General features: G+C 72.3%; 59 protein-coding genes and 1 tRNA gene (1 of these 60 cut by a window edge). 44 read left to right on the forward strand and 16 right to left on the reverse strand.

What is annotated here, in order from left to right:
- The coding region (locus ABD993_RS05100; protein ID WP_345413208.1) for a nuclear transport factor 2 family protein at positions 1-222 on the reverse strand (222 nt) is incomplete at its 3' end.
- A gap of 78 nt (positions 223-300) precedes the next feature.
- Between ABD993_RS05100 and ABD993_RS05105 the strand changes: the two genes are divergently transcribed.
- The gene (locus ABD993_RS05105) at positions 301-1119 is read left to right on the forward strand and encodes a MerR family transcriptional regulator (RefSeq protein ID WP_345413210.1); all 819 of its coding nucleotides are present in this window, start codon (positions 301-303) and stop codon (positions 1117-1119) included.
- A gap of 48 nt (positions 1120-1167) precedes the next feature.
- On the opposite strand, the gene ABD993_RS05110 is transcribed toward ABD993_RS05105, so the two are convergent.
- From ABD993_RS05110 to ABD993_RS05125, 4 genes are all read right to left on the reverse strand, one after another.
- Entirely contained in the window at positions 1168-1359 is a 192-nt protein-coding gene (locus ABD993_RS05110) for a dienelactone hydrolase family protein (protein WP_345413212.1), read from the reverse strand.
- Between the two features lie 281 nt (positions 1360-1640).
- Positions 1641-2483: an MBL fold metallo-hydrolase gene (locus tag ABD993_RS05115; RefSeq protein WP_345413214.1), complete on the reverse strand. Its 843-nt coding sequence runs from the start codon at positions 2481-2483 to the stop codon at positions 1641-1643.
- Positions 2484-2520: 37 nt separating this feature from the next.
- The gene (locus ABD993_RS05120) at positions 2521-3309 is read right to left on the reverse strand and encodes an enoyl-CoA hydratase/isomerase family protein (protein ID WP_345413216.1); all 789 of its coding nucleotides are present in this window, start codon (positions 3307-3309) and stop codon (positions 2521-2523) included.
- A 28-nt stretch (positions 3310-3337) separates the two neighbouring features.
- Positions 3338-4351 carry an LLM class flavin-dependent oxidoreductase gene (locus tag ABD993_RS05125; RefSeq protein WP_345413217.1) on the reverse strand — a complete coding sequence of 338 codons (1014 nt, stop codon included), beginning with the start codon at positions 4349-4351 and terminating at the stop codon, positions 3338-3340.
- Between the two features lie 154 nt (positions 4352-4505).
- Here ABD993_RS05125 and ABD993_RS05130 point away from each other — a divergent pair, with 154 nt between their 5' ends.
- Entirely contained in the window at positions 4506-6233 is a 1728-nt protein-coding gene (locus ABD993_RS05130) for a CocE/NonD family hydrolase (RefSeq protein WP_345413218.1), read from the forward strand.
- Here ABD993_RS05130 and ABD993_RS05135 read toward each other — a convergent pair.
- The gene (locus tag ABD993_RS05135; protein WP_345413220.1) at positions 6217-6855 is read right to left on the reverse strand and encodes a CGNR zinc finger domain-containing protein; all 639 of its coding nucleotides are present in this window, start codon (positions 6853-6855) and stop codon (positions 6217-6219) included. The two genes, ABD993_RS05130 and ABD993_RS05135, sit on opposite strands and share 17 nt — an antisense overlap.
- 76 nt (positions 6856-6931) lie before the next feature.
- Here ABD993_RS05135 and ABD993_RS05140 point away from each other — a divergent pair, with 76 nt between their 5' ends.
- The 7 genes from ABD993_RS05140 to ABD993_RS05170 all read left to right on the forward strand — a co-directional run bounded on the left by ABD993_RS05140 (position 6932) and on the right by ABD993_RS05170 (position 12989).
- Positions 6932-7708 (forward strand): flavin reductase family protein, encoded by a 777-nt coding sequence (locus ABD993_RS05140; RefSeq protein ID WP_345413222.1) that lies wholly within the window; start codon positions 6932-6934, stop codon positions 7706-7708.
- 73 nt (positions 7709-7781) lie between these two features.
- Entirely contained in the window at positions 7782-8957 is a 1176-nt protein-coding gene (locus tag ABD993_RS05145) for an alpha/beta fold hydrolase (RefSeq protein ID WP_345413224.1), read from the forward strand.
- A 151-nt stretch (positions 8958-9108) separates the two neighbouring features.
- Entirely contained in the window at positions 9109-10008 is a 900-nt protein-coding gene (locus ABD993_RS05150) for an alpha/beta hydrolase (protein ID WP_345413226.1), read from the forward strand.
- A gap of 52 nt (positions 10009-10060) precedes the next feature.
- Positions 10061-10552, forward strand: coding sequence for a tautomerase family protein (locus ABD993_RS05155; protein WP_345413228.1), 492 nt, complete (start codon positions 10061-10063; stop codon positions 10550-10552).
- An 89-nt stretch (positions 10553-10641) separates the two neighbouring features.
- Positions 10642-11466: a mycofactocin-coupled SDR family oxidoreductase gene (locus tag ABD993_RS05160; protein ID WP_345413229.1), complete on the forward strand. Its 825-nt coding sequence runs from the start codon at positions 10642-10644 to the stop codon at positions 11464-11466.
- A 23-nt stretch (positions 11467-11489) separates the two neighbouring features.
- Positions 11490-12557: a helix-turn-helix domain-containing protein gene (locus tag ABD993_RS05165; protein WP_345413231.1), complete on the forward strand. Its 1068-nt coding sequence runs from the start codon at positions 11490-11492 to the stop codon at positions 12555-12557.
- Positions 12558-12659: 102 nt separating this feature from the next.
- Positions 12660-12989, forward strand: coding sequence for a relaxase domain-containing protein (locus ABD993_RS05170; protein ID WP_345413232.1), 330 nt, complete (start codon positions 12660-12662; stop codon positions 12987-12989).
- Here ABD993_RS05170 and ABD993_RS05175 read toward each other — a convergent pair.
- The 4 genes from ABD993_RS05175 to ABD993_RS05190 form a co-directional block, all read right to left on the reverse strand.
- Complete coding sequence (locus tag ABD993_RS05175) at positions 12929-13603, reverse strand: tyrosine-type recombinase/integrase (protein ID WP_345413233.1); 675 nt, start codon at positions 13601-13603, stop codon at positions 12929-12931. The two genes, ABD993_RS05170 and ABD993_RS05175, sit on opposite strands and share 61 nt — an antisense overlap.
- Before the next feature lie 43 nt (positions 13604-13646).
- Positions 13647-13721, reverse strand: a tRNA-Arg gene (locus ABD993_RS05180).
- A gap of 58 nt (positions 13722-13779) precedes the next feature.
- Complete coding sequence (locus ABD993_RS05185; protein ID WP_345413235.1) at positions 13780-14523, reverse strand: DUF305 domain-containing protein; 744 nt, start codon at positions 14521-14523, stop codon at positions 13780-13782.
- Positions 14520-15326, reverse strand: coding sequence for a thioredoxin-like domain-containing protein (locus ABD993_RS05190; RefSeq protein WP_345413237.1), 807 nt, complete (start codon positions 15324-15326; stop codon positions 14520-14522). The genes ABD993_RS05185 and ABD993_RS05190 overlap by 4 nt, the downstream gene beginning before the upstream one ends.
- A gap of 108 nt (positions 15327-15434) precedes the next feature.
- Here ABD993_RS05190 and argS point away from each other — a divergent pair, with 108 nt between their 5' ends.
- From argS to ABD993_RS05240, 10 genes are all read left to right on the forward strand, one after another.
- Positions 15435-17078: an arginine--tRNA ligase gene (gene argS, locus ABD993_RS05195; protein ID WP_345413239.1), complete on the forward strand. Its 1644-nt coding sequence runs from the start codon at positions 15435-15437 to the stop codon at positions 17076-17078.
- Positions 17075-18511, forward strand: a complete 1437-nt coding sequence (gene lysA / locus ABD993_RS05200; RefSeq protein ID WP_345413242.1) for a diaminopimelate decarboxylase — start codon at positions 17075-17077, stop codon at positions 18509-18511. Before argS ends, lysA begins: the two co-directional genes overlap by 4 nt.
- A 52-nt stretch (positions 18512-18563) precedes the next feature.
- Complete coding sequence (locus ABD993_RS05205; protein ID WP_345413243.1) at positions 18564-19934, forward strand: homoserine dehydrogenase; 1371 nt, start codon at positions 18564-18566, stop codon at positions 19932-19934.
- A gap of 100 nt (positions 19935-20034) precedes the next feature.
- Positions 20035-21051, forward strand: coding sequence for a threonine synthase (thrC, locus tag ABD993_RS05210; protein ID WP_425568900.1), 1017 nt, complete (start codon positions 20035-20037; stop codon positions 21049-21051).
- On the forward strand, positions 21051-21956 hold the full coding sequence (gene thrB / locus ABD993_RS05215; protein ID WP_345413248.1) for a homoserine kinase: 906 nt from the start codon (positions 21051-21053) through the stop codon (positions 21954-21956). Before thrC ends, thrB begins: the two co-directional genes overlap by 1 nt.
- 317 nt (positions 21957-22273) lie before the next feature.
- Complete coding sequence (gene rho, locus ABD993_RS05220; protein WP_425568895.1) at positions 22274-24430, forward strand: transcription termination factor Rho; 2157 nt, start codon at positions 22274-22276, stop codon at positions 24428-24430.
- A 126-nt stretch (positions 24431-24556) separates the two neighbouring features.
- Positions 24557-24775 carry a 50S ribosomal protein L31 gene (gene rpmE, locus ABD993_RS05225; RefSeq protein WP_345413250.1) on the forward strand — a complete coding sequence of 73 codons (219 nt, stop codon included), beginning with the start codon at positions 24557-24559 and terminating at the stop codon, positions 24773-24775.
- A 164-nt stretch (positions 24776-24939) separates the two neighbouring features.
- Positions 24940-26028, forward strand: a complete 1089-nt coding sequence (gene prfA, locus ABD993_RS05230) for a peptide chain release factor 1 (RefSeq protein WP_345413251.1) — start codon at positions 24940-24942, stop codon at positions 26026-26028.
- 100 nt (positions 26029-26128) lie between these two features.
- On the forward strand, positions 26129-26992 hold the full coding sequence (prmC, locus tag ABD993_RS05235; RefSeq protein ID WP_345413253.1) for a peptide chain release factor N(5)-glutamine methyltransferase: 864 nt from the start codon (positions 26129-26131) through the stop codon (positions 26990-26992).
- Positions 26993-27056: 64 nt separating this feature from the next.
- The gene (locus ABD993_RS05240) at positions 27057-27716 is read left to right on the forward strand and encodes an L-threonylcarbamoyladenylate synthase (protein ID WP_345413254.1); all 660 of its coding nucleotides are present in this window, start codon (positions 27057-27059) and stop codon (positions 27714-27716) included.
- Here ABD993_RS05240 and ABD993_RS05245 read toward each other — a convergent pair whose 3' ends face one another.
- Positions 27717-28406 carry a TetR/AcrR family transcriptional regulator gene (locus ABD993_RS05245; protein WP_345413255.1) on the reverse strand — a complete coding sequence of 230 codons (690 nt, stop codon included), beginning with the start codon at positions 28404-28406 and terminating at the stop codon, positions 27717-27719.
- A 111-nt stretch (positions 28407-28517) separates the two neighbouring features.
- On the opposite strand from ABD993_RS05245, the gene ABD993_RS05250 reads away from it, so the two are divergent.
- The 18 genes from ABD993_RS05250 to ABD993_RS05335 all read left to right on the forward strand — a co-directional run bounded on the left by ABD993_RS05250 (position 28518) and on the right by ABD993_RS05335 (position 45686).
- On the forward strand, positions 28518-29810 hold the full coding sequence (locus ABD993_RS05250) for a serine hydroxymethyltransferase (protein ID WP_345413257.1): 1293 nt from the start codon (positions 28518-28520) through the stop codon (positions 29808-29810).
- Positions 29811-31046 carry a glycosyltransferase family 4 protein gene (locus ABD993_RS05255; protein ID WP_345413258.1) on the forward strand — a complete coding sequence of 412 codons (1236 nt, stop codon included), beginning with the start codon at positions 29811-29813 and terminating at the stop codon, positions 31044-31046.
- 7 nt (positions 31047-31053) lie between these two features.
- Positions 31054-31506, forward strand: coding sequence for a Cg1360 family ATP-synthase-associated protein (locus tag ABD993_RS05260; protein ID WP_345413260.1), 453 nt, complete (start codon positions 31054-31056; stop codon positions 31504-31506).
- Positions 31507-31744: 238 nt separating this feature from the next.
- Entirely contained in the window at positions 31745-31990 is a 246-nt protein-coding gene (locus ABD993_RS05265; protein ID WP_345413262.1) for an AtpZ/AtpI family protein, read from the forward strand.
- A 53-nt stretch (positions 31991-32043) separates the two neighbouring features.
- Entirely contained in the window at positions 32044-32823 is a 780-nt protein-coding gene (atpB, locus tag ABD993_RS05270; RefSeq protein WP_345413264.1) for a F0F1 ATP synthase subunit A, read from the forward strand.
- Between the two features lie 70 nt (positions 32824-32893).
- Positions 32894-33109 carry an ATP synthase F0 subunit C gene (atpE, locus tag ABD993_RS05275; protein ID WP_345413265.1) on the forward strand — a complete coding sequence of 72 codons (216 nt, stop codon included), beginning with the start codon at positions 32894-32896 and terminating at the stop codon, positions 33107-33109.
- Positions 33110-33150: 41 nt separating this feature from the next.
- The gene (atpF, locus tag ABD993_RS05280; RefSeq protein ID WP_345413267.1) at positions 33151-33702 is read left to right on the forward strand and encodes a F0F1 ATP synthase subunit B; all 552 of its coding nucleotides are present in this window, start codon (positions 33151-33153) and stop codon (positions 33700-33702) included.
- Positions 33702-34532, forward strand: a complete 831-nt coding sequence (locus ABD993_RS05285; RefSeq protein WP_345413269.1) for a F0F1 ATP synthase subunit delta — start codon at positions 33702-33704, stop codon at positions 34530-34532. Before atpF ends, ABD993_RS05285 begins: the two co-directional genes overlap by 1 nt.
- 38 nt (positions 34533-34570) lie before the next feature.
- Positions 34571-36217 (forward strand): F0F1 ATP synthase subunit alpha, encoded by a 1647-nt coding sequence (gene atpA, locus ABD993_RS05290; RefSeq protein ID WP_345413270.1) that lies wholly within the window; start codon positions 34571-34573, stop codon positions 36215-36217.
- Positions 36218-36230: 13 nt separating this feature from the next.
- Positions 36231-37244, forward strand: a complete 1014-nt coding sequence (locus ABD993_RS05295) for a F0F1 ATP synthase subunit gamma (RefSeq protein ID WP_345413272.1) — start codon at positions 36231-36233, stop codon at positions 37242-37244.
- Positions 37244-38683, forward strand: coding sequence for a F0F1 ATP synthase subunit beta (atpD, locus tag ABD993_RS05300; protein WP_345413274.1), 1440 nt, complete (start codon positions 37244-37246; stop codon positions 38681-38683). The genes ABD993_RS05295 and atpD overlap by 1 nt, the downstream gene beginning before the upstream one ends.
- A gap of 6 nt (positions 38684-38689) precedes the next feature.
- On the forward strand, positions 38690-39079 hold the full coding sequence (locus tag ABD993_RS05305; RefSeq protein ID WP_345413277.1) for a F0F1 ATP synthase subunit epsilon: 390 nt from the start codon (positions 38690-38692) through the stop codon (positions 39077-39079).
- A gap of 31 nt (positions 39080-39110) precedes the next feature.
- Positions 39111-39551 (forward strand): DUF2550 domain-containing protein, encoded by a 441-nt coding sequence (locus ABD993_RS05310; RefSeq protein WP_345413278.1) that lies wholly within the window; start codon positions 39111-39113, stop codon positions 39549-39551.
- A gap of 10 nt (positions 39552-39561) precedes the next feature.
- Entirely contained in the window at positions 39562-40155 is a 594-nt protein-coding gene (locus ABD993_RS05315) for a cob(I)yrinic acid a,c-diamide adenosyltransferase (protein ID WP_345413279.1), read from the forward strand.
- A 25-nt stretch (positions 40156-40180) separates the two neighbouring features.
- Positions 40181-41452: a UDP-N-acetylglucosamine 1-carboxyvinyltransferase gene (gene murA / locus ABD993_RS05320; RefSeq protein ID WP_345413282.1), complete on the forward strand. Its 1272-nt coding sequence runs from the start codon at positions 40181-40183 to the stop codon at positions 41450-41452.
- A gap of 211 nt (positions 41453-41663) precedes the next feature.
- Positions 41664-42587, forward strand: coding sequence for a DUF1206 domain-containing protein (locus ABD993_RS05325; RefSeq protein ID WP_345413283.1), 924 nt, complete (start codon positions 41664-41666; stop codon positions 42585-42587).
- 134 nt (positions 42588-42721) lie between these two features.
- Complete coding sequence (locus tag ABD993_RS05330) at positions 42722-44737, forward strand: protein meaA (RefSeq protein WP_345413285.1); 2016 nt, start codon at positions 42722-42724, stop codon at positions 44735-44737.
- 58 nt (positions 44738-44795) lie between these two features.
- Positions 44796-45686 carry a YhjD/YihY/BrkB family envelope integrity protein gene (locus ABD993_RS05335; protein ID WP_345413288.1) on the forward strand — a complete coding sequence of 297 codons (891 nt, stop codon included), beginning with the start codon at positions 44796-44798 and terminating at the stop codon, positions 45684-45686.
- 31 nt (positions 45687-45717) lie between these two features.
- On the opposite strand, the gene ABD993_RS05340 is transcribed toward ABD993_RS05335, so the two are convergent.
- Positions 45718-46755, reverse strand: a complete 1038-nt coding sequence (locus ABD993_RS05340) for a hypothetical protein (protein ID WP_345413291.1) — start codon at positions 46753-46755, stop codon at positions 45718-45720.
- Positions 46756-46998: 243 nt separating this feature from the next.
- Between ABD993_RS05340 and ehuB (ABD993_RS05345) the strand changes: the two genes are divergently transcribed.
- The 4 genes from ehuB (ABD993_RS05345) to ABD993_RS05360 are packed head-to-tail and all read left to right on the forward strand — an operon-like array spanning position 46999 to position 50003.
- Positions 46999-47907, forward strand: a complete 909-nt coding sequence (gene ehuB / locus ABD993_RS05345; RefSeq protein ID WP_345413293.1) for an ectoine/hydroxyectoine ABC transporter substrate-binding protein EhuB — start codon at positions 46999-47001, stop codon at positions 47905-47907.
- A gap of 1 nt (position 47908) precedes the next feature.
- Positions 47909-48604: an ectoine/hydroxyectoine ABC transporter permease subunit EhuC gene (gene ehuC / locus ABD993_RS05350; RefSeq protein ID WP_345413295.1), complete on the forward strand. Its 696-nt coding sequence runs from the start codon at positions 47909-47911 to the stop codon at positions 48602-48604.
- Positions 48605-49261 carry an ectoine/hydroxyectoine ABC transporter permease subunit EhuD gene (ehuD, locus tag ABD993_RS05355; RefSeq protein WP_345413297.1) on the forward strand — a complete coding sequence of 219 codons (657 nt, stop codon included), beginning with the start codon at positions 48605-48607 and terminating at the stop codon, positions 49259-49261.
- Entirely contained in the window at positions 49248-50003 is a 756-nt protein-coding gene (locus tag ABD993_RS05360; RefSeq protein WP_345413299.1) for an amino acid ABC transporter ATP-binding protein, read from the forward strand. Before ehuD ends, ABD993_RS05360 begins: the two co-directional genes overlap by 14 nt.
- Here the strand turns inward: ABD993_RS05360 and ehuB (ABD993_RS05365) are convergent.
- Positions 49997-50854: an ectoine/hydroxyectoine ABC transporter substrate-binding protein EhuB gene (ehuB, locus tag ABD993_RS05365; RefSeq protein ID WP_345413301.1), complete on the reverse strand. Its 858-nt coding sequence runs from the start codon at positions 50852-50854 to the stop codon at positions 49997-49999. The two genes, ABD993_RS05360 and ehuB (ABD993_RS05365), sit on opposite strands and share 7 nt — an antisense overlap.
- An 11-nt stretch (positions 50855-50865) precedes the next feature.
- A complete protein-coding gene (locus tag ABD993_RS05370) occupies positions 50866-51636 on the reverse strand; it encodes an enoyl-CoA hydratase-related protein (RefSeq protein WP_345413303.1) in 771 nt (256 codons plus the stop codon).
- A gap of 24 nt (positions 51637-51660) precedes the next feature.
- Here ABD993_RS05370 and ABD993_RS05375 point away from each other — a divergent pair, with 24 nt between their 5' ends.
- Together ABD993_RS05375 and ABD993_RS05380 are read left to right on the forward strand one after the other, a co-directional pair.
- On the forward strand, positions 51661-52350 hold the full coding sequence (locus ABD993_RS05375) for a TetR/AcrR family transcriptional regulator (protein ID WP_345413305.1): 690 nt from the start codon (positions 51661-51663) through the stop codon (positions 52348-52350).
- A gap of 27 nt (positions 52351-52377) precedes the next feature.
- Positions 52378-53643 (forward strand): cytochrome P450 family protein, encoded by a 1266-nt coding sequence (locus ABD993_RS05380; protein ID WP_345413306.1) that lies wholly within the window; start codon positions 52378-52380, stop codon positions 53641-53643.
- 56 nt (positions 53644-53699) lie between these two features.
- Here the strand turns inward: ABD993_RS05380 and ABD993_RS05385 are convergent, their stop codons facing one another.
- A complete protein-coding gene (locus tag ABD993_RS05385) occupies positions 53700-54188 on the reverse strand; it encodes an NUDIX domain-containing protein (RefSeq protein WP_345413476.1) in 489 nt (162 codons plus the stop codon).
- A gap of 74 nt (positions 54189-54262) precedes the next feature.
- Between ABD993_RS05385 and ABD993_RS05390 the strand changes: the two genes are divergently transcribed.
- Positions 54263-55234 carry a helix-turn-helix transcriptional regulator gene (locus ABD993_RS05390; protein ID WP_345413308.1) on the forward strand — a complete coding sequence of 324 codons (972 nt, stop codon included), beginning with the start codon at positions 54263-54265 and terminating at the stop codon, positions 55232-55234.
- Positions 55235-55418: 184 nt separating this feature from the next.
- Here ABD993_RS05390 and ABD993_RS05395 read toward each other — a convergent pair whose 3' ends face one another.
- Positions 55419-55582: the 3' end of an amidohydrolase family protein gene (locus tag ABD993_RS05395; protein ID WP_345413310.1), read on the reverse strand. The gene runs 979 nt beyond the window's last position; the window shows 164 of its 1143 coding nt (coding positions 980-1143); the start codon falls outside the window, past its right edge; the stop codon is at positions 55419-55421.

Genomic DNA, 55582 nt, shown 5'->3' on the forward strand with positions numbered 1-55582 from the left:
CAACGCTGGAAAGACCGGACTACTAGACAAACGATTCGCAACGATCGCTAGAATCCGCCTCACCTCGGGCACGGAGGTCCGCCACGCGCGGATCGCGGCGATGCCGTCGTGGGTGCGTCCCTCGTCGGTGACGACGGCGTCGTCGGTGAACTGGGCGAGGAAGCCGTCGAGGTCGGTGGCGGCGAGGGTGAAGTAGCGCTCGATGCGCGGGTCGATGGTCATGGGGCGATGCTGGGGCCTCCCGCGTCGGGAGGGTCGAGTCCTGGACCCTCCCCCGGGGGGAGGGTGCAGGCTACGGGGGTGAGCGCGGTGTTGACCATCGGCGAGTTCGCCACCCTGACCCACCTGAGCGTGCGGACGCTGCGCCGCTACCACGACGCGGGCCTGCTGGAGCCGGAGCGGGTGGACCCGGACTCCGGCTACCGCTACTACACCCCGGAGCAGATCCCGACGGCCCAGGTCATCCGGCGCTTCCGCGACCTCGACATGCCGGTGGCCGAGATCGCCCGGCTGCTCGCGACGGGGGACGTCGAGGCGCGGTCCTCGCTGCTCACCGGCCACCTCGACCGGTTGGAGGAGCGGCTCGCGGCGACCGGCCGGGCCGTCGAGGCCCTGCGCAGGCTGCTCGATCCCGCCCCCCGCAGGCTCGAGGTCGTGCATCGCCGCGAACCCGCCCGCCGGGTCAGCGGCATCGAGGGCGAGGCCGCCCTGGCCGACGTCCTGCTCTGGTACGCCGCGGCGTCGGCCGAGATCGACGCGGCGATCCACGCCGCGGGCGCCCGGCCGGTCGGCACGCCCGGCGGGCTCTACGCGAACGCCCTGTTCACCGACGGCGCGGGCCACCTGACGGTCTTCGTGCCGACCGATCGCCCGGTCACGGCGGGCCGGGTGCGGCCCGTCGTCCTGCCCGCCCGCGAGCTGGCGCTCACGGTGCACCGCGGCCCGCACGACGACATCGACCTCACCTACGGAGCGCTGGGCGCGCACCTCGCCGAGCACGCCCTCGTCGTGGACGGGCCGGTACACGAGAACTACCTGGTGGGCCCCCGCGACACCGCCGACCCGACGGCCTGGCGCACGGAGATCGGCTGGCCGGTCTTCGCGACGGCGGAACCCTGAGCCGGAGAGCCGATCGATGGCCGGGCGGGGGTCGTGGGGCCGACCGGGTCACTCCGTCACGGGCAGGCACTCGGCGAGCAGGGCGCCGCCGTACACGACGAGGCGCCAGTCGACGCCCGCCGCCTGCATCTCGGCCGTGAAGGCCTCGCGTTGCGCGGGCGCCATGATCGGGTCCTCCGACCCGACCCCGGCCCACGCCGGGCATTGGCGACCGCCGTGGATGTCGAAGGCCAGCGCCACGTACCCCAGTTCGGCGAGGGTGTCGGCCCGGTGGCGCTCGACGCCGCTGAGCCCCGGTCTTTCCGGTCCGACCAGTACCGCCGGTCGGTGGCCTGCACCGGCTGGGAGCGCGAGGTGCCCGACCGGGTGTTCCGGAGGTCATCCGCCGATCTTTCAGGGACTCCGGACTCGCCCTGATGTCCGTGGGCACCTGCGCCCGTCCCTGGTTCGTTCCACGCCCCATTCCACGGACACTGATGAATGAATGGGGTAGAAGGAGGACAGGACGCCCGGATTGGGGCTCAGCCCTTGGCCGAGCGCGCCGATCCCCACACCGCGCCCCGGTTCACCCGGCCCGGGTGCCGCTCCAGCATCGCGCGGTAGAGCTCCTCCGCGGTCGAGGTGCGGTCCAGCAGCTGCTCGAAGTCGTGGATGTAGCGGCGGGTGCGGTCGAGGATCGCGGGATCGTCCGGCAGGCCTGCGCGCTTGTGGCCGGCGACCACGGTGCGCGGCTGCAGCGCCTCGATGGTGTCCAGGGCCTCGAGCCACTCCTGGCGGCCATCGGCGGGAGACTCGGCGAGGTAGAGGTGGACGTCGTTGTAGGCGGCGTCGCCCGCCACCACCAGGCCGATCGAGGGGACGTGCAGGCAGGTCGTGTCGTCGGTGTCCGTGTGTCCCAGGTCGACGACCACGAGCTCCTCGCCCTCGAGCTCGAACCGGTCGCCCTCGAGCTCGTCGGCGAGCGCGAGCCGGGACGGGATCTGCCCGGGGAACCGGGCGTTCCAGAAGGACTCGACGAAATCGGCCGATCCCTGCTTCCGCATCTGGGCCACCACGGCGGGCGTCGCCACCGCCCGAGCCGCGGGGAAGCGGTCCAGGACCGTGCCGAGGCCGAACCAGTGGTCGCCGTGCCCGTGCGTGACGTACACCGTCGTCAGGTTCCTCCCGGTCTCGGTGATCCACTCGACGAGGCTCGTCGCCTGGTCGTCGGTCATCAGCGGGTCGACGAGGACGGCGTCCCGCTCGCCCGAGACGAGGGTCGCGGAGATCGGTGACCAGACACGCTGGTCGAGGTCAGGCGGGAGGTCCGTGGTCGCGGTCGGGATGGAGGGGGCCACGAACACGTCGTAGCGGAGCTCGGTCATGGTCGTTCCTCGTCGTGACGCGGGGTGGGCAGCGGGCTCATCGGCCCTGGAAGGGGTGGGGCTGCCGGGGCAGGCCGGCCTGCAAGGCCTTCACCGCGGCGGGGATCGCCGTCGCGGTGTCCTCGGTGTCCCAGAGCGGGAGCGCGACGTCGAACATGATCTCGTCCGCAGCCGCCACACCGCCGACGGCCCAGGTGCGCAGCAGTGCCTTGTGCGCCGCGTGGGCCCGCGTCGGCCCGTGCGCGACCTGCTGCGCGAACGCCGCCGCCTCGGCGACCAGGTCCGCGTCCGGCACGACGCGGTTGACCACGCCGAATCGCTCCATCTCCGCGGCGGGGACCTGCTCGGAGGTCAACGCCCACTCGATGGCCTTGGCCCGGCCGGCGCGCTCCGCGACGCGGTAGACGCCGCCGAGCAGGGTGACGATCCCGATCGACTGCTCGGGGTGGCCGAACCGGGCGCCTTCGCCCGCGATGACGACGTCGGCGCGGACGGCCAGCTCCAGCCCGCCGCCGAAGCACAGGCCCTGCACGGCGGCGATCGTGGGGATCGGCAGTCGCTCGAACTGGTTGAACGCCTGCATGAAGCGCCCGAAGTTCGCCCGCATCTCGTCGCGGCCCCACTCGGGCCAGGGCTCGATGTCACCGCCGAAGCTGAAGTCCGGTCCCTCGGCGCGGAGCAGGACTGCGCGCGCCGGGCCCGCGCCGATCGCGTGGACCGCCTCCTCCAGCTCGGCGACCAGCTCGACGCCGATCCGGTTCTGTGGCGGGTTGTCCAGGACGAGCGTGGCGACGCCGTCCTCGATGCTCAGGTCCAGCGGGGACATGGACGTGCTCCTTTCCTCGAGGTGGGGCTCACGCCGGGACGGTCGCGCGCACGGCGTCGCGGAAGGCGGTGAGTTCGCGTCGGACGTCGGGGCCGGACGGCTGGAAGACGATCTCGGTCACCCCGCGTTCCGCCAGGCCGGCCACCGCCGCGCCGACGTGCGCGGGGCTGCCGGTGAGGGTCGTCCCCGTGAGGAGGGCGGCGCCGCCCGCGTCCCAGGCCGCCCGGTCCGCGTCGGTAAGCCGGACGAGATGTCCCTGGTGGACGGCGTGGTGCCGATCCGGGGCAGGCGTGCGCTCGACGACGTCGACCCAGGCCCGGCCGCCCGGCACGTCATTCAGCGCGACGGGCCCGCCCAGCGTGTACGGGAAGTGGTAGGTGATCGCCCAGGTGGGTCCGGCCGCCTCCTGCACCCGGGGCCCGGTCGGGTCCTCGTCCGGATCCAGGACGGTCCCGCCGACGAGCAACGCCACCCACCGGTGCTCCGCCGCCGCGGCGGGTGGTGCACCGACGGCGAAGATCCCGTCCGCGCCCACGGCCCGGGCGCACGCCGCTCCCTTGGGGCCCAGGGCGGCGACGAGGATCGGCGGGACGGGGGGAAGCCCGGCGGCGTCCGGCTCGGGTGGCAGCAGCCTCATGCGCGCCTCCTCCCACTCGACGGTCTCCCCGCGCAACAGTCCCTGGTAGGCCGTGATGTAGCGGCCCATGAACGCCCACGGGAGCGGCTTCGCGCCCATCGCGGCCCGGCCGCTGAAGCCGGTGCCGAACGCGACCGCCACCCGCCCCGGTGCCATCGCCTGCAGCGACAGGGTCTGCGTCGCGTTCACCATGGGATGGCGCAGGCTCGGGACCAGCACGCCGGGGCCGAGCCCGATGCGGGTGGTCCGCTGCGCCGCCAGGGCGAGTGCGAGCCACACGTCCGGACCCTGCTGGGGCACGTCGTAGAGCCAGGCGCGGCGGTAGCCGAGCTCCTCGGCGACCTGGATGTGCTCGGGCGAGTCGGCTGCGGTGGCGAACGCACAGGACAGCTGGATCTCGGTCATCGTTCCTCACGGCGGTGTGCAGAGTGATGGTCTGCGACAGAACCATAATGTGTATGTCTGTGTCCTCGCAAGGCTGTCGAGCGGTCTTCCGGACTGACTCATAATGTGTATGGTTCTGTCGAAACGACGCCGTTGCACCTCGGAGGTACCGGTCGTGAACCTGGAGACGCTGCGTGGCCCCCACGAGGTGACGCGCGAGCCGGACGTGGTGATGCGGACCCGGGACGGGAAGTCGCTGCTCACGGACGTCTACCGGCCCGTCGGGGTCGACCGGGCCCCGACCCTGCTGCGGCGTACCCCGTACGGGAAGCAGGCCAACGACCTGGCCGAGGACTTCAGCGAGGCGCACTACTACGCGTCGCACGGCTACCTCACGGTCGTCCAGAACACGCGTGGGCGGTTCGGGTCCGAGGGCGCCTGGTACCCGTTCGTCTACGAGGCGCGCGACGGCTACGACGCGATCGAATGGGCGGCCGGTCTGCCGGGCTCCAACGGCCGGGTCGGCACCTTCGGCCAGTCCTACGGCGCGCTCTCGCAGTACCTCGCCGCGACCCAGCGCCCGCCGCACCTGGTGACGTGCATCCCCGTGTCCGCCTACCTCGGCGCCTACGAGAACTACTGGTACAACCAGGGCGCGCTCGAGCTGTCCTGGACCCTGAGCTACTTCATGAACATGGCGCAGGACGTGCTCGCCGAGGCCGGCGACGTCGAGCGGCTGGCCGAGCTGGAGAAGCTCAAGGCGGACCCGGAGATGCGGTTCTCCCCGCTCACCGACGACGCGCTGCGGCACCTGCCGATCCGGGACTGGGTCGAGCGGTTCGGGCAGGGGGCGCCGTTCCTCGCCGACATCCTCCACCACGAGAAGGACGGCCCGTACTGGTGGACGGTGGACCTGCGCCGTCAGCTGCAGAACATCGACGTGCCGATGCTGCACGTCGGTTCCTGGTACGACATCGCGAACCGGGACACCCCGCAGTACTTCACCGGGCTGCAGGCGGCGGCGATGTCGGCGGGGGCGCGCGAGAGCCAGGCCCTGTTCATGGGCCCGTGGTCACACCTGCTCCCGTACAGCCGGCCCACCTCGGGCGGCACCGGGGACATCGACTTCGGCCCGGAGGCCGCCTACCCGGTGCTGCAGATGCAGAAGGCCTGGTTCGACCACTTCGTGCGCGACGGCCGCGAGGGCCTTCCGCAGGCTCCCGTGCGGCTGTTCGTGATGGGGGAGAACCGGTGGCGCGACGAGGCGGAGTGGCCGCTCGCCCGCACCCGGACGACCCGGATGTACCTGCACGACAACGGATCCCTCGCCGCGGAAACGCCCGGTGACGAGACCGCCGACGTCTATGTCTACGACCCCGACGACCCGGTCCCGACGGCGGGCGGCCGCTACGTCGGCGGCGGGGTGCGGGACCAGCGGGCGAACCAGGCGCGCGCCGACGTCCTCGTCTACACCGCCCCGCCCGTGGACGACGTCCTGGAGATCACCGGGCCGCTGTCCCTCCGGCTCTTCGTGGCCACCGACGCCCCGGACACGGACTTCGTCGCGGTCGTCTCCGACGTCCATCCGGACGGGTTCGTGCATAACCTGGCCGAGGGGCTCGTGCGGATGCGCTACCGGGACGGCTACGACGAGCCGTCCCTCCTGGAGCCCGGCTCCGTCCACGAGGTGGAGATCGAACTGGGGAACATCGGCCACGCCGTCCTCCCGGGGCACGCGCTCCGGCTGCACGTGACGTCGAGCGACTTCCCGCGCTGGGACCGCAATCCCAACACCGGCGAGCCGTCCGTCCGTGCGACGACGACGCGGAAGGCGACCCAGACCGTCCACCACGACCGGTCGCGGCCCTCGGCGCTGTCGCTCCCGGTCATCCCCCGGGCGTGAGGCCTCCCGCCGCGCGCCGCCGCGCCCGGGACGCGCGCAGGTTGGCGGCGTTGCCGCACACGTGCACGTCGTGCCAGACGCCGCTGTTGTTGCGGGACCGGTCGTAGAAGGCGCCGAGGCACCTGTCGTTGCCGCACACCTTGAGTCGACGCCAGGTGTCGAGGATCCGGGCCCGCTGGATCTCGCCGAGCACCGCGGCGACGACCCAGGACCCCCCGGCGCCGCTCGGGTCGACGGTGAGGGTGCCGTCGCGGTCCAGGGTCAGCCGCAGGTCGGCGGCGAAGGCGAGGGGATGCTCCGGCCCGAGCTCGTAGTCCGGCTGCTCGTCCGGGTGTCTGCGCAGCCGCAGTGCCTGGCGGAGATGGTCCCGGAGCGCACGCAGGCGCGGCAGCTCCTGCTCGGACAGCGTGATCGCGGGCGCGGGCCGGTCGGCGTGGGCGCTCCACAGCTCCACCGCGCGCTCCAGCCAGCCCTGGGCGCTCGCGACGTCGTCGAGCAGGTCGGGCCGGCGCGGCCTGCCCGCGGGCCGGGTGTTCAGCAGGTCCTGGACGAGGACGAGCCCGTTGGGGGCCAGGGCGGTGCCGTAGCGCTCCGTCGCCGAGAGGGTCGCCGAGAGGGACATAACTCGAGAGTAGTCGATTCTGTCGGGGCTGCGTCTTCGTGCTCACGCCCGAGACTTGTGGCGAAGTAGACATAGGATGTACGATTACGTCATCGACGGTCGCCGTGAGACGGCCGCGCCACTCGGGGTCGGAGCGGATCTGATGATCATCGACGGGGCGACGCTCGACCCCACCGCCGCGTACAAGCTCCTGATCGGCAGCATTCTGCCGCGCGCGATCGGCTGGGTGAGCACGCTCTCGACCGACGGCGTCGCGAACCTCGCCCCCATCTCGTTCTTCACCGGAGCCGGGCGCAAGCCGCCGATGGTGTCGCTCGCGATGCAGCCCCGCTCGACCGGCGAGCTGAAGGACACCTTCGTCAACATCCGGGACACCGGGGAGTTCGTGACGAACCTCGTGACCCTCGAGCACGCCCACCGGATGCACCGGACCGCCGCCGAGTTCCCCTCCGACGTCGACGAGTTCGAGGCGGTCGGGCTACGGAAGGCGCCCAGCGAGGTCGTCAGGGCCCCGCGGATCGAGGGCGCACCGATCTCCTTCGAGTGCCGGCTGGAACGGATCATCCCGGTCGGCGACCTCGACGACCACATCGTCCTCGGCATCGTCGAGCGGTTCCACGTCCGCGACGACCTCTACCTCGACGGCGGCCGGATCGACACGAGCGCACTCGCCCCGGTCGGCCGCCTCGCGGCCGAGTACACGCTGGTCGAGAGCGTCTTCACCACCCCCCTCGACGAGGACCTCCTCGACCTGCGGGCCGGCAGGCGCATGCAACGCCTCGACGCGAAACCCACGGACTTCTCGCCCATCGACACCTCGGACTGGTCGGCCTCCGGCTCGACCGCACCCTGATCCTCGCCCCCCCGGCTCGGCCCCCCGGATTCTCGATCCCACTGATTCTCGATCCCACTGCCCAGGAGCAACGATGGTCACTGCGGACCAGCCCCTCACCCTCCTCCTCGTGCACGGCTTCCTCGACGACGCGCGGGTGTGGGACGGCGTCACCGCCGCGCTCACCTCGCCCGGGCCGACCACCGTCGCGGTCGACCTGGCCGGCATGAGCGGCCGGCCCGACGAGCCCGGGCCGATCACCCTGGAGCGGTATGCGGCCGACGTCGTCTCCGCGCTGGACGCCACGGACGGGCCGGTCGTCGTGGTGGGCCAGAGCATGGGGGCGCAGATCGCCGAGCTGGTGGGTGTCGCCCGGCCGGAGCGGGTGGCGGGCCTCGTGCTGCTCACGCCCATCCCGCTCGGGGGGAGCGGGCTCCCGGCCGAGGCGATCGAGCCCTTCCGCGCCCTGGGCGGGAACGCGGAGCAGCAGCGCGGCGTGCGGCTGCAGCTCAGCGCGTCGTTCCCGGAGGGGGAGCTGGAGCGGCTCGTGGAGGCGGGCGCCCGGGTCGCCCCCGACGCCGTGGCGGCCGCTGCGGACAGCTGGAACGACGGCGTTCCGGACGCCCCCGCGTCGAGCTCGTTCGCGGGCCCGGTCCTGATCGTGCGCGGCGCGGCGGACCCGTTCGTCTCCGACGAGCTCGTGGCCGCGGCCGTGTCCCCGCGGTTCGCCCGCAGCGAGGTCGCGGCCGTCCCCGGAGCGGGCCACTGGGCGCACGTCGAGCAGCCCGCCGCCGTCGCCGCGCTCCTGGACGCGTTCCTCGCCGAGCTCCGGCCCGGGGCGAACACCTCGGCCGGGGTGCGCCCGCAGGGGTGGACGACGGCGTTCGCGGACAAGTCCGCGACCTCCTTCGCCGATGCCCTCGCGGCAGAGGTCGAGCTGCACGCCAGCGTGCTCTTCACACCGGTCGTCGGGCGAGAGGCCGTCCAGACGGTGATGGCGGCGGCGAGCACCATCTACGAGTCGCTGGTCTTCACCCAGGAGTCGACCACCGGCCGTCGCAGCTACCTGGAATGGGAGGCCACCGCGTTCGGGGGCGTCGCCCTGCAGGGGGTGACGGTTCTGACCAAGAACGAGGACGAGCGGATCGTCCACGTCGCCATCCATCACCGGCCGCTGCGGGCCGCCCTCACGTTCTCCCGGGCGCTGGGGGAGAAGCTCGCCGGAGACGTCGAGGGGGAGCACTTCTACGGGGCCGACCAGCCGCTCTGACCCGAGCCGGGCATGGCGGGCGCCTTCCAGTTCGTGGCGCCCGAGTTCATGACCCGGGCACCTCCGATCCGCGATCGTTGGTCCTGCCGAGCCGGCCCCGACACGGGGTCGGACCCACGGCGGCATCGACGCCGCACATCGGAGGTTCGACGTGACCAGACGGGACATCGAGTTCGACGCCGAGGGCGTCACCCTGCGAGGCTGGTTCTACCCGGCCGAGGGAGCGACGGGCCCCGCCCCGACGATCGTCGCGACCCACGGCTTCTCCGCGGTGAAGGAGATGTACCTCGACGTCTATGCCGAGGCCTTCGCCGCCGCCGGGCTCAACGCGGTGGTCTACGACCACCGCAACTTCGGGGCGAGCGACGGTGAGCCCCGCCAGGAGATCGACCCGGTCGCACAGGTGCGGGACTACCGGCACGCGATCACGTTCGCGTCGACGCTGGCGGAGACCGATCCGCAGCGGATCGGGGTGTGGGGGAGCAGCTACTCCGGCGCCCACGTGCTGGTCGTCGCCGCGATCGACCGTCGGGTCAAGGCCGTGGTGAGCCAGGTGCCGCTGGTCAGCGGCCTGGCCAACCTGTACGCGCTGGTTCGAGCGGACTTCGTCGGCGGTCTGCGCGAGTCCTTCGACGTGGACCGCGAGGCCCGGTACGCCGGAGACTCGCCGGCGATGATCCCGGTGGTCAGCGAGGACCCCCTCGGGCCCGCCGCCCTGCCCACCGCGGACTCCTGGACGTGGTTCACCGACACCGCGAAGCTTCGCGCCCCGGCGTGGCGGAACGAGACGACGTTGCGCAGCGTCGAGATGTTCACCGAGTACGAGCCCGTCGCGCACATCGCGGCGATCAGCCCGACGCCGCTGCTGCTGATGCCCGCGCAGCACGATCACCTCACCCCGACGCGGCTGGCGATCGATGCCTACGAGAGGGCACGCGAGCCCAAGAAGATCGTCATCCTGCCGGGCGGCCACTTCGACGCCTACGTCGACGGGTTCTCGGTCTCCAGCACTGCCGCGACCGACTGGTTCGTCGAACACCTCCAGCCCTGAATCCCTCTCGCCCGTCCGACCCATCTGTACTCAACGACGAGGAGTCACTGTCATGCCACTGGTCGAGATCATCCACCCGGCCGGCGCGTTCGACGCCGAGGCCAAGAAGAAGCTGCTCGCGTCCCTGTCCTCGGCCTGCCTGCGCTGGGAGGGAATCGAGATCACCGATTCGTCACAGTCGATCGCCTGGGCCTACCTGGACGAGCGGCCCGCGGACACGATCTCCGCGGGCGGGCGCCCGCTGCGGCAGAACGTCTACAAGGTGACCGTGAGCGTGATGGTCGGCTTCATGGACTACGAACGCATCGAAGGCATGATCCGCGAGGTCACGGACCTCGTCCTGGAAGCCGACGGCACGGACGGCACCGGGGACGCGCGAGTGTTCGTGATCATCAACGAGGTGCCGAGCGGGACATGGGGGGTGGACGGGAAGGTCTGGCCGACCGTGTTCACCGCCGAGGCCCTGAACATCGACCCGGAGCGGGTCAAGCGGATGGCTGCCGCCGTCGAGAGTCGCCCACGCCTCGACGTCACCCTGGCCTGACCCGAGGGCGCCCCGGGGCCGGCCCGTGCAGGGCCGCCCCGGGGCCCGACCGCTGCGCGAGAACTGCTCGACGACGAGGAGGAGCACCGATGGGACGCATGGACGGCAAGGTCGTACTCGTGACGGGCGCTGCCCGCGGACAGGGACGCTCACACGCACTACGGCTCGCCGAGGAGGGAGCCGACATCATCGCCGTCGACCGCTGCGACGGCGTCCCCACGATCCGCTACGCGATGCCCGACGCCGCGGACCTCGCTCACACCGCCGCGCTGGTGGAGAAGCTCGACCGCCGGATCGTCACCGCCGTGGCCGACGTCCGGGACCTCGCGGCGCTGATCGATGCCGTCCAGCGTGGGGTGGAGGAGCTCGGCAGGCTCGACGTCGTCGTCGCCAACGCGGGCGTGGTCGGTGCTGGGCTGTCGTGGGAGCTGTCCGAGGATCAGTTCGACGAGCTCGTCGCGATCAATCTCGGCGGCGTGTGGCGGACCGTGAAGGCAGCCGTGCCGCACCTGATCCGGCAGGGCGACGGTGGGTCGATCATCCTCACCAGCTCGATCGCCGGGATGATGGGATTCGGCGGGTACTCGCACTACTCGGCGTCCAAGCACGGCGTGATCGGGTTGATGCGCTCACTGGTCAACGAGCTGTCGCCCTATGCTGTCCGGGTCAACACGGTCAACCCGACGACGGTGGACACGCCGATGATTCAGAACGACGACTTCTACTCCGCGTTCGGCGCCACCGAGCAAGAGCAGTTCGCCGACGCGTTCCAGACGATGCACACCTTGCCCGTGCCGTGGATCGAGGCTGCCGACGTGTCCAACGCCGTGCTCTACCTCGCCTCGGACGAGGCGAGGTACGTGACCGGCCTCGTCATGAACGTCGACGCCGGTTTCGTGACCAAGGTCGGCTGACCGTCGTCGTGGAGCAGGACGGCGTGCGCAGCGACCAGTGGTGCTCCCTCGACGGGACGCCACCCGGGAGCCGGGAGGAGGTCTGGGAGGAGATCCTCTCCCGGACCCTTCTGCCGATGTCAGTCCGGCTCCCGGACGGCGCCGCCCGCAGCTTCCGGGGACGGGTTCGCCGCCAGTGGGTGGACGACCTCGCTCTCGTCGAGTGTTCGAGCGACCCGTTCCGCGGTCGCCGCGGGCACGCGCACCTCGCGACGGACGACGACGACTACCTCGCGGTCATCGTCGACGTGACCGGCCGGGAGCACGTCGCCCAGGGCGGGATGGTCGTCGACGTGCATCCCGGGGGCGGGGTGGCCCTCAGCGGCGGCAGCGACATGCACTTCGAGGTCACCACCGCCTACCGCAAGCGCTGCCTGGTCGTCCCCAGCCGGGCGTTGGCCGAGGCCACGGGGATGGGGCCTCGGCATGGCTGCGTCGAACTGCGGCCGGACAATCCCGCCGTCGCGCTCCTCGACGGCTACCTGGGCACCCTGGCCAGGACCCTCCCGGGCATGGCGGGCCCGGCGCGCACCGCGGCCCGGCAGGCGGCGATCCAGCTGGTGGCCGGGGCACTTCAACCGGACCCGGGGGGATGGGCCGCGGACGCCGCGGTCGAACCGGCCCTACGGGCCAGCATGGACAGCTGGATAGACCGGCATCTGCTCGATGCCGAGCTCTCGCCGGAGGCGATCGCCGCCGCCCACGCGGTGTCCGTGCGCACCGTCTACCGCCTCTTCGAGCGGAACGGGGAAACCTTCCGCCAGGTCGTGCGGACGCGCAGGCTGGACCGGGCCCGGCAGGAGCTCGCGGACGGGGACCGTCCGGTGGCCGCGATCGCGGCTCGGTGGGGGTTCGCGGACGCCAGTCACTTCTCCCGCACCTTCAAGACGGCTTTCGGGGTATCGCCTCGTGACTTCCGCGCCGCGACGGTTCACGCAGGCAAGCGAGGCGCTCCGCGCGACCACAGGGCAGTTCCCAGCCCGGCCGTCAGGCGCAGGGCCGGCAGGATCGCAGAGCTGGAATTGGCCCAGCACACTCCGAACGACCGGTGAGGCGCCGAGCGCGAGCCCTTATCCAGGAGCATCTCGGGTCCGACGCCTCGGTGTCGAGGCTGCCCCGCCTGCGGCGGCTCCCAGGCGAGCGGGGCTCCTGTCGTGCTGACGATCTCCTCCGGGCACTCCGCCGGCTACCTGCTCGACGCCGTCGCGACCGGCCGAGAGAACTACTACACGGGCGCCGTCGCGGCGGGCGAGCCCCCGGGCCGCCGGCACGGCCGTGGTGCCGACGCGCTCGGCTTCCGCGGGCTGGTCGACCACCACGACATGACCGCGCTGTACGAGCGGTTCATCGACCCGCGCGACGAGCGTCTCCGTGACCCGCAGCAGTGGGACGAGGCGTCCACCCTCGGCCACACCGGACGGCGCTACGCCACGGAGGAGCTCAGGGTGATACCGAGCTCATCGCAGCGGCTCTCCCCGCGTTGACGGTGCGTTGTCAACAGCTCGACGGTGTCCTCGTCGAGCGCATTCATCCGGGCCGGGCCGGTCCTGGTCTGCTTCTCCATGATCCCGGCCTTGGTCGGCGCGTTGCTGCGGTGCACGGTGAGCAGGCCGCGCTCGAAGTCGATGTGGCGCCAGCGGAGCGCTGAGACCTCGCCCCGCCGCGGCCCGGTGAGCCAGAGCAGGAGGCCCCACTCTGGACCGCTCCACGCCGCGTTGAGAAGGCGTGCAGCCTCGTCGGCGCCGGGCGGGTCGGGTTCGGTGCGCTGTGGCGAGGGTGCGATCGCCATCTCGGCCTTGTTCACACCCAGGTGGCGCCACCGGACGGCGCGGGCGAGGGCTCCGCGGATGATGTAGTGGATCTTCCGTGTCGTGCTGGAGCTCAGCGGGCGGCAGGTGTGCCCGGCGCGGGCCTTCCCCTTGCACAGGGACCGGCAGCGGTGCAGGCGCGCGTAGAAGCGCTCCAGGAGCTCGGCGTCGAGCTCGGCGGCCTGGAGGTCCCCGGACGGTGGCAGGATGTGGAGCCGGATCAGGTCGTCGTAGCGCTCGCGGGTGGTGTGGGATCGGTGCCGGCGTAGACGGTGACGCACTCGTGCCACGAACGTCAGTCGTTTCGCGGTCGCGAACCTGGAAACGCTGAGATGGTGCCCCCGGCAGGATTCGAACCTGCGCTCCCGCCTCCGGAGGGCGGTGCTCTATCCCCTGAGCTACGGGGGCCTTGCGACCCGGTCGCGGTCTCCCGCGGCGACGAGGGAGACCCTACAACACCCGGCGATCAGTTCATCGGGAGGGGCTGTGCGCCCCGCTCGGTGAGCAGGGCGGTCATGTACTGCGACTCGCTGCTCTGCGAGGACAGCATCTGGGCCGCCAGGTTGCGGACCTCGGGGACCGACGCGTGGGCGGCGGCGTCCGCCAGCATCTCCGCGCCGCCCTCGTGGTGGCGCAGCATGAGCTGCAGGAACAGGACGTCCAGCTGGGGGCCCGACGACGAGCGCAGCGCGGCCAGCTCGGCGTCCGACGCCATGCCCGGCATCCGAGCGGCACCCGCTGCGGCGCCCATCGAGCCCATCGAGTGCCCGGCCATGTCCCCGGACATCCACGTCATGTACGGCCGCCCGACCGGGAACGCCGCCTGCCCCCACAGCCCGAGCCACCCCTGCATCCGACCGATCTGCTGGAGCTGGGTGGTCTCGATGTCGAAGGAGAGCTGGGCGAGCGCGGGATCGGTGGTGTGGTCCCGCTCCCACGCCGCCATCAGCGTGGCCTGCTCGTGGTGCACGGTCATGTCCTGGGCGAACTGGACGTCCACCGAGCTCCCGTCGGGCGCCGACGTCGCGTCCGTGCCCCGCTGGGCGAACAGCATCCCGCCCGCCCCACCGAGCAGCAGCAGCGCGAGCACCACCCCGACGACGACGAGCGGTCGCACCCAACGCGGCTCGCCGCCGCCACCGCCGCCGGACCCGCCGGTGGGCGGGTCGTCGACGGCGGGGGGCGGGGGCAGCTGGGTCTCGGCGCTCATCGCCGGGGCGTCTGCATCTCGTTGGTGGCCTGGGTGGTGCCCGCGCCGCCGTCCTCGGCCACGACCGTGAGGCCGTTCACCGCCGCCGTCGAGGGCGTCGGCGCGAAGGCGGGCGGCGCGTTCTGGGTGAAGGCGCCCGCGCCCATCTCCTGGCAGCTCGCCCCGACCTCGGGGTACTGGTACTGGTTGCGGCGCAGCGCGGTGATGAACTGGTCCACCCGCGGGTCGTTCGCGTCGCTCAGCTTGAGCTGGTGGCCCCAGGACTGCAGCGAGATCGGCTGGTCGAGGCCCGGGTACGGGGACATCGCGGTGTACGGCTGGCCGTCCACCTTGGCGCGCAGGGTGTCCAGCGCCGCGCCCGAGACCTGGTCCGGGTTGTAGGCGATCCAGACGGCGCCGTGCTCCATGGAGTGCACGAGGTTCTCCTGGCGCACCGCGTCGGGGTAGACCGTGCCCATGCAGGTGGCCCAGTAGCCGTCGTGCGCGCCGCCGTAGGGCGGGGAGTGCTGGTAGGCGACCTGCTGGTTCGGGTTCACGTGCTGGCCCGCCGGGTAGGTGGCCGTGACGACGCCCTGGATCTGCGTGGACGGGTCGCGGTTGGTGTCGCTCGGCACGAACGGCGCGAGGGCCTGTTGGGCGGTGTCGTTCTGGTTGCTGCGCAGCGCGGCGTAGCCGAAGATCGCGCCCGCGAACAGCACCACCACGAGCACGCCCGCGATGAGACCCCACGGCGTGGACTTCTGGGCCACCACCGAGCCCCGGGCGTTCTTCCGGTTCGTCTTGCTGGTCTTCCCGCTCGCCATGTCCGTCCAGAGAAGCTCGGGGGCGCGAATATCACCCGGTCGGCAGTTGCGGAGAGCATAGGAGCGCCGCCTGAGAAACCGGTGAGTGCGGTCTCCTATCCTCGTCTGGTGACTCCCGACGTGCTCGCCGACCTGGTCCGGACCGCTGCGCTGGCGGTGCTGGACGCCCGCGGGCTGGACACCGCCGCCCTCCCGGCCGACGTGGGCGTCGAGCGGCCGCGCAACCCCGAGCACGGCGACTACGCCACCAACGTCGCACTGCGTACCGCCAAGAAGGCCGGGGTGCCGCCGCGGGACCTGGCCGGGTGGCTGGCGGAGGAGCTGGCCGAGGCCCCCGGGATCGCGCACGCGGAGATCGCGGGCCCCGGCTTCCTGAACCTGCGGCTCGCCGCGGACGCGCAGGGTGCCCTGGTCGGCGAGGTACTCGCCGCGGGCGCCGGCTACGGCACCGGGGACGAGCTCTCCGCGCGCAACGTCAACCTGGAGTTCGTCTCCGCCAACCCGACGGGCCCGCTGCACCTGGGCGGCACCCGCTGGGCCGCCGTCGGGGACGCGCTGGGACGGGTGCTCTCCGCCCGGGGCGCCAAGGTCACCCGCGAGTACTACTTCAACGACGCAGGCGCGCAGATCGACCGGTTCGTCAGCTCGCTGGTCGCGGCCGCGAAGGGCGAGCCCGCCCCGCAGGACGGCTACGGCGGCGCCTACATCGCGGACATCGCCGCCCGGGTGGTCGCGGCCGAGCCGAAGGCGCTCGGCTCCCCGGAGCAGGACGAGATCTTCCGGCGGGTGGGCGTCGGCTTCATGTTCGCCGAGATCAAGCAGGACCTGCACGACTTCGGGACCGACTTCGACGTCTGGTTCCACGAGAACTCGCTGCACGAGTCCGGCGCCGTCGAGGGCGTCGTCGCGCAGCTGAAGGACTCCGGCGCGCTGTACGAGGCGGACGGGGCGTGGTGGCTGCGCTCGAAGGACTACGGGGACGACAAGGACCGGGTCGTGATCAAGAGCGACGGGCGCCCGGCCTACATCGCGGGCGACCTCGCCTACCTGCGGGACAAGCGGGCCCGCGGCTTCGACCTCTGCATCTACATGCTCGGCGCCGACCACCACGGCTACGTGGCGCGACTCAAGGCGGCCGCCGCGGCGTTCGGGGACGACCCGGCCGTCGTCGAGGTGCTGATCGGGCAGCTGGTCAACCTGGTCAAGGACGGCCAGCCGGTCCGGATGAGCAAGCGGGCGGGCAACGTCGTCACGATGAACGACCTGGTCGAGGCCGTGGGCGTGGACGCGGCGCGGTACTCGCTGATCCGCTCGTCGGTGGACTCGTCGCTGGACATCGACCTGGACCTGCTGACCAGGCGCAGCAACGACAACCCGGTGTTCTACGTGCAGTACGCGCACGCCCGGCTGGCCTCGCTGGCCCGCAACGCCGCGGAGCTCGGGCTCACCCCCGGCACCGGGTACGGCCTGCTGGAGCACCCGCGCGAGGGCGACCTGATCCGGACGATCGGGGAGTTCCCGGAGGTCGTGCGGTCCGCGGCGGAGCTGCGCGAACCGCACCGGGTGGCGCGCTTCCTCGAGTCCCTGGCCAGCGCGTACCACAAGTTCTACGACTCCTGCCGGGTCCTGCCGATGGGGGACGAGGAGATCACCGAGCTGCACCGCGCGCGGCTGGCGCTGTGCGTCGCGGCCCGGCAGGTCTTCGCCAACGGCCTGGCGCTGCTGGGCGTGAGCGCACCGGAGCGGATGTGAGAGCGCACCCCGCGGGCCCGCTGCACGGCGGCATCCAGGCCCCGCCCGAGACCGCGGGACCCCGCCCGGGGTCGCCCGCCGAGCTGGACCACCTGGCGCCCGCGGTCTGGCCCCGCAACGCCGCGCGCGCCGCGAACGGCGTGCTCGAGGTCGCCGGCGTGCCCGTCACCGAGCTGGCGGAGCGCTTCGGCACCCCGCTGTTCGTGATCGACGAGGGGGACTTCCGGTCGCGCGCCGCGGAGTTCGCCGCCGCGTTCGGCGCGTCGAACGTGCACTACGCCGCCAAGGCGTTCCTCTCCGTCGAGATCGCCCGGTGGGTGGCCGAGGAGGGGCTGAGCCTGGACGTCTGCAGCGGCGGGGAGCTCGCCGTCGCGCTGCGGGCGCAGTTCCCGGCCGGTCGGATCGCCCTGCACGGCAACAACAAGTCCGTCGCCGAGCTGGAGCAGGCCGTCGAGGCGGGGGTCGGCCGCGTGGTGCTGGACTCGTTCCACGAGATCACCCGGCTTGACGCGGTGGCGGGGGAGCAGGGTCGCGTGCAGCCCGTGATGGTCCGGGTGACCGTCGGGGTGGAGGCACACACCCACGAGTTCATCGCGACCGCGCACGAGGACCAGAAGTTCGGGTTCTCGATCTCCGGCGGCAAGGACTCGGACGCCGCCGAGGCGGTCCGACGGGTGCTCAAGGCCCCCCACCTGCAGCTGGTCGGGCTGCACAGCCACATCGGCTCACAGATCTTCGACACCGAGGGGTTCGAGGTCGCCGCGCACCGCGTCGTCCGGCTCCTGGCCCAGCTGCGCCGCGAGCACGGCGACCTGCCGCAGCTGACCACGCTGGACCTCGGCGGCGGCGTGGGCATCGCCTACCGCCCGGACGAGGACCCGCTGAGCGTCCCGGCGCTGGCGGAGGAGCTGCGCACGATCGTCGAGCGGGAGTGCGCGGCCGAGGACCTGGACGTGCCGGACATCGCCGTCGAGCCGGGGCGGGCGATCGCCGGACCGGGCGGCATCACGCTCTACGAGGTCGGCACGCTCAAGGAGGTCCCGCTCGGCGTCGGGTCCCGGCGCTACGTCTCCGTGGACGGCGGGATGAGCGACAACATCCGCACCGCCCTGTACGACGCGCTGTACGACTGCCGCCTGGTCTCCCGGGCCTCGGCGGTGGACACCCTGGACTCCACGCCCCTGCTGTCGCGGGTCGTCGGCAAGCACTGCGAGTCCGGGGACATCGTGGTCCGCGACTGCTGGCTGCCCGGTGACCTCGCCCCCGGCGACCTGCTCGCGGTGGCCGCGACCGGCGCGTACTGCTACTCGATGGCCAGCTCGTACAACCGGCTGCCGCGACCGGCCGTCGTCGCGGTGCGGGAGGGCCGGGCGCGGCTGATCCTGCGCCGGGAGACCGAGGACGACCAGTTCCGGCTCGAGGTCTCGCCGTGAGTGCGCGCACCCCGGTCTGTCGGCACACCCGCCGAACAGGGATGATCCGACCGTGAGTGAGCCGGTGAACAGGCCCGTGCGGGTCGCGCTGTTGGGCTGCGGCACCGTCGGCACCGAGGTGGTCCGGCTGTTGGAGGACCAGGCCGCGGACCTCGCGGCCCGCGTCGGCGCGCCCGTCGAGCTGGCAGGCATCGCCGTGCGGCGGCCCAACCGGCATTCCGGGGTGCGGCAGGAGCTGCTGACCACGGACTCCGCCGCGCTCGTCGCGCGGGACGACGTGGACGTCGTCGTCGAGGTCGTCGGCGGGATCGAGCCCGCCCGCAGCCTGCTGCTGCAGGCGATCAAGTCCGGCAAGTCGGTGGTCACCGCGAACAAGGCGCTGCTCGCCGAGGACGGGGCCACCCTCGCCGAGGCCGCGGACGCCGCCGGGGTGGACCTCTACTACGAGGCCTCGGTGGCAGGCGCGATCCCGCTGCTGCGGCCGCTGCGCGAGTCGCTGGCCGGGGACCGGATCACCCGGGTCGCCGGGATCGTCAATGGCACCACGAACTTCATCCTCTCCGCGATGGCCGCCTCCGGCGCCGGGTACGCGGACGCGCTGGAGGAGGCCACCCGCCTCGGGTACGCCGAGGCGGACCCCACCGCGGACGTGGACGGCTACGACGCCGCCTCCAAGGCCGCGATCCTCGCCACCATCGCCTTCCACACGAGGGTGACCGCCGCGGACGTGTACTGCGAGGGCATCCGCCGAGTCACCGCCGCGGACATCGCCGCCGCGGACGGCCTGGGCTGCGCGATCAAGCTGCTGGCCATCTGCGAGCGCGTGCCGGGGACCGGGGGAGCACCCGAGTCGGTGTCCGCGCGGGTCTACCCCGCGATGATCCCGAAGACCCACCCGCTGGCGGGCGTCGACGAGGCGTTCAACGCCGTGTTCGTCGAGGCGGACGCCGCGGGCCAGCTCATGTTCTACGGCCAGGGTGCCGGTGGCGCGCCCACCGCCAGCGCGATCCTCGGCGACCTCGTCGCGGTCGCGCGCAACCGGGTCGGCGGCGGGCGCGGCCCGCGCGAGACGGCCTACGCGAGCCTGCCCGTGCGTCCGATCGGGGACGTATCCACCCGCTACCACGTGTCGCTGGAGGTCGCGGACCGCGCCGGTGTGCTGTCCGCGGTCGCGGGGGAGTTCGCGCGCCGCGGGGTCAGCATCGCCGCCGTCCGGCAGACCGGGGGCGGGGAGGACGCCCCGGTCCAGCCCGAGTCCGCGCCGGCTGGGAACGCGCGCCTGGTCGTCGTCACGCACGGGGCGCCGGACTCGGCGCTGCACGAGACGGTCGAGGCGCTCGCCGAGCTGGACGTGGTGCTCGGGGTCGAGAGCGTGCTGCGCGTCGAGGGGCTCGGCCGTGCGGTCAGCGCCCTGGGCGCCTGAGATGTCCGCGTCCGAGTCGTCGAAGTCGAACGGAGACACAGTGCCTGTCGCGAGCCCGCTCGCCCCCTGGCCCGGCGTGATCAACGCCTACCGGGACCGGATGCCCGTCGAGCCGGGGTGGGAGATCGTCACCCTGGGCGAGGGCGGCACGCCGCTGCTCCCGGCGCCGGTGCTGTCGGAGAGGACGGGCTGCGAGGTCTACCTCAAGGTGGACGGCGCCAACCCCACCGGCTCGTTCAAGGACCGCGGGATGACGATGGCGGTCACCTCCGCGCTGGCCGAGGGCAAGAAGAGCGTGCTCTGCGCCTCGACCGGCAACACGTCCGCCTCGGCCGCCGCGTACGCCGCCCGCGCCCGCATGACGAGCGCGGTGCTGGTCCCCCGGGGCAAGATCGCGCTGGGCAAGATGGCCCAGGCCGTGGCCCACGGCGCCCGGATCCTGCAGATCGACGGCAACTTCGACGACTGCCTGGAGCTGGCCCGCAAGACGACCGCGGACTTCCCGGCGATCGCGCTGGTGAACTCGGTGAACCCGACCCGGATCGCGGGCCAGGCGAGCGCCGCCTACGAGATCTGCGACGCCCTGGGCCGGGCCCCCGACGTGCACTGCCTGCCGGTCGGCAACGCGGGCAACATCACCGCGTACTGGAAGGGCTACCAGGCCTACTCCGCGGACGGGCTGATCCCGGCGCTGCCGCGGATGTTCGGCTACCAGGCCGCGGGGGCGGCGCCGCTGGTGCACGGGGCGCCGGTGAAGAACCCCGAGACCATCGCCACGGCCATCCGGATCGGGGCCCCGGCCTCGTGGAACGGTGCGCAGGCGGCCCGCGAGGAGTCCGGCGGCCAGTTCGCCGCCGTCACCGACGAGGAGATCCTCGCGGCGCACCGGCTGCTGTCCACCCGCGAGGCGGTGTTCGTGGAGCCCGCGTCCGCGGCGTCGGTGGCGGGGCTGCTGCAGTCCTCGGCGAACGGCACGCTGCCCCGCGGGCAGCTCGTGGTGTGCACCGTCACGGGCAACGGGCTCAAGGACCCCGACTCCGTGCTGGCGACGGCCCCGTCGATGGAGGTCGTCCGAAAGGACCCGACGGCGGTGGCGGCGGCCCTGGAGCTGGCCTGATGGGGCGGCCGACCGAGGTCCGGGTGCGGGTGCCCGCGTCGTCGGCCAACCTGGGGCCGGGATTCGACTCGCTGGGGCTCGCCCTGTCGCTCCACGACGACGTCGAGGTCAGCGTGGCGTCCTCCGGCGGTGTCTCGGTGGAGGTCGAGGGCGAGGGGGCGGGCCGGGTCCCGTGTGACGAGACGCACCTCGTCGTGCGGGCGATGCACCACGCGTGGGCGCTGTTCGGCGCCGAGCCCGTGGGCATCCGGATGCGGTGCGTGAACGCGATCCCGCACTCGCGCGGGCTGGGCTCGTCCGCGGCCGCCGCCGTGGCGGGCGCGGTCGCCGCGTGCGTGCTCGCCGGGCGGGACCCCGAGCTGGAGCGCGAGGCGTTGTTGCAGGTCACGGCCGGTATGGAGGGGCACGCGGACAATGCGGCGGCCTCCCTGCTGGGCGGGTTCGTGGTGGCCTGGGAGACCGTGGGGAACACCGCGTCGCGGTTCCACGCGGTGCGCCAGGAGGTGCACCCCCAGATCGCGCCGGTCGCGCTCGTCGCCGGGGTCGAGTCGTCCACCAAGACCACCCGCGGCCTGTTGCCGGAGGTGGTGCCGCTGGGGGACGCCGCGTTCACCGGGAGCCGCACCGCGCTGTCGGTGCTCGCGTTCACCACGCGGCCCGAGCTGCTGATGGCGGCCACGGAGGACCGGCTGCACCAGGGCTACCGGCGCCCGGCCTACCCCGAGTCCGCGGACCTCGTCGACGCGCTGCGGGCGCGGGACGTGCCCGCGGCGATCTCCGGCGCGGGCCCCACGGTGCTGGCCCTCACCACGGACGGCGCCCTGCCCGCCGACCTCGACCTCACCGGTTTCACCGCGCTGCCGCTGCCCGTCGACGGCGTCGGCGCGCGCGTGGAGATCGGCTGAGAGAACCGACACGCAGGGGTCGTTGTTGCCGCCTGCCCCGTGACGGGTTACCCTCGGCCTCGCACGGCGACCCGCGTCATCCGCGTGGCCACTCGAGCCGGAACCCCTTCACTGCAGCCCATGCGGTCGGATCCGGACCGGACCGAGCGGCCTCTTCCCCGCGACCGTCGCACTGGTCGCCGCCCCTGCACATCGCCTCGGGCGGCTCTCACCTCCTGCCGCCTCGGCGCTCGTAGCCCGGCGAGCAGCCGGGTGTGACGTGTGGAAATCCGCTGGTCTCCCGGAAGAAGTCCGTGGGCCGGTCAGGAAGGAACTTCGTGAGCGAGACCGATCTCGTCAGCACTCCCCCCGGCACCGAGTCGGCGCCCCGCAAGCGCGGTGGCCTGTCCGGAATGGTCCTCGCCGACCTGCGGCAGCTCGCCGGGGAGCTGAACATCCCGGACATCGCCGGGATGCGGAAGGGCGATCTCATCGCCGCCATCAAGGAGCGCCAGGGCGGCGGCGTCTCCGCCCCCGCCAAGCGCACCACGCGCCGGGCCGCGTCGGCGGATGCCGACCAGCTCCCGCTGGACACGGCCGAGTCGGTCACCGAGACCGAGGCGCCCGCGCGGCGGACCGCCCGCCGCCCCAAGGCGGCCGCGGCCACCGAAGCCGCCGAGGTCGCCGAGAGCTCTCCGGCCGCGCCCGCGGAGGCGCCTGCCGAGCCGCAGGCCGCCGAGGCCGCGCCGGAGAAGCCGACCCGCCGCCGTCGGGCGGCCAGCAGGCCCGCGGGCGCTCCGGACCCGCAGCCCGCCGACACCCCCGCGCCGGCCGCCTCCGAGACGAACGGGCAGGTCAACGGGCACGCGTCCGAGGCCCCCGCCGCGCCGGAGAGCGCGGACGCGTCGGACTCCGGCGAGGGGGAGGGGCGCCGCAGGCAGACCCGCCGTCGCGAGCGGGGTGGCGAGCAGTCGGACACGCTGGACGCCGTCGCCGCGTCCGTCGGCCCCTCGGACCGCGCCCAGGAGGGCGAGGGCCGCAACCGCAACCGCAACCGGAACAACCGGGACGGCGGCCGCAACGGCCGGGTGGACGAGCGGAACCCGCGCACGGACTCCCCCCGCGGGGACGGTCCGCGCGACAACCGCCCGGACACCCGCAACGACGTCCGCACCGACCCGCGGAACGACCTGCGGGGAGACGACCGGGACGACGACCTGGACGACGACGGTGACGGCCGCGGCCGCCGCGGCCGCCGCTACCGGGACCGCAGGCGCGGCCGGGACCGCAACGAGCGCACCACCGGCGGTGGCGGTGACCGCAACGTCGACACCGAGGTGCGGGAGGACGACGTCCTGCTCCCCGTGGCGGGCATCGTCGACATCCTGGACAACTACGCCTTCGTCCGGACCACCGGCTACCTGTCCGGCCCGAACGACGTCTACGTCTCGCTGTCGATGGTCCGCAAGCACGGTCTGCGCCGCGGCGACGCGATCACCGGCGCCGTCCGCCAGCCCCGCGAGGGCGAGCAGCAGCGGCAGAAGTTCAACCCGCTGGTGCGCATCGACTCGATCAACGGGCGGGACCCGGAGTCGGGGAAGGACCGGCCCGAGTTCACCAAGCTCACGCCGCTCTACCCGAACGAGCGCCTGCGCCTGGAGACCGAGCCGTCGAAGCTCACCACCCGGGTCATCGACCTGGTCATGCCCGTCGGCAAGGGGCAGCGCGCGCTGATCGTGTCGCCGCCCAAGGCGGGCAAGACCATGATCATGCAGGCGATCGCCAACGCGATCACCACGAACAACCCCGAGTGCCACCTCATGGTCGTCCTGGTCGACGAGCGGCCGGAGGAGGTCACCGACATGCAGCGGTCGGTGAAGGGCGAGGTCATCGCCTCGACCTTCGACCGCCCGCCGTCGGACCACACCGCGGTCGCCGAGCTGGCGATCGAACGGGCGAAGCGGCTCGTCGAGCTGGGACACGACGTCGTCGTGCTGCTGGACTCGATCACCCGCCTCGGCCGGGCCTACAACCTGGCCGCGCCCGCCTCGGGCCGGATCCTGTCCGGTGGTGTGGACTCGACCGCCCTCTACCCGCCGAAGCGCTTCCTCGGCGCGGCGCGCAACATCGAGGACGGCGGCTCGCTCACCATCTTCGCGTCCGCCCTGGTCGAGACCGGGTCGACGATGGACACGGTGATCTTCGAGGAGTTCAAGGGCACCGGCAACGCCGAGCTCAAGCTGGACCGCAAGCTGGCCGACAAGCGGATCTTCCCGGCGGTGGACGTGGACGCGTCCAGCACCCGCAAGGAGGAGCTGCTCATGTCCGCGGACGAGTTCGCGGTGAGCGTCAAGCTCCGCCGGGTGCTGGCCGCGCTGGACCACCAGCAGGCGATCGAGCTGGTCCTCGGGCAGCTCCGCAAGACCCGCACCAACATCGAGTTCCTCATGCAGGTCCAGAAGACCACGCCGGGGAGCCTCACCAACGACGACTGAGCCGCTCCCCGGGCCCGGTGGGAATCTCCGCCGGGCCCGGGTGGTTCAATGGACCGTCACGCATACGACACCGGTTCACCTGTTCCGCAGGACCCGGCGGTCGACTTCTCGAGAGGAAACACCCCCATGCGCGAGGGCATCCACCCGCAGTACACGGCGACCCAGGTCACCTGCAGCTGCGGCAACAGCTTCTCCACCCGCAGCACCCACCGGGGCGAGGCCCTGACCGTCGAGACCTGCTCGGCGTGCCACCCCTTCTACACGGGCAAGCAGCGGATCCTGGACTCCGGTGGCCGCGTCGCCCGCTTCGAGGCGCGCTACGGCAAGCGCAAGGCCGCCAACTAGCACCCCCGACGGCGCCCGCCCCCTCTCCGGAGGGGCCGGGCGCCGTTCGCATGTACGGCCGACCCGCGAGCCCGACCCCGCGAGTCCCACACTCTCGACACGCGAGTCCCCCACTTCCGACACGCGAGTCGGACACGATCCAGAACGGGAGCAGGACGATGGCGGTGAGCAGCAGCCCCGCGGGTGCGGTGGACGCGCTCGTCGACGAGTACGTCGAGCTGGAGACGCGCCTGGCCGACCCGGCCGTGCACGCCGACCCCGCGGTCGCGCGCAAGCTCGGCCGCCGGTACGCCGAGCTCGGCCCGACCGTCGCCGTCGCCCGCGAGCTCGCCGCCGCCCGCTCCGACGAGGCCGCCGCCCGTGAGCTCGCCGCGGAGGACCCGTCGTTCGCCGCCGAGGCCTCCGACCTCGCCGCCCGGATCCCCGGCCTCGAGTCCCGGCTCGCCGAGCTGCTGGTGCCCCGCGACCCGCACGACGGCGACGACGTCGTCATGGAGGTCAAGTCCGGCGAGGGCGGCGAGGAGTCCGCCCTGTTCGCGGGCGACCTCGTGCGGATGTACAGCCGGTTCGCCGAACGCCGCGGCTGGAAGGTCGAGGTGCTCGACGCCGTCGACTCGGACCTGGGCGGCTACAAGGACATCACCCTGCTGCTCCGCTCCAGGACGCCCACCCCGGACGGTGTCTGGTCGGCGTTGAAGTTCGAGGGCGGCGTCCACCGCGTGCAGCGGGTGCCGGTCACCGAGTCGCAGGGCCGCATCCACACCTCCGCCGCCGGCGTGCTCGTCTACCCGGACACGGGGGAGGACGCCGAGGTCGAGATCGACGAGAACGACCTCCGAGTGGACGTCTACCGGTCCTCCGGGCACGGCGGGCAGTCGGTCAACACCACGGACTCGGCGGTGCGGATCACCCACCTGCCGACCGGGATCGTCGCGAGCTGCCAGAACGAGCGGTCGCAGCTGCAGAACAAGGCGCGCGCCATGGAGGTGCTGCGGTCCCGGCTGCAGGCGCTGCACGAGGCCGAGCAGGCCGCGGTGGCGTCGGCGGAGCGGAAGTCCCAGGTCAGGACGGTGGACCGCTCCGAGCGGATCCGCACGTACAACTACCCGGAGAACCGCATCTCCGACCACCGGGTCGGCTACAAGGCCCACAACCTGTCCACCGTCCTGGACGGCGAGCTGGACGACGTCGTCGCGGCCCTGCAGTCCGCCGAGCGCGCGGAGTCGCTGGCGGCGTCCGAGGCCGGGCGGTGACCCTCCTCGACACCCCCGCGGCGTCCGCTCGGCGCCGCGCGAGTCGTCCGCCCGAGGCGACCGTTCCGAGTGCGCGCGTCCCCGCGTCCGCGAGTCGTCCGTGACCCGTCTTCCGCTGCGCGTGGCGATCGCGGAGGCCGAGCGGGCGCTGGTCGCGGCCGGAATCGACTCGGCGCGGGTCGAGGCGGAGTTCCTCGCGGCGCACGTCGTCGGGGTGCCGCGCTCGCAGCTGATGCTGCGCCCGCTCGTCGACCCGGCGCAGGTCACGACGCTGCAGGAGATGGTCGCGCGGCGGACGACCCGCGAGCCGTTGCAGCACATCCTCGGGACCGCCGTGCTCGGGCCCGTCGAGGTGGCGGTCGGGCCGGGGGTGTTCACGCCGCGGCCGGAGACCGAGCTGCTGCTGGAGTGGGGGCTCAAGGAGCTGGTGGGCGTCGAGAACCCGCTGGTGGTGGACCTGTGTACCGGGTCGGCCGCGTTGGCGCTGGCCTTCGCCGCCGCCCGGCCGGACGCGCGGGTGCACGCCGTCGAGAAGGATCCGGGCGCCCTGACCTGGGCCCGGCGCAACATCGCGGCCCACGGGGACCGGGTGGTCCTGCACGCCGACGACGTCCGGCGGCCCGACCTGCTCCCCGAGCTCGAGGCGCGGGTCGACCTCGTCGTCTGCAACCCGCCGTACGTGCCGGACGGGACGCCGGTCCCGCCCGAGGTGTCCGAGTGGGACCCGGCGGTGGCGGTCTTCGGCGGGCCGGACGGGTTGGCGCTGGTCCCGGCCGTCATCGCGGCGGCGGCGACCATGCTGCGCCACGGCGGTGGGCTCGCGATCGAGCACGACGACACCCACGCCGAGGCCGTCCCCGCCCTGATGAGACGCCGTCGGGTCCTCACCGACGTCGAGGCTCACACCGACCTCGCGGGCAGGCCCCGTTTCGCGACCGCCCGGCGGGCCCAGGCTCCGAGCTGAGCTCCGGACCCGCGCGGGTGGGGTGCGGACGGGGCGGGGGAGGGGCGGTCGTAGGGTGCCGGTCGTGACTGCTCCGGCCGCACCCCTCTACGACTGTTCGGACCCCGACACCCGCGTCGAGGGGCTGACCGCCGCCGCGCAGGCCGTGCGCGCGGGCAGGTTGGTCGTCCTGCCGACCGACACCGTGTACGGCCTGGGCTGCGACGCGTTCTCCGCCACCGCCGTCCGCTCCCTGCTGGCCGCCAAGCACCGCGGCCCGGACATGCCGGTGCCGGTGCTCGTCGGCTCCTGGTCCACGATCGACGGGCTGGTGCTCGGGGTCCCCGCCACCGCCCGGTCGCTGATCGAGGCGTTCTGGCCGGGCGGGCTGTCCATCGTGCTGCCGCACGCCCCGTCGCTGGCCTGGGACCTGGGCTCCACCAAGGGCACCGTGATGCTCCGGATGCCGCTGCACCCGGTGGCGCTCGAGCTGCTGCGAGACGTCGGGCCGATGGCCGTGAGCAGCGCGAACATCTCCGGGCGGCCCCCCGCGTCGAACGCGCAGGAGGCGCTCGACCAGCTCTCCGACAAGGTCGGGGTGTACCTCGACGGCGGCCCCAGCGGCGCCCCGGTCGCGAGCACCATCGTCGACCTGACCGGAAAGGCCCCCCGCATCCTCCGGGAGGGCGAGATCACCCGGGCGATGGTGAGCGAGGTCATCGGCCAGGACGTCCCCCTGGGCTGATCACCCGGGGGAGAGGCCCACCTCGGCCGCCAGGCGGGTCACCACCTGGTGGAAGTGCCTCTCGTGGTCCAGCACCACGTTGTGGGTGTGGCCGAAGAGCTCGAAGCTGATCGCGCCGAAGAGCGAGCTCCAGGCCTGGACCAGCGCGCTCCCGACGCTCGTGTCCACCGGGAGGCCGAGCTCCGCCACCAGCTCGGTGTTCACCGCCGCGGAGTCGCCGGGGGGCGGGGTCAGCTCGCCCGACGCGATGCCCTCCCGCACCAGTTCCGCCAGCACCACCGCCACCCGTCCCGCGGGGGCGATCGTGTCCGCCGGGGCCTGGTACCCGGGGACCGGGGAGCCGTAGAGCAGGGCGTACTCGTGGGGGTGCGCCAGCGCCCACGACCGCGCCGCCGCACACGCGGCGTGCCAACGCTCCTGCAGCGAGCCCGAGGCCGCGGCTCCTTCGACAGCCGAGCCCAGCGCGTCGTACCCCTCCACGATCAGGGCGGTGAGCAGGTCGTCCCGCGAGGGGAAGTACCGGTAGACCGCCGACGACACCATCCCCAGCTCGCGGGCCACCGCGCGCAGCGACAGCTGGGCAGCGCCGGAGGTGGCGAGGTGCGCCCGCGCCACCTCGACGATCTCGGCCGTCAGCTGGGCGCGCACCCGGGCGCGGGCGGTGCGGGGCGCCGATCGTGGAGCGGTCATCGGTGGAGTATCGCCGAACGAGAGCAATGAGCACAACCGCGAGCACTGATCCGGAGCGTGTGACCGGGTCCTCGTCCACCCCGAAGGAACCCGCAGGTAGCCTGGTCCCTCGTGAGCGAGCGCAGCGAAACCACTCCGTTCTGGGGCCCGGACTTCGGGGCCCTGCAGCAGGAGGACCCGGAGATCGCCGGTGTCGTCCTCGACGAGCTGGAGCGCCTGCGCGGCGGACTGCAGCTCATCGCCAGCGAGAACCTGACCAGCCCGGCCGTCCTGGCGGCGCTGGGGTCCACGCTGTCGAACAAGTACGCCGAGGGCTACCCGGGGCGTCGGTACTACGGCGGCTGCCAGGTCGTCGACGTCGCCGAGGAGATCGGCAACGCGCGCACGAAGGAGCTCTTCGGCGCCGAGCACGTCAACCTGCAGCCGCACTCCGGCGCGAGCGCGAACCTCGCCGCCTACGCCGCCTTCGCCAAGCCGGGCGACACCGTGCTGGCGATGGACCTCAAGCAGGGTGGGCACCTGACCCACGGCTCGAAGGTCAACTTCTCCGGCCTGTGGTTCAACGCCGTCAGCTACACCGTCCGCGAGGACTCCGAGCTCATCGACTACGACCAGGTCCGCGACCTGGCCCGCGAGCACCGGCCGAAGATCATCATCGCGGGCGCCACCGCGTACCCCCGGCTCATCGACTTCGCCCTGTTCCGCGAGATCGCGGACGAGGTCGGCGCCAAGCTCATGGTGGACGCGGCACACTTCATCGGCCTGGTCGCGGGCAAGGCGATCCCGTCGCCGGTGCCGTTCGCGGACGTCGTCACGGCCACCACGCACAAGGTCCTGCGCGGCCCGCGCGGCGGCATGATCCTCACCCGCGCCGAGCACGCGAAGGCGATCGACAAGGCCGTCTTCCCGTTCTCCCAGGGTGGGCCGCTGATGCACGCGGTCGCCGCCAAGGCCGTCGCGATGAAGGAGGCGGCGCAGCCGGAGTACCAGGCCTACGCCGCCCAGGTCATCGCGAACGCCCAGGCGCTGGCGAAGGGCCTCGAGGCCGAGGGCATGCGGGCGGTCTCCGGCGGCACGGACACCCACCTGGCGCTGATCGACCTGCGGCCCATCGGCGTCACCGGCAGCGAGGCCGAGGCCCGCTCCGACCTGGCGCGGATCACGCTGAACAAGAACGCGATCCCGTACGACCCGGCCCCGCCGATGAAGCCGTCCGGCATCCGGGTCGGCTCGCCCAGCACCACCACGCAGGGCATGGTCGAGACGGACATGGCCGAGATCGCGACCCTGCTGGCCCGCGCGGTCAAGGCCGAGCACGGCACGCCCGCGGGGGACCGCGAGCTGGTGGACGTCGCGGAGCGCGTCTCCGCCCTGGTCGCCCGGGTTCCGGCCTACGCTCGCTAAGTGACCCTGGCCCAGTCGAGCTTCGGCCTCGGGCTCCCGATCCGGGAGTACCTGCTGGTCGGGCTCACGGCCGCCGTCGTCACGTTCCTGCTGGTCGGGCTCGTCCGCGTGCTCGCCCTGCGGCTCGGCGCGGTGGCCTGGCCGCGGGGGCGGGACGTGCACGTCACGCCCACCCCGCGCTGGGGCGGCCTGGCGATGTTCGGCGGGGTGCTCGCCGGGGTCGGGCTGGCCGCGCAGCTGCCGGCGCTGCGGCTGGCCTTCGACTACTCGCGTGACGTCCAGGGCGTGCTCCTCGCGGCCGCGTTGCTGGTCGCGGTGGGCGCCCTGGACGACCGCTACGAGCTCGACGCCATCACCAAGGCCGCGGGACAGGTCACCGCCGCCGGGGTGCTGGTGCTGTTCGGCGTGCAGTTCTCGATGTTCTGGATCCCCTGGGGCGGCGGGGGCTCGGGGATCTCGGGATCCACGCTGGTCCTCGGGGCGGAGCAGGGCGTCGTGCTCACCGTGGTGCTGACCGTCGCCCTGGTCAACGCCATGAACTTCGTGGACGGGCTGGACGGGCTCGCGGCGGGCATCGGCCTGATCGCCGCCACCGCCACCTGCGCCTTCGCGATCGGGCTGGTCCAGCAGAACGGCAACGACGCCAACGCCTACCCGCCCGCCCTCATCGCGTCCGTGCTGGCCGGGGCCTGTCTGGGGTTCCTGCCGCACAACTTCAACCCGTCCCGCATCTTCATGGGGGACTCCGGCTCGATGCTGATCGGGCTGCTGCTCGCCGCGGCGACCACGAGCGCGTCGGGCAAGATCGTCAACACGGACGCGGACGGGTCGGACTTCCTGGCCCTGCTGGCCCCGCTGATCGTGCTGCTCGCGGTGGCCTTCGTGCCGATGTTGGACCTGCTCATGGCGGTCGTGCGGCGCACCCGGGCCGGGATGAGCCCGTTCTCGCCTGACAAGATGCACCTGCACCACCGGCTGCTGGAGATCGGGCACAGCCAGCGCCGCGCGGTGTTGCTGATCTACCTGTGGGCGGGGATCCTCGCGTTCGGCGCGGTGGCCCTCGCCCTGATCGACGATCCGGTGTTCGTGTTGTGGGCGGTCGCGTTCGGCCTGGGTGTGGCGGTGCTGGCCACCGCGGTGCCGCGGGCCCGCACGATCGGCCGTGCCCGCGCCGGAACCACCGGAGCCACCGGCCCCGCAGGCCCACCACGGCCCGGGGCCCGACCGCGGAGATGACGCTCGCATGAGTACCCCCGAGAACGAGCCGACACCTGCCCCGCAGGACGCGCCGCACGTGAAGACCGTCCTGCGGCTCGCCGCGGCGATGCAGCGCAACGCCGTGATCGCGGGCGTGGCGGTCGCGGTGGTCGCGCTGGTCCTGAGCCTGGTGCTGCGGGGCACGTCGGGGCTCGTCGGCAGCGTGATCGGGGTGGTGATCGGGCTGGGGCTCGGGTTCGTCGGCACCGGGGTCATGAAGGCGACCGCGCGGGCCACCCCGGGCGGGGTGATGGTCGGCGCGATGGCCTCGTTCGCGGGCAAGTTCGTGGTGCTGCTGGTGTTCCTGATCGTCTTCCGGGGCACGGACCTGTTCGACAACCAGACCTTCGCCTTCTCGCTGCTGGGTGTCACCCTGGCCTGGATCGCGGGGGAGTCCATCGGGTTCGTGCGGGCCAAGGCGCCGTCGGTGGACGTCTGACGTCTCACTCGTTGGGCTGAACGAGTGAAGTTCCGGATGCTGTCCGCAACGTCCTTTCTGTCCGTGATCGCGGTCTCAAAGCGATCTGGGTCACACGAGTTCGGGAACTTCTACAGGCGATAGAGCGACGTCGGACGCTGTTCGGGGTGTCGGACGGTGAGGATCGGGCGTCGACGGGTCGTCACGGCAGGTCGTACCGGGTAAGTGGGGCGTAACCCGGCTGATAGGGTCCGTTCCGATGGAGCAGGAACAGCCGCGCGAGGTGGGCAGCGGCGCGCCCGGCGAGCAGAAGCCGGACCGGACGCCGCCGCCCGCCGAGGCCTGGACCGCTCTGTCGCACCTCCTGACCGGGATCCTCCTCTTCGGGGCGATCGGGTGGGGCGTGGACCAACTGTTCGACCTACGGGGCTTCACCGTGGCCGGCTTGCTGGCCGGAGCGGCGGCCTCGATGTACTTGATCTACGTCAGGTACGTTAAGTCCTGATCGTCTCGATTCTGCCGGGCGCCCGCGCCTGCAGAACCGAAAGGAGCATTTGGGTGACCACGACGGCCACCGCCCCGGCACCGGGTTTCGAGGCGCCCGGGGTCGACGCCTTCCAGCTGCCGCCGCTTTTCGGCGACGTCACGAAGCCGGTCCTGCAGCTCGTTCTCGCGGCGATCATCATCGTCGTGCTGTTCCGAGTGGCGACCAGTCGGATGCAGCTGGTTCCCGGCAGGGCCCAGTTCCTCGGCGAGTCCTTCCACGGGATCGTCCGCAACACCGTCGCCCGCGACATGATCGGGCCGGAGTTCGTCAAGTACGTCCCGTTCCTGACCGCACTGTTCGCGTTCGTGCTGGTGAACAACCTGTTCGGGATCATCCCGTTCCTGCAGTTCCCCACGTTCTCCCACCCGGGCGTGCCCTACGCGCTGGCGGGGCTGGTGTGGATCGTCTTCACCTACGTCGGCGTCAAGCACCACGGCTTCGGCGGGTACATGCGGATCTCGACCTGGCCCCCGGACGTGCCGTGGTGGGTGCGGATCATCCTCACGCCGATCGAGTTCCTGTCGAACATCATCCTGCGGCCCGTCACGCTGTCGCTGCGACTGTTCGGCAACATGTTCGCAGGCCACCTGCTGCTGGTGCTGTTCATCCTGGGTGGCGAGTACATGCTCGTCGTCGCGGACAGCATCACGCTGAAGATCCTCTCGCCCTTCGCCTTCCTGATGGGCATCGTCTTCACGTTCTTCGAGGCGTTCATCCAGGTGGTCCAGGCGTACATCTTCGTGATGCTGACGGCGTCGTACATCGGCACCGTCCTCGCGGACGACCACTAGCAGCCCCCCGTCTCAGACCCCTCGGATCCGCGGACAGTCCGCGGCCCGCATCGAAAGGAAAGCGGTAACCGTGAACATCGTCGGTAACCTCAACACCATCGGTTACGGCCTCTCGGCCATCGGCCCCGGTATCGGCGTCGGTATCGTCTTCGCCGCGTTCATCAACGGCGTGGCCCGCCAGCCGGAGGCCCGCGGCCAGCTGCAGGGCATCGCGTTCATCGGCTTCGCGCTCTCCGAGGCGCTGGCGATCCTGGGCCTGGTGCTCGCGTTCGCCCTCCAGGCCTGATCGATCCCGTACCCGGGTCGTAGGCGGAGGAGCACACACCCATGATTGTTCTGGCTGCGGAGGGGGAGCTCGACCCGCTCCTGCCACACACCGTCGAGATCATCGTCGGTCTCATCGCCTTCGCGCTGCTCGTCTGGCTCCTCGTCAGGGCGGGCAAGCCGACGCTCGACAAGAGCTACGCGGCGGCGACCGAGAAGATCTCGAGTGGGCTCAAGCGCGCCGAGCAGGCCGAGGCCGAGGCCGAGGCGGAGAAGAAGCGCGCCCAGGAGCGGCTCGACGGGGTCCGGGCCGAGACGGCCCGCATCCGAGACGACGCCCGGGCGGACGGCCAGCAGATCAAGGTCGAGCTCCGGGCCGAGGCCGAGGAGGAGGCCGCGCGCATCCGTGCGCAGGCCGAGCAGCAGGTCGTGGCCCAGCGTGAGGCCGCGCAGCGCTCGCTGCGCGGGGAGATCGGCGGCCTCTCCGCAGAGCTCGCCGAGCGCATCCTGGCCGCCGAGCTGGCCGACCCGGCCCGCCGGGCGGCCACCGTGGACGGGTTCCTCTCCGAGCTGGCGGGCATGGGCCCGGCCGCACAGCAGGGCGGGGTCCGCTGATGGCGCTCGCACTGGCGGCCACCAGCCGCGAAGCCCTGGAATCCGTGTCCGCCCGCTTCGAGGAGCGGCTCACCCCGCTCACCGCGGGCGACCGGCAGAAGCTCGGCGAGGAGCTGTACTCGGTCACCCGCCTGCTGGTCGCGGAGCGCGGCCTGCGGCGGGCGTTCTCCGACCCGGCCACCTCCGCCGAGCAGCGCGCCGGGCTGGCGCGCAGCGTGCTCGGCGGCAAGGTCTCGGCGACCACGCTGGACAGCGTGGAGGACCTGATCGGGGCCCGCTGGTCCTCGCCGGTGGACCTGGTGGAGGCGACCGAGGCCCTGGCCCGGACCGCCCTGCTGGCCGCGGCGGAGAAGCAGCGCGCCCTCGACGACGTCGAGGACCAGCTGTTCCGCTTCGGCCGGATCCTGGAGCGCGAGCCGGAGCTCACCGGGCTGCTCGCGGACACCGACACCCCGACCGACAAGCGGATCGCGCTGCTCGACGGCGTGCTCGGCACCAAGGTCTATCCCGTCACCGCCGCGCTGCTCCGCGACCTGGTCCGCACCCCGCGGTCCCGGCACCTGGACATCGCGGCCGAGGAGCTGGCCGAGCTGGCCGCGGCGCGCCGCCTGCGGTCCGTCGCGTACGTGCGCACGGCCGTGGCGCTCACCGCGCAGCAGGAGCGGCAGCTCACCTCGTCCCTCGGCCGGATCTACGGGCGCGAGATCGCATTGCAGGTCGAGCTGGACGAGAGCCTGCTCGGCGGCATGGTCATCCGGGTCGGCGACGAGGTCATCGACGGCAGCGTGAGCGGGAAGCTCGCCGCCGCCCGTCGGGCGATCCCCAGCTGACCAGCGAAGTTTTCTCTAGAGAAGGAACAGACGACCCCATGACAGAGCTGACGATCTCCCCGGAGGAGATCCGGAGTGCGATCTCCAGCTACGTCTCGTCGCTGGAGACCGGGACCTCCCGTGAAGAGGTGGGCCACGTCTCCGACACCGGTGACGGCATCGCCCACGTCGAGGGCCTGCCCTCGGCGATGACGAACGAGCTCCTCGAGTTCGACGGCGGCGTGCGGGGTGTCGCGCTGAACCTGGACGCCCGCGAGATCGGCGCCGTGATCCTGGGCGACTACGCCGGGATCGAGGAGGGCCAGTCCGTGAAGCGGACCGGCGAGATCCTCTCGGTGCCCGTGGGCGACAACTTCCTCGGCCGGGTCATCGACCCGCTGGGCACCCCCATCGACGGCCTCGGCGACATCGAGGCGGAGACCCGCCGCATCCTGGAGCTGCAGGCGGCGGGCGTCATGGACCGCCAGGAGGTCCGCGAGCCGCTGCAGACCGGCATCAAGGCCATCGACGCCATGACGCCGATCGGCCGGGGCCAGCGCCAGCTGATCATCGGTGACCGCAAGACGGGCAAGACGGCCGTCTGCGTCGACACGATCATCAACCAGAAGCAGAACTGGGAGTCGGGCGACCCGAAGAAGCAGGTCCGCTGCATCTACGTCGCCATCGGCCAGAAGGGCTCCACGATCGCGGGCGTCCGGAAGTCCCTCGAGGACGCGGGCGCGCTGGAGTACACGACGATCGTCGCGGCCCCCGCGTCGGACCCCGCGGGCTTCAAGTGGCTCGCGCCCTACACCGGATCGTCGCTCGGCCAGCACTGGATGTATCAGGGCAAGCACGTCCTGATCGTCTTCGACGACCTGTCCAAGCAGGCCGAGGCCTACCGCGCGATCTCGCTGCTGCTGCGCCGCCCGCCGGGCCGCGAGGCCTACCCGGGAGACGTCTTCTACCTGCACTCCCGCCTGCTGGAGCGCTGCGCCAAGCTGTCGAACGACCTGGGCGCGGGCTCGATGACCGGCCTGCCGATCATCGAGACCAAGGCGAACGACGTGTCGGCCTACATCCCGACCAACGTCATCTCCATCACCGACGGTCAGGTCTTCCTGGAGTCGGACCTGTTCAACCAGGGTGTCCGGCCCGCCATCAACGTCGGCATCTCGGTCTCCCGAGTCGGCGGCTCGGCGCAGATCAAGGCGATGCGCGCGGTCTCCGGCTCGCTGCGCCTGGACCTGTCGCAGTACCGCGAGCTGGAGGCCTTCGCGGCCTTCGGGTCGGACCTCGACGCGGCCTCGGCCGCGGCGCTGGGTCGCGGTGAGCGCCTGGTGGAGCTGCTCAAGCAGTCCCAGTACGCGCCCTTCGCGGTCGAGGAGGAGGTCGTCTCCATCTGGCTGGGCACCACCGGCCAGCTGGACACGGTGCCGGTGGGCGACGTGAGCCGCTTCGAGAGCGAGTTCCTCGCGCACGTGCGCCGCAACCACGACGGCATCCTGTCGGAGATCCGGGAGACCGGGCTGCTGAAGGACGACAACGTCGAGCGGCTGCAGAAGGCCACCGACGACTTCAAGAAGGACTTCACGGCCTCGGACGGCTCGTCCGTGGTCAAGGAGGCCAAGGCCGACGCCCTGGAGGCCGACGAGGTCGACCAGGAGACGGTCAAGGTCAACAAGCCGGCGCCGGCTTCGAGCTGACGGGTAGGGACCGATGGCGGCACAGATCCGTGTGCTGCGGCGGCGGATCAGGTCGACGCAGTCCATCAAGAAGATCACCCGGGCCATGGAGCTCATCGCGACCTCACGGATCGCGAAGGCCAGGGCCCGGGTCAACGAGGCGAAGCCGTACGCCGAGCAGATGACGGCGGTGCTCACCGAGCTGGCCTCCAACTCGGCGCTGGACCACCCGCTGCTCGTCGAGCGGGAGAACGCCAAGCGGGCCGCGGTGCTGGTCGTGACCAGCGACCGCGGCCAGTGCGGCGGCTACAACGCCGGCGTGCTCAAGGAGGCCGAGCAGCTCCAGTCGCTCCTGCGCGAGCAGGGCAAGGAGCCGGTCCTCTACGTGATCGGGCGCAAGGGCGTGAGCTACTACCGCTTCCGCAGGCGCAAGGTCGAGGCCTCGTGGACCGGGTTCTCGGAGCAGCCGAGCTACGAGAACGCGGCCGAGGCGGCGCGTGAGCTGGTGTCGGCGTTCATGGCGGGGGCGGACGACTCGCGAGACGGCACCGACGAGGGCCCCGGCGCGGACGGGATCCGCGGCGTCGACGAGCTCCACCTCGTCTACACGCAGTTCAAGAACATGGTCACCCAGACGCCGCAGGCGCGGCGGATGGCGCCCATGGAGGTCGAGTACGTCGGGGACGGGGACGCCCTGGGCGACGTCGCCTCGGAGACCGAGACCGGCGGGGCCACCGGCACCACGGCGCAGTCCACGCAGGACGGCCCCGGCCAGCTCTACGCCTTCGAGCCGAGCGCGGACGTGCTGTTCGACGCGCTGCTGCCGAAGTACATCGGCGCCCGGCTCTTCGCCGCGCTGCTGGAGTCGGCGGCGTCGGAGTCCGCGAACCGCCAGCGGGCCATGAAGGCCGCGACGGACAACGCGAACGAGTTGATCCGTACTCTGACACTGGAGGCCAACCAGGCCCGCCAGGCACAGATCACCCAGGAGATCAGCGAGATCGTCGGTGGCGCCGACGCTCTTGTGACCGCAGGAAGTGAGAGCTGATGACCGCCACTGCTGATTCCCCGACGAACACGGGTACCCGGGTGGGCCGGGTCGTCCGGGTCACCGGCCCGGTCGTCGACGTCGAGTTCCCGCGCAACCAGGTGCCGGAGCTCTACAACGCCCTCACCGTCGACATCGAGTTCGGCGAGCTGTCGAAGACGCTGACCCTGGAGATCGCCCAGCACCTCGGCGACAACCTGGTCCGCGCCATCTCGATGCAGCCCACGGACGGTCTCGTCCGCGGCCAGGCCGTCACCGACCTGGGCCGTCCCATCTCGGTCCCGGTCGGCGACCAGGTCAAGGGCCACGTGTTCAACGCCCTGGGCGAGTGCCTGGACGACAAGGACTTCACGCCGACCGGTGACCTCTGGGGCATCCACCGCAAGGCGCCGAACTTCGACCAGCTCGAGGGTCGCACCGAGATGCTGGAGACCGGCATCAAGGTCATCGACCTGCTCACCCCGTACGTCCAGGGTGGGAAGATCGGCCTGTTCGGCGGTGCCGGTGTCGGCAAGACGGTGCTCATCCAGGAGATGATCACCCGTGTCGCCAAGAACTTCGGTGGTACGTCGGTGTTCGCCGGGGTCGGCGAGCGCACCCGTGAGGGCAACGACCTCATCACGGAGATGACCGAGTCCGGCGTCATCAACGACACCGCGCTCGTCTTCGGCCAGATGGACGAGCCGCCGGGCACGCGTATGAGGGTGGCGCTGTCCGCACTCACCATGGCCGAGTACTTCCGTGACGAGCAGAACCAGGACGTGCTGCTCTTCATCGATAACATCTTCCGGTTCACCCAGGCCGGCTCCGAGGTCTCCACGCTGCTCGGCCGCATGCCGTCCGCCGTCGGCTACCAGCCGACCCTGGCGGACGAGATGGGCGAGCTGCAGGAGCGGATCACCTCGACCCGCGGCCGTTCGATCACCTCGATGCAGGCGATCTACGTGCCCGCGGACGACTACACCGACCCGGCGCCCGCCACCACCTTCGCCCACCTGGACGCGACGACGGAGCTCTCCCGCCCCATCTCGCAGAAGGGCATCTACCCGGCGGTGGACCCGCTGACCTCGACCTCGCGGATCCTGGACCCGCAGTACATCGGCGAGGAGCACTTCCGCGTCGCCAACGAGATCAAGCGGATCCTGCAGAAGTACAACGACCTGCAGGACATCATCGCCATCCTCGGCATCGACGAGCTCTCCGAGGAGGACAAGCAGCTCGTCGGCCGGGCGCGGCGGATCGAGCGCTTCCTGTCGCAGAACCTGCTGGTCGCCGAGCAGTTCACCGGCCAGCCGGGCTCGACGGTCCCGCTCAAGGAGACCATCGAGGCGTTCGACAAGATCGCCAAGGGCGAGTTCGACGACGTTCCCGAGCAGGCCTTCTTCCTCTGCGGTGGTCTCGAGGACCTCGAGAAGAACCGCAAGAAGCTCGAGGGCTGAGTTCCTATGGCTGAGATGACCGTGGAGCTGGTCGCGGTCGAGCGGCGCCTGTGGTCGGGCAAGGCGAGCTTCGTGCTCGCCCGCACGACCGAGGGTGAGCTGGGCATCCTGCCCGGCCACGAGCCGACCCTGGCCCAGCTGGAGGAGGCGGGCGTCGTCCGGATCGACCCGGTCGACGGCCGGCCGCTGACGGTGGCCGTGCACGGCGGGTTCCTGTCGATCGGGCCGGAGACGGTCTCGATCCTCGCGGAGTTCGCCGAGCAGGCCTCGGAGATCGACGTGAAGCGCGCGGAGGCGGCCCTGGGCCGTGCGACGGGCGACGAGCCGGACGAGGTGGCCGCGCGCAAGCGGGCCGAGGTCCGGTTGAGAGCGGCCGAGGCCGCGGCCGCGAACTAGAGCGCCGAGAGAACGCGAGACACGAGCAGCAGTGGCCGAGACCGTGGCGATCGTCGTCGGTGTGGTCCTGCTGCTCGTGTGTCTCGCGCTCGCGTGGCTGGCGGTACGGCGCGTCCGACTGATGCGTGGCGGCGGTGTGGACCTGTGTCTGCGCCGCCGTTTCGCCGTCACGGACTGGCACTTCGGCGTCGCCCGCTACCGCGGGGACGAGTTCGCCTGGTACCGGCTCACGAGCTTCCGTTTCGGCCCCACCGTGGCCATCGACCGCAACGAGGTCGAGATCGTGGACCGGCGGCCGCCGCTGCCGAACGAGTCCTTCGCGATCCCGCTCGCCGACTCCGTCGTCCGCTGCCGGGACGCCTCGGACGAGGGCCGGGGGCGCGAGGTCGAGCTCGCGATGAGCGACGACGTGCTGACGGGTTTCCTGGCGTGGCTCGAAGCGGCACCCCCGGGCTACCGCCAGGCCAGTTAGGGTCGGTCCCATGGCCGTGCACCTGACCAGGATCTACACGAGGACCGGGGACGACGGGACGACCGCCCTCGGCGACTTCAGCCGCGTCCCGAAGACGGACGTGCGGCTGGCGGCCTACGCGGACACGGACGAGTGCAACGCCGCCCTCGGGGTCGCGGTCACCGTCGGCGGGCTGTCCGAGGAACTCCTGGCGCCCCTGCGGCAGGTCCAGAACGACCTCTTCGACGTCGGGGCGGACCTGTGCGCGCCCATCGTCCCCGATCCGGAGTACCCGCCCCTGAGGGTCGAGGAGCGGTACATCACCCGGCTCGAGGGCTGGTGCGACGAGTTCAACGAGGGGCTGCCCAAGCTCGCGTCGTTCATCCTGCCCGGCGGCACGCCCGGCGCGGCGTATCTCCACGTGGCGCGCACAGTGGCCCGCCGGGCGGAGCGCAGCGTCTGGGCGCTGCTGGAGCAGGACCGCACGAACAAGACCGAACGGACCAACCCGCTCACCGCCAAGTACCTCAACCGGCTCTCCGACCTGCTGTTCATCCTCGGTCGCTGTGCGAATCCGGCCGGTGACGTGCTGTGGCAGCCGGGCGGGCCCGAGGGCGGGCGCTGAAGCGGAACCGCTACCGTCGCTGCTCGTGACGGAGCATTTCGCGGTGCGAGGCGGGGCCCGCTTGTCGGGCGTCGTCGACGTCGTCGGGGCCAAGAACAGTGTGTTGAAGCTGATGGCGGCGGCGCTGCTGGCCGAGGGCACCACGACGATCACGAACTGTCCGGAGATCCTGGACGTCCCGCTGATGGCGGACGTCCTGCGCAGCCTCGGGTGCACCGTCGAGGTGGACGGCGGGACCGTGCGCATCGACGTGCCCGCCGAACCGGGCTCGCAGGCGGACTACCGCTCGGTGTCGAAGCTGCGGGCGTCGGTCTGTGTGCTGGGGCCGCTGGTCGCGCGGTGCCGCAAGGCGATCGTGCCGCTCCCGGGTGGGGACGCCATCGGCTCCCGCCCGCTGGACATGCACGCCAACGGACTGCGCAAGCTGGGCGCGACCACCGAGATCGAGCACGGCCGCGTCGTCGCGCAGGCGGACGACCTGCACGGCGCCCAGATCTGGCTGGACTTCCCCAGCGTGGGCGCCACCGAGAACATCCTGATGGCCGCGGTGCTCGCCGAGGGCACCACGGTGATCGACAACGCGGCGCGCGAGCCGGAGATCGTCGATCTCTGCGTGATGCTGCAGCAGATGGGCGCCAGGCTGGACGGCGTGGGCTCGTCCACGCTGACCGTGCACGGCGTCTCGTCCCTGCGGCCGACGCAGCACCGGGTGATCGGGGACCGGATCGTCGGCGCCACCTGGGCGTTCGCCGCGTGCATGACCCGCGGCGAGGTGACCGTGCGCGGCGTGGACCCGCACCACATCGACCTGGTCCTGGACAAGCTGCGCTCGGCGGGGGCCGAGACCACCGTGGGGGAGCAGGAGTTCTCCGTGTCGATGGGCGGGGCGCGTCCCCAGGCCGTCGACTTCGTGACGCTGCCCTACCCCGGCTTCGCCACCGACCTGCAGCCCATGGCGATCGCCCTGACCGCGGTCGCGGACGGCACCTCGATGATCACCGAGAACGTCTTCGAGGCGCGCTTCCGGTTCGTCGACGAGATGGTCCGGCTCGGTGCGGACGCCCGCACGGACGGCCACCACGCCGTCATCCGCGGTGTGGAGCGGCTGTCCAGCGCTCCGGTCTGGGCGAGCGACATCCGGGCGGGCGCGGGCCTCGTGCTCGCCGGGCTGTGCGCGGACGGGACCACCGAGGTCTGGGACGTCGACCACATCGACCGCGGCTACCCCCGGTTCGTGGAGAACCTGCGGGACCTCGGCGCGGATGTCGAGCGGGTCACGGCCGAACCCACGCGGTAGGGGTTCCCCCCTCCGTGGTCGGTTCCTCGCGGTCGTGCAGTCGCCGGCCCCGGTGGTCGCGGGTACGCCGCGGCGATGTCGGAATGCCGTCCGCTAAACCCCCGGCGGTCGGGTTCCTCCTCATGGAGCAGCACGAGTCGCCGTGATCCCCCGGACGTGGCACCTTTCCGACACCCCCGGTGAACGCCGGCGGCCAGCACCGGAGGAGCCCATGTCCACGCCACGACCCACCTCGTCACCCTCCGACCGCGAGCACGGGATCGGGGCCACGGCGAAGCAGGCGGTGCGGTCCGCCGAGGACGCCCTGCCGGACTCGATGCCGGACCTGGGCGGGGCCCACCGGAAGGCGGCGCGGGCGGGTCGCAGCGAGCCGGTCAGGAAGGGCGCGCGGGTCGGGATCGCCGCGAACGGGGTCCTGCACCTGCTCATCGCCGGGCTGGCGCTGCAGGTCGCGTTCGGCGGCGGCGGGCAGGCCGACCAGAGTGGCGCCCTGACCACCCTGGCGGCCCAGCCCTTCGGCATCGTGCTGCTGTGGCTGTTGTTCGTCGGGTTCGTCTGTGTGGTGCTCTGGCGGCTGACGAGCGCGCTGTTCGGCTTCTCCTACGTCGACGACGGCCGGAAGAAGCTGATGAAGCGCGTGGTCAGTGCCGGTCTGGGTGTCGTCTACGCCGTCTTGGCGGTGGCCACCGCGACCACGGCGGTCAACGGCCGCGCGCAGGGCGGCGGGGGCAGCAAGGCCACGGCGGGCATCCTGGGCATCCCCGGCGGGCAGGTCATCGTGGGGATCATCGGTGTCGGGATCGTGGTTGGCGGCGGCGTGATGGTCTACAACGGCTGGAAGAAGAAGTTCACCGAGGACCAGGACCTCGTCGGCGCGGACCGTCGCGCCCGCAGGCTGGACGAGCGCTCCGGGCAGGTCGGGTACATCGCGAAGGGGATCGCCATCGGTGTCCTGGGCGTGCTCGTCATCTCCGCCGCGGTGAAGTACGACCCGGCCGAGGCCAACGGCCTGGACTCGGCCCTCAAGGCCCTCGCCGCCCAGCCCTTCGGCGTCGTCCTGCTGACCGTGGTCGCCCTGGGCATCGCCGCCTACGGCGTCTTCTGCTTCCTCGACGCGAAGTACCACCGCGTCTGACCCGTCCGGATGGGTACTTTCTCGCGCACATCGCGTAGTTTTCCACCCAGACAGGTGTGACGACGTCCGTTCGTCGGGGGTGGCGGCGGCTACCGGCCAGTACGATCCGGAGGTCTTCGACGTGGAGGTGTCCGGTGCCGTACCCGACCGATCGTGAACGTGACCGTCCGTGGGTGATCCGGACCTACGCCGGACACTCGTCGGCGGAGAAGTCCAACGCGCTCTACCGGCGCAACCTGGCGAAGGGCCAGACCGGGCTGTCGGTGGCCTTCGACCTGCCCACCCAGACCGGGTACGACCCGGACGACGAGCTGGCCAAGGGCGAGGTCGGCAAGGTCGGCGTGCCGGTCAGCCACATCGGGGACATGCGCACGCTGTTCGACGGCATCCCGATCGCCGAGGCCAACACCTCGATGACGATCAACGCCCCGGCGATGTGGCTGCTCGCGCTCTACGTCGCGGTCGCCGAGGAGCAGGCCGAGGCCTCGGGCATGGACATCGCCGAGGTCCGGGCGAGGCTCGCCGGGACCACGCAGAACGACATCGTCAAGGAGTACCTGTCCCGCGGGACGTACGTGTTCCCGCCTGCCCCGAGCCTGCGGCTGATCACGGACATGGTCGCGTGGTCGGTCACCGAGATCCCGAAGTGGAACCCGATCAACATCTGCAGCTACCACCTGCAGGAGGCAGGCGCGACGCCCGCGCAGGAGCTCGCGTACTCGCTGTCCACGGCGATCGCGGTGCTCGACTCGGTCCGCGACTCGGGGCAGGTGCCGCCGGAGCGGTTCGGGGACGTCGTCGGGCGGATCTCGTTCTTCGTCAACGCCGGGCTGCGGTTCGTCGAGGAGATGTGCAAGCTCCGAGCCCTCGGCCGGATGTGGGACACGATCACCAGGGAGCGCTACGGGGTCGAGAACCCCAAGCAGCGCCGCATGCGCTACGGCGTGCAGGTCAACTCGCTGGGGCTCACCGAGGCCCAGCCCGAGAACAACGTCCAGCGGATCGTGCTGGAGATGCTGGCCGTCACCCTGTCCAAGGACGCCCGCGCCCGCGCGATCCAGCTGCCCGCCTGGAACGAGGCGCTCGGCCTGCCGCGGCCCTGGGACCAGCAGTGGGCGCTGCGGATGCAGCAGGTGCTCGCCTTCGAGACCGACCTGCTGGAGTACGAGGACATCTTCGAGGGCTCGAAGGTCATCGAGGCCAAGGTCGCCGAGCTGGTCGAGGGGGCACAGGCCGAGATCGACCGCGTCCAGGAGATGGGCGGCGCGGTCGCGGCCGTCGAGAACGGCTACATGAAGGGCGAGCTGGTCTCCGCCCTGGCCGAGCGCAGGCGTCGGATCGAGTCCGGCGAGGACGTCGTGGTCGGCGTGAACAAGTTCGACACCACCGAGCCCAGCCCGCTGCAGGGGGACGCGGCCGCGATCGAGACCGTCGACCCGGCCACCGAGGCCGCGGCGGTCGCCGCGATCCGGGAGTGGCGCGCGGCGCGGGACGCCACGAAGGTCGCCGAGGTGCTCAAGGCGCTGCAGGACGCGGCCAAGACGGACGAGAACCTCATGCAGGTCTCGATCGACTGCGCCAAGGCCGGCGTGACGACGGGGGAGTGGGCGGGCGCGCTGCGCGAGGTGTTCGGCGAGTTCCGGGCGCCGACGGGCGTGTCGGCGGCGGTGGCGTCCGGGGAGGCGGCGGTGGAGATCGCGGAGGTCCGGGAGCGGGTCCGGCAGACCGGTGAGGAGCTCGGCTCACGGCTGCGGATGCTCGTCGGCAAGCCGGGCCTCGACGGGCACTCCAACGGCGCCGAGCAGGTCGCCGTGCGGGCCCGCGACGTCGGCTTCGAGGTCGTCTACCAGGGCATCCGCCTCACCCCGGCGCAGATCGTGGCGGCGGCGGTGCAGGAGGGCGTGCACGTCGTCGGGCTGTCGATCCTGTCCGGCTCGCACATGGAGGTCGTCCCGGCGGTCGTCGAGGGCCTCCGCGCCCAGGGTGCGGACGACGTCCCCGTGATCGTCGGCGGCATCATCCCGGCCGAGGACGCGAAGGCGCTCAAGGAGAGGGGCGTCGCCGCGGTCTTCACGCCGAAGGACTACCAGCTGACCGAGATGATGGACGAGATCGTCACGCTGGTCCGGGGCGTGCACGGCCTCGAGTGAGCCGGGGCCGTGGTCCGCGACCATCGCGCGGTGGCTCCTCGCACCGACCCGGCCGCCGATGACCCCTCGCCTGCCTGACCGGCTCGTCGTCCGCGTCCTGCGCCGCATGACCGCGATCGACGGCTACGACCGCGCCCTCGCGCCGGCCTCCCAGGCCTTCGTCGCGCTGGTGCCTGCCGCCCTGGTCCTGTCGGTCTCGGAGCAGGGCTCCGGCGGAGCGCTCGCGAGCGGGTTGGGCTTCTCCCGGGAGGCGGCGAGCACGCTCACCGACCTCGTGGACCCGATCGCCACGGAGCCCTCCCTGACGGTCGTGGGCTGGCTCCTGCTCGTCGTGTCGGTCCTCGGGTTCGTCCGGTCGCTGCAGCGCGCCTACTCGGCCGCCTGGGGGCTCGCGTCGACCGGACTCCGGGGGTACGGCCGGGGGCTGCTGGCGTCCGCCACGCTCGTCGCGGAGCTCGGGGTCCTCATCCTGCTGGCCCCGGTGCTCGGCTGGCTGCTGGGCAGCCCGGTCGTCGCGCTCGGGGTGTACGCCGCGACCGGGCTGGCGCTGTGGTGGCCGATCCAGTACGTCCTGCTCCGCGGGCGGGTCCGGTGGCGGGCCCTGCTGCCGGGCGCGCTCCTGACGGGCGTGGGCCAGGCCCTGCTCGTCGCGGCCTCGGGACTCGTCGTGCCGATCGCGACAGCGCGCTCGGTCGACAGGCTCGGGCTGCTCGGGGTCGCGACGGTGCTGCTGTCCTGGCTGGTCGTGCTCGGGGTGCTGCTGGTGCTCTCCGCCGTGGTCGGGTCGGAGCTGGCGCAGCCCGCCCTCGCGCCGGGCGACGTCGACCACCGGGCCCGCGGGCCCGTCGGGTCGCGGGGGGAGCACGACGCCGAGCGCCGCGACGACGGCCGGGTGGATCCCGAGCCGGACCCGGCCGGACCTCCGCACCCCGCGGCCGGTGAACGCTGAGCGTGGCACGCACCCCGTGCTCGGCGGCGGCTCAGACGTCCTCGGACTCCTTCTCCTCGCCGCGCTTGCGGAAGAAGGAGAAGCCGGGGATGCCGGTGATGGCCTGGCGCACGCCCTGCAGCTCGTCGAGCAGGTCGTGGACGTCCGGGCCCACGCGGTCGAGGGTCCGCAGGATGGGCATGATGTCGTGCTCCAGGTGCTCGACCAGCTGTGGCAGCTGGTCGACCATCCGGATCGCCGCGCGCAGCTCGTCCTCGGAGAACTCCTCGACGAACTTCGCGGCGAGCGGGGCGGCCCGGTCACTGATCGGTTTGTAGGTCGCGAGCATCTCGCCGGCCTGGGCGCTGAGGCCGGAGGCGTCGTTCACCAGGTCGTCCGCCCGGCCCGCGACGGCGCCCGCGCGGGAGACGACCCCGGCCGCGTCGTCCGCGACGGCGTTCGCGCCGGACACGACCGTGCGCGCCTCCGCGGCGACCGCACCGGCGGACTGCACGATCCGCTCGGCGTCCCCGGCCACCCCGCTCACGCGGGCGACCAGGTCCTCCGCCGCCCCCGCGGTCCCGCCGACGCGGGTGATCAGCTCGGTCGCCTCGCCCGCGGTGGCGCCGACGCGGGTGATCAGCTCGGTCGCCTCGCCCGCCGTCTCGCTGACGCGCGCGATGAGCTCGGTCGCCTGCTCGGCCGTGCCCCCGACGCGGCCGATCAGGGTGTCCGCCCGGCCCGCGGTCTCGTCGACGCGGGAGATCAGCTCGTCCGCCCGGCCCGCCGTGACCCCCACCCGCGCGATCAGGGACTGTGCCTCGTTCGCGGTGCGGTCCACGCGGCCGATCAGGGAGTCTGCGCGCGACGCCACACCCTCGACCTGCGTGAGCAGGGACTCGACCCGCTCCGCGATGCCGCCGATGCGCCCGACGAGGCCGCCGACGTCGTCCAGCAGGACCACCGCGCGCTCCGGCAGGCCCGCGGCGACGCCGACCGCCTCCCCGGTCCACTCCGCGACGGCCCGCGCCCCGTCGAGCATGTCGGACGGGCCGGGGACGGGGATCCCCGCGATGCGCAGCAGTGCCATGCCCCGATCCTTCCCCATGCGAGGCCGCCGCGCCGCAGGGCGATCACCCTCCGGGGCCGGGATCGCGGCAGCGTGTGCACAGCGTGCCCATCGGTTGCGCTTGTGTAACGCAGTGCGCACGTGGGCTTCACCCCCTCGGACGCACCCCCTACGTTCGATCGACGTTGCCGGTCACCGGCGCGCACTACCGCAGTGCGGAGTTCGGCTCCGATCGGCACCGACGCCGTGAAGAGGGGGCCTGTCATGTCCGGATCGTCCTGGACCCGCCGCGAGTTCTTCCGCCGCTCCGCCGTCGCGGGCGCGGTCGCCATCGGGGGGCCCGCACTGCTCGCCGCGTGCACCCAGGTGCCGCAGAGCGGGGGGACCGCCCAGAGCACCCTCGACCGGGTCAAGGCGGCGGGCACGATCAAGGTCGGGATCGCCAACGAGGCCCCGTACGGGTTCACCGACGCGTCCGGAAAGGTCACCGGGGAGTCCGTCGAGGTCGGTCGCGCGGTGCTGAGGAACCTGGGCGTCACCGACCTCCAGGCGACCACGGTGGACTTCGGCTCGTTGATCCCGGCGTTGAACGCCAACCAGTTCGACATGGTCACGGCGGGGATGTTCATCAACCCGGAGCGCTGCAAGTCCGCGGCGTTCTCGGTCCCGGACTACACCGCGCCGACGGCGTTCCTCGTGCCCGTGGGCAATCCACAGGGGATCGCGACCTTCGACGACATCGTGGCCAAGAACCTGCGCCTCGCCGTGCTGAGCGGAGCCGTCGAGCAGGGGTACGCGCAGTCCAGCGGTGTACCGGACTCGCAGATCCAGGTCTTCGACGCGCAGAACACGCTGCTGCAGGCGGTCACCTCGAACCGGGTGGACGCGGCGGCGCTGACGAACATCTCGCTCAACGACGTCGTCGCCAAGAACCCCGGCTCGGGGGTGGAGGTGACCAAAGGCTTCTTCCCGGTGATCGACGGCGCCCCGACCGTCTCCGCGGGGGCCTTCGTGTTCCGCCCGGCGGACGCCGACTTCGTCACGGCGTTCAACACCGAGCTCACGAAGCTCCACCAGAGCGGTCAGTGGCTGCAGATCGCGCAGCCGTTCGGGTTCAACGCCGACAACCTCCCGGCCGCGGACGTCACGACCGAGAAGCTCTGCGCGGCCTGAGTTGGAGAACCTGCCCCGGATCCTCTCGGTCCTCGCCGAGGGCCTCCCCGACACCCTCGTCGCCACCCTCGGCGGGATCGTGCTCACGGTCGTGCTCTCCTTCGGGGCGGGGTTGCTGCTGCTCTCGCCCCGGAGGTGGGTCCGCGGGACCACCCGGGTCTACGTCGAGGGCTTCCGCGGCACGTCCGAGGTGGTCCAGCTGTTCTGGATCTACTTCGTGCTGCCGGTGCTCGTCGGGTACCAGCTGGTGCCGCTGGTGGCGGGCATCGCGGTGCTCGGGCTCAACCACGGCGCGTACGGCGCGGAGATCGTGCGCGGCGCGATCCGCTCGGTGCCGCGCGCGCAGTACGAGGGGGCGATCGCGCTCAGCCTGAGCCCCGCCCAGCGGATGCGCCGGGTGATCCTGCCGCAGGCGCTGGTGGAGATGTTGCCGCCGCTGAACAACCTGTTCATCCAGCTGCTCAAGTCCACAGCGATTCTCGCGCTGATCACGGTGCCCGAGGTGACCCGGCAGGCCAGGGAGGTGCTCATCCCGAACTTCGGCGACGACACGTTCCTGATCTTCGGCGTGGTGTTCCTGATCTACCTCGGGCTCGCCGCGGTGATCACGCTGGTCATGCGGCTGCTGGAGCGGTGGGCCGCGGGGCGGTTGGGGCGGCGCCCGACCGGCCGCCGGAACGTGCTGGAGGCGGTCTAGATGCCGCTCTGGGACTGGGACTACGCCCTCGCGATCCTGCCGGACCTCCTGCTCGCCCTCGTCACGACGATCGAGATCACCGTGCTGGGCTCCGTCGTGGCGCTCCTGCTCGGTCTCGTGTTCGCCGTGCTCCGCCGGGCCCACATCCCGGTGGTGGACCAGATCCTGGCGGCCTTCATCGAGATCGTCCGCTCCACGCCCCTGCTGGTGCAGGTGTTCTTCCTCTTCTTCGCCCTGCCCCGGCTGGGGGTCACGTTGTCCGCCTTCGCGATCGGCGTCGTCGGGTTGGGCGTGCACTACGCGACCTACACCTCCGAGGTCTACCGCGCCGGGATCGACGCGGTGCCGAGGGGTCAGTGGGAGGCCGCGACGGCGCTGTCCCTCCCGCGCCGTCGGGTGTGGACGGGTGTCGTGCTGCCGCAGGCGATCCCGCGGGTGCTGCCCGCGCTGGGCAACTACGTGATCTCGATGTTCAAGGAGGTCCCGCTGCTGCTGGCGATCGGCGTCGTCGAGGTGGTCAACGCGGGCCGGGAGATCGGCTCGCAGACCTTCCGCTACGTGGAGCCGTACACGATCGCCGGCATCCTGTTCCTGTTGTTGTCCTATCCCGCCTCGCTGCTCGTCCGACGACTGGAGCGCCGCAGTGTCCGCACCTGACCCCCTCATCGTCTTCGACGGCGTGGAGAAGCGGTTCGGCGAGAACGTCGTGCTCCGGGACCTGAGCTTCACCGTGGCGCCCGGTGAGCACGTCACGCTGATCGGCCCGTCCGGCTCCGGCAAGACGACGATCCTGCGGCTGCTCATGACGCTGGACAGGGTGACCGCCGGGTCGATCACCGTCGGCGGCGAGTCGCTGAGCCACGCGCCGAACGAGAAGGCGCTGAGCGTGGTGCGCCGTCGGATCGGGATGGTGTTCCAGCAGTTCAACCTGTTCCCGAACATGACCGTGCGCGGCAACCTCGTCGAGGGACCCACCCGCGTGCTCGGGCTGTCGAAGGACGAGGCGAACGCGCGCGCCGCGGACCTGTTGGAGCTGGTGGGGCTGGGGGAGAAGATCGACGCCCACCCCACGCAGCTCTCCGGCGGTCAGCAGCAGCGGGTCGCGATCGCCAGGGCGCTGGCCATGCGCCCGGACGTCCTCCTGCTCGACGAGGTCACCTCGGCCCTGGACCCCGAGCTGGTCGCGGGGGTGCTGGCGCTGCTGAAGGACCTCGGCGAGACCACGGACATCACGTTCCTCTGCGTGACCCACGAGATGGGCTTCGCCCGGGACTTCTCGGACCGCGTGATGATGCTCGACGGCGGCCGCGTCATCGAGGACGCCCCGCCGGAGCGGCTGTTCACCGCCCCGGACCACGAGCGCACCCAGACCTTCCTGCACGCGATCCTGAGTCACTGACGGCAGACGCGGTCGGTCGTCAGCCCGGGCGGCGGGAGGTTCTCGTCGGTGAACCCGAAGGGGTGCACGGTCTCCAGCCAGCGGCCGGAGGTCTGCAGGTCGGTCAGGCCCGCGTCGAACGCGGCGCGCAGGTCGGTGTCCTCCGGGCGGAAGGCGAACGCGCCCACGGGGTGGACGCGCTCGCCGTCGCCGTTCACCGCGGCGGCGACGCCGGGGGTGACCTCCAGGGCCGTCCCGGGGTTGCGGGACAGCTCGTCCAGCAGGGAGATGCGGGTCAGGGCACCCACCGGGACCTCGCCGTTCGCCACTGCGCGGAACAGGGTGCTCTGTCCGTCGTACTGGCGGACCGAGTCCGCGGGTACGCCCGCGGCCTGTGCGTACTCGGCCTCGGCCGACCCGGCCAGCACCCCGACCACGAGGCCCGCCCGGCGGACGCCCTCGAACGTGCGGATGCCGCGTGGGTTGCCCGCGGGGACGAGGAAGGCCAGGGGCGCGAGGAAGTCCGGCCGCGAGAAGGCCACGCGCGCGCAGCGGCTCGGGGTGATCGTGGTGCCGGCGGCGACGATGTCGAACTGGCGGGCCAGCAGTCCGTCGAGCAGGGCGGCGAAGGGGACCTGGACCGCCTCGACGTCCGCCACCCCGAGGCCGTCGAGGACCGCGCGGGCGACCGCGGGAGCCTCGCCGGTGACCGAGCCGTCGGAGCCGAGGAAGCCGTAGGGCCGCTCACCGGCGATCCCGATGCGCGCCACCCCGGAGGACCGCATGCGTTCGAAGGTGGTGCCCCCGGCCCCGCAGCCCGCGAGCGCCGCCAGCCCGGCGGTACCGGCCAGGAACGCTCTGCGGGACACCATCGCCGGGCACCCTAGTCGGACCAGACGGGAGCCCTCTTCTCGAGGAAGCTCGCCATGCCCTCCTTCGCCCCCGCGGACTGCGACATCGACGCCATGACCTCGACGGCGATGGCGTAGGCGTCCGCCTCGGGGCGGTCCAGCTGCGCGTAGAGGGTCTGCTTGCCCACCTCCTTGCCGAACCGGCTCCCGCGGGTGGCGCGGGCGAGCAGGTCGTCCGTGCGGGCGTCCAGCTCGGCGGCGGGCACGGCGTAGTTGACCAGGCCCCAGTCGACGGCGGTGGCGGCGTCGATCGGGTCGCCGGTCAGGGCGAGCTCCATCAGCCGCTTGCGGCCGACGTTCCGCGCGACCGGGACGGCGGGGGTGTGGCAGAACCAGCCGCCCTTGCCGCCGGGCAGCGCGAACGTCGCCGTGTCGGCCGCCACGGCCAGGTCGCAGGTGGCGACGAGCTGGCACCCTGCCGCCGTCGCGACGGCCTGCACCTTCGCGATGACGACCTGCGGCACGGCCTGGATGGTCTGCATCAGCTCGGTGCAGAGGGTGAGCAGCTCGCGGACGCCCTTGAGGTCCCGGGCGGCGACATCCGCGAAGTCGTGTCCGGCGGAGAACGCCTTGCCCTCCGCGCCGAGCACGATCCCCGTGGCATCGCTGCTGCCCGCGTCCTCGAACGCCGCCAGCAGCTCGCGGAGGTGCTCCTCGGAGAGCGCGTTGCGGCGCTCCGGCCGGTTCATCGTGATGCGGACGGTGTCCCCGTCCTCTTTGACGAGGAGGTGCGCGTAACCCATGGATCCACGGTATACGCTGACCTCATGACCGAAACCGCTCATCTGGTCACGAGAGAGTCCCGGCTGCTCGACGCGGCCGCCGACCTCCTGGTCCGGTGGGGGTATCAGCGGGTCACGATCGAGGACGTCGCGAAGCAGGCGGGCGTGGGCAAGGGCACCGTCTACCTGCACTTCCGCACCAAGGAGGCGCTGTTCCTGGCCGTGCTGATGCGCAGCCACCGCGGCGTGATCGGCGGGATGGCGGACCGGATGGAGGCCGACCCTGCCGAGGCGCTGCCCGCCCGCACGGTCGGCTCGCTCTACCGCGAGTTGGCGCAGGACCCGGTCACCCGCCCCCTCTACCTCGGCGACCCCGAGATCCTGGGCAGGCTCGCGCACGAGGCGGCGGCGGCGTTGGGCGGGATCGTCGAGCGGCGGACCGAGGTCGGGCGCGCGTGGTTCGGGCTGCTCCGCGAGGCGCGCCTGCTGCGCACCGACCTGACGGTCGACGAGCAGATGCGCGTGTTCAGCGCCGTCACCACGGGGTTCTTCTTCATCGACGGCATGCCGACGGTGCCCGGCCCCGCCGATCCCGCGGGCCGCGCGGACCTGCTCGAACACGCCCTGCGCTCCGCCCTGGAGGACCCCGCGGGCGTCCCGACGGCCGAGGTGGCCGCCGCGAGCGCCGCGCTCCACCGCTCACTCCTGACCTACATCGACGCGCTGTCCGCGTGATGCCGTCCGCTCGACCTGGGAGATGCCGTGACCGTGATCGACGCCCCCGCCCTCACCGATCCCGCGCTGCTCGCCGATCCGTGGAACGCGTTCGGACGGCTCCGTGAGCAGGCGCCGGTGCTGCGCAGCCGGTTCGGCTTCGGCGGCGACGAGGCGCCGCTGTGGCTGGTCACCCGGTACGCGGACGTCCGCGCGGTGCTGGGCGACCCCCGGTTCGTCAACGACGCCGCGCACTCGCCCGCGGGCCGGGACACCCGCGCGGAGCTGATGGCCTCGATCGGGGTGACCCCGGACCTGATCCCCTACCTCACCGCGAGCATCATCGACGCGGACGGGGCCGACCACGCCCGGCTGCGCAAGCTCGTCTCGCGCGCGTTCACCGTCCGCCGGGTCGGCGATCTCCGTCCGCGCGTCGAGCGGATCGCGGCGGACCTGCTCGACGGGCTGTCCGGGGAGGCCGATCTCGTCGAGGCCTACGCCTATCCGCTGCCGATCACGGTGATCTGCGAGCTCGTCGGGATCCCGGAGTCCGACCGGGCGGACTGGCACGTGTGGGGGCGGGAGCTGGTGTCGGCGGACCCGACCCGGGTCCCGGGCGCGCTGCGCGCGACGGTCGACCACATCGAGGGGTTGATCGCCCGCCGCCGGGTGGAGCCCACCGACGACCTGCTCTCCGGGATGATCCGGGCGCAGGAGGGGGACGCGGACGCAGCCTGCGGAGTCGACCATGGGCACGGCGACCGGCTGTCCGACTTCGAGCTGGTCACGATGGTGTTGTCGCTGGTGTTCGCCGGCCACGAGACGACCGCGCACCTGATCGCCAACAGCACCGCGGCGCTCCTCACCCACCCGGACCAGCTCGCCCGGCTGCAGGCCGACCCGTCGTTGTGGCCGACCGCGGTGCACGAGCTGATGCGACTCCACGGACCGGTCAACCAGCCGCGGGTGCGGTACACGACCGAGGCGGTCGAGGTCGGTGGCGTGGAGATCCCCGCGGGCGCGACGGTCCAGCCGATCCTGTTGTCCGCCAACGGTGATCCGCGGGAGTTCACCGATCCCGAGCGGTTCGACGTGACGCGCGCGCCGGAGCGGGGGGAAGGACACCTCGGGTTCGGGCACGGGGCCCACTACTGCCTGGGTGCGGCGCTGGCGCGGCAGGAGGGGGAGGTGGCGCTGCGGGCGTTGTTCACCCGGTTCCCGGACCTGCGCCTGGCCGTGCCGAAGGAGGAGCTGACCTGGCAACCGCTGCCCGGTGCCCGCCGCCTCACCGCGCTGCCGGTGCACCTGTCCTGACGCCCGACGCTCGGGGACCCCGAGCGTTGCTGCGTGGTGCTCGGGGTCCCCGAGCGTCAGCGGCGGTCGTGCAGCAGGAGGAGCTGGTAGGCCGCGATGGACTGGGCGTCCGTGATCTCGCCTTCGGCGATCATGCGCTCGAACTCCGCCGTGGTGAACCAGCCCTGCCGCATGTCCTGCTCGCTGTGCTCCCGCTGCGGTTCACCCTCGGTCAGCTCGGTCGCGAGGTACACGTGACCGCGCTGGCTGGACATCCCGGGCGCCACGTCCAGCAGCCCGATCCGCTCCATCCGCCCGGCTCGTAGCCCCGTCTCCTCGACCAGCTCCCGCACCGCGAGCTCGGCGGGGTCCTGGTCGGCGCGGTCCGGCGCGGTGCCCGCGGGGAACTCCCAGCGCCGCATGCCGATCGGGTAGCGGAACTGCTCCACGAGGTGCAGGCGGTCTCCGTCGCGCGGGATGACCAGGGCGTACGTGGGCTTGTCGACGACGCCGTAGACCCCGTCCGTGCCGTCCGCGCGGCGGATCGCGTCCTCCCGGACGGTCATCCAGTCGTTCGCGTAGACCTGGCGTGTCGAGAGGGTGTCCACACGGGCAGCCTGCCGGCTGGGACGATCGGGCCGTGCGCGCGTCCCGGTTGATGGCCCTGCTCTTCGTGCTGCAGCGTCGCCGCTCGGCCACGGCGGCCGAGCTGGCCGTCGAGCTGGAGGTGTCCGAGCGGACGATCTACCGGGACATCGCCTCGCTGACCGAGGTGGGCGTGCCGATCTGGACCGAGCCCGGGCCGGGCGGCGGGATCCGGCTCGTGGAGGGCTGGCGGACCCGGCTGGACGGGCTCACCGGCGACGAGGCCGCCGCGATGTTCGCGATGGGAGCCCCGCAGCTGCTCGCCGAGCTCGGCATGGGCACCGCGCTCGCGGGAGCCCAGGCCAAGATCCTCGCGACGCTGCCGGAGGGGCTGCGCGCGCACGCCCGGATCGTCAGCGAGCGGGTGCATCTCGACGCGCCGGGTTGGTTCCACACCCCCGCCGAGGTGGAGCACCTGGGGACGCTCGCGGAGGCGCTGTGGGAGCAGCGCCGCGTGTCCATCGTGTACGGACCGCGCGCGGTGCGCCGGGAGGTCGAGCCGTTCGGGCTCGTCCTCAAGGCGGGGGTCTGGTACCTCGTTGCCCGGGTCGGCACGGACGTCCGCACCTACCGCGCCGCCAGGATCGCCGAGGCCACCCTGCTCGACGACCGGTTCGACCGCCCCGACTTCGACCTGCCCGCCTGGTGGGCGGAGTCGGCCGCGGACTTCGCTGCGACGATGCTGCGCACCCGGGTGCGGATCCGGCTGTCCGAGCGCGGGCTGCGGGCACTCACACGGGTCACGGACGTCGAGGCGGCCGCCGCGGCTCTCGCCGGTGCATGCGAGCCGGACGCCGACGGGTGGCGCGAGCTGACCCTGGACGTCGAGTCGCTCGAGGTCGCGGCCGGTCAGCTGGTGTCGCTGGGCGGGGAGGTCGAGGCGCTCGACCCGGAGCTGCGGTCCAGGCTGGCCGAGCACGGGAAGGCGCTGTGGGAGAGGAACGGCGGCACCACGAACCCGCCGTAGCACCAGTACCAGGCGGGTTGTGAGCACGCGGCGTCCCACAGGGCCCGCCCCAGCCACCGCAGAGCGCGCCGCGGAACCGCCGACGCGGCCCGGGCGGCCGCAGGCGGGGCCGTGGGCGGGGGCGTCGCGACCCGGGGCGGCGTGGAGGGCGCGGTCGGCGTGGAGGGTGCGGTCGGCGCGGGCCTCATCGGACCGTCTCCAGGACGCGACCGCCCACCACGACGGCGACCGGGGCCAGCAGGGCCCCGGGATCGGTGGTCGGGTCGCCCGCGACGGCGAGCACGTCGGCGTCGTACCCCGGTGCGAGCCTGCCCTTCCGCTCCCCGAGCCCGACGACGGCGGCGGCGG

Origin of the sequence: Pseudonocardia xishanensis (assembly GCF_039541715.1) — a bacterium.
Classification (GTDB): domain Bacteria; phylum Actinomycetota; class Actinomycetes; order Mycobacteriales; family Pseudonocardiaceae; genus Pseudonocardia; species Pseudonocardia xishanensis.

Excerpts from the sequence above, each read along its gene's own strand:
- ABD993_RS05260 (WP_345413260.1), top strand. The coding sequence starts at position 31,054 with ATGAGTACCCCCGAGAACGAGCCGACACCTGCCCCGCAGGACGCGCCG.
- ehuB (WP_345413301.1), bottom strand. The coding sequence starts at position 50,854 with ATGGTGTCCCGCAGAGCGTTCCTGGCCGGTACCGCCGGGCTGGCGGCG.
- ABD993_RS05155 (WP_345413228.1), top strand. The coding sequence starts at position 10,061 with ATGCCACTGGTCGAGATCATCCACCCGGCCGGCGCGTTCGACGCCGAG.
- ehuD (WP_345413297.1), top strand. The coding sequence starts at position 48,605 with ATGCCGCTCTGGGACTGGGACTACGCCCTCGCGATCCTGCCGGACCTC.
- thrB (WP_345413248.1), top strand. The coding sequence starts at position 21,051 with ATGGGGCGGCCGACCGAGGTCCGGGTGCGGGTGCCCGCGTCGTCGGCC.
- atpA (WP_345413270.1), top strand. The coding sequence starts at position 34,571 with ATGACAGAGCTGACGATCTCCCCGGAGGAGATCCGGAGTGCGATCTCC.
- ABD993_RS05375 (WP_345413305.1), top strand. The coding sequence starts at position 51,661 with ATGACCGAAACCGCTCATCTGGTCACGAGAGAGTCCCGGCTGCTCGAC.
- ABD993_RS05305 (WP_345413277.1), top strand. The coding sequence starts at position 38,690 with ATGGCTGAGATGACCGTGGAGCTGGTCGCGGTCGAGCGGCGCCTGTGG.
- ABD993_RS05125 (WP_345413217.1), bottom strand. The coding sequence starts at position 4,351 with ATGACCGAGATCCAGCTGTCCTGTGCGTTCGCCACCGCAGCCGACTCG.
- ABD993_RS05160 (WP_345413229.1), top strand. The coding sequence starts at position 10,642 with ATGGGACGCATGGACGGCAAGGTCGTACTCGTGACGGGCGCTGCCCGC.
- atpD (WP_345413274.1), top strand. The coding sequence starts at position 37,244 with ATGACCGCCACTGCTGATTCCCCGACGAACACGGGTACCCGGGTGGGC.
- ABD993_RS05145 (WP_345413224.1), top strand. The coding sequence starts at position 7,782 with ATGGTCACTGCGGACCAGCCCCTCACCCTCCTCCTCGTGCACGGCTTC.
- ABD993_RS05325 (WP_345413283.1), top strand. The coding sequence starts at position 41,664 with ATGTCCACGCCACGACCCACCTCGTCACCCTCCGACCGCGAGCACGGG.
- ABD993_RS05245 (WP_345413255.1), bottom strand. The coding sequence starts at position 28,406 with ATGACCGCTCCACGATCGGCGCCCCGCACCGCCCGCGCCCGGGTGCGC.
- ABD993_RS05140 (WP_345413222.1), top strand. The coding sequence starts at position 6,932 with ATGTACGATTACGTCATCGACGGTCGCCGTGAGACGGCCGCGCCACTC.
- ABD993_RS05370 (WP_345413303.1), bottom strand. The coding sequence starts at position 51,636 with ATGGGTTACGCGCACCTCCTCGTCAAAGAGGACGGGGACACCGTCCGC.
- thrC (WP_425568900.1), top strand. The coding sequence starts at position 20,035 with ATGCCCGTCGAGCCGGGGTGGGAGATCGTCACCCTGGGCGAGGGCGGC.
- ABD993_RS05135 (WP_345413220.1), bottom strand. The coding sequence starts at position 6,855 with ATGTCCCTCTCGGCGACCCTCTCGGCGACGGAGCGCTACGGCACCGCC.
- rpmE (WP_345413250.1), top strand. The coding sequence starts at position 24,557 with ATGCGCGAGGGCATCCACCCGCAGTACACGGCGACCCAGGTCACCTGC.
- ABD993_RS05335 (WP_345413288.1), top strand. The coding sequence starts at position 44,796 with ATGACCCCTCGCCTGCCTGACCGGCTCGTCGTCCGCGTCCTGCGCCGC.
- ABD993_RS05190 (WP_345413237.1), bottom strand. The coding sequence starts at position 15,326 with ATGGCGAGCGGGAAGACCAGCAAGACGAACCGGAAGAACGCCCGGGGC.
- ABD993_RS05115 (WP_345413214.1), bottom strand. The coding sequence starts at position 2,483 with ATGACCGAGCTCCGCTACGACGTGTTCGTGGCCCCCTCCATCCCGACC.
- ABD993_RS05295 (WP_345413272.1), top strand. The coding sequence starts at position 36,231 with ATGGCGGCACAGATCCGTGTGCTGCGGCGGCGGATCAGGTCGACGCAG.
- ABD993_RS05120 (WP_345413216.1), bottom strand. The coding sequence starts at position 3,309 with ATGTCCCCGCTGGACCTGAGCATCGAGGACGGCGTCGCCACGCTCGTC.
- ABD993_RS05265 (WP_345413262.1), top strand. The coding sequence starts at position 31,745 with ATGGAGCAGGAACAGCCGCGCGAGGTGGGCAGCGGCGCGCCCGGCGAG.
- atpF (WP_345413267.1), top strand. The coding sequence starts at position 33,151 with ATGATTGTTCTGGCTGCGGAGGGGGAGCTCGACCCGCTCCTGCCACAC.
- ehuB (WP_345413293.1), top strand. The coding sequence starts at position 46,999 with ATGTCCGGATCGTCCTGGACCCGCCGCGAGTTCTTCCGCCGCTCCGCC.
- ABD993_RS05185 (WP_345413235.1), bottom strand. The coding sequence starts at position 14,523 with ATGAGCGCCGAGACCCAGCTGCCCCCGCCCCCCGCCGTCGACGACCCG.
- ABD993_RS05315 (WP_345413279.1), top strand. The coding sequence starts at position 39,562 with ATGGCCGTGCACCTGACCAGGATCTACACGAGGACCGGGGACGACGGG.
- ABD993_RS05340 (WP_345413291.1), bottom strand. The coding sequence starts at position 46,755 with ATGGCACTGCTGCGCATCGCGGGGATCCCCGTCCCCGGCCCGTCCGAC.
- ABD993_RS05385 (WP_345413476.1), bottom strand. The coding sequence starts at position 54,188 with ATGACCGTCCGGGAGGACGCGATCCGCCGCGCGGACGGCACGGACGGG.
- ABD993_RS05285 (WP_345413269.1), top strand. The coding sequence starts at position 33,702 with ATGGCGCTCGCACTGGCGGCCACCAGCCGCGAAGCCCTGGAATCCGTG.